Here is a 55,871-nt window from a genome sequence, read left to right on the forward strand (position 1 = left end):
TTTATAAAGAGAATATAACATAAAGTTTTCAAAATATATATAAAAAATTGGGAATAGGGGATCGTTCTATACTTCGGTGTAAGTACCATTATAAAAAACGTGTTTAACTTGTAAAATAGTAATGGTAAATTAGAGGGAAATCAGCAGCGTATGTAGAATTCATAGTTATGGAAAAGTATTTTTTTAGCTTTGAAGATTTATAGTGCACTTTCTAAATGAAAGCGCATACAATAATGATGATTGGAGGCGATCGCATGATTTATATTTATGGTGACGATTACATCAAATATTTAAACGATGACAGTGCCGGCCAGTTAACGTATGATCAATGGAAAAGTAAAAAAAACAAATCAGTGTCCACAAAGACCAGTTCAAGCGGAACCTTCCATGCTTCCAATTACACGCATGGGTACCATTCTCCGGGGGTTATAAATAAAAAGTATCGTCAATCATAAGGTCTATCAAGTGCCAGTCACCATCCAGTTAATGGGGGTGACTGGCTTTTTCTTATTTCATTATAATGGCACAGCTACTTTCGGTATAATAAGAGTAAATAATCCAACTAGGAAAGATGAGGTAAGTGAGATGATTGTCATTGAAAATGGTTTACTAAAGGTAGAGATTAGCCAGAATGGAGCAGAAGTACGAAAAGTACTACATAAGCCAAACGGACTGGACTATATGTGGACGGGGGATTCAGCCTATTGGGGCCGCGTCTCACCAGTGCTTTTTCCGATTGTTGGGCGATTGAAGGAAAATCGCTATCAACTCGACGGAAAGACTTACGAAATGTCCCAACATGGCTTTTTGCGAGATGTTGAATTTAAAGTAGGGGAGCAAACCGCTACTGAGGTTTCATTTGTATTTGAGTCGGGAGGCCGCTTTCCCCATCTATATCCTTACGAATTTATCGCGACTATTCGGTATCTCCTTAACGAGGATTCGCTCATTGTGCAGTGGGAAATCGGTAATGAAAACGAGGAAGAGATGTACTTTTCAATTGGCGGCCATCCGGCATTTAAGATTCCACTTTTGGAAAATGAAGCAATCGAGGACTACAGCCTGCACCTTACTCCTGCTGCAAACAAGGATGTAATCGAATATGAAATAAAGGAATCACTGATTCATGAGAAAGGACCTGCCAATGGTCTTTCAAATATTCGACTCACTGATTCGCTGTTTGTTAATGATGCTCTTGTTTACAGTAACATCGATCAAATTACGATGGAATCCGAAAAGACAGGACATGGAGTAGAGGTACTATTCGAAGGGTTTCCGTTTGTGGGAATCTGGTCGAAATACACAGACGGGAAAATCGCTCCGTTTGTTTGTATTGAGCCGTGGTACGGGATTGCTGATACATATGACACAACCGGGGACCTGAAGGAGAAATTAGGAATTAATAAACTTAACCCTGGTGAAACTTTCCAAACTAAATATAAAATAAAGTTTAAATGAAGCAGGATACAATCAAGAGTCTCAAAAAAGTGCCGGGCCAAACGTTTGCCGGCACTTTTTTGAACCATAACCCTATAATTTCCCTATCTCTTCCTGATAGAGTTCATGCAATTTGAGGTTATTTTGACGGTTAACAATCAAGCCGGTCTTCGGGGTTAGAAGAGTAGGGGGGAATTGAAACAAAGCTTCTAGGTTCGTCTCAATGGCTTGATGCGGCACGGAGATGACCGGCAGTTTTTTCGTGATCCGTTCACGGCTGGCCAAATGAAAGCCCCAAACCCCAAAGGAGGGTACCACCGAATAATAGGGCTTCGTATGGAAACCCGCTGCCTTCCAGGTTTTGGCGATACTCCAATAGACTTTTGCGGTGTCCTTCGGGGAAATGGCCTGGCAGGCAATGATCCCTCCAGAAGTTAAATGCTTGCCAATTTGGCCAAATAATTCTTTTGTGTACAATTGGCTTGTTTCCAAATCCACCGGGTCCGGAAAATCGATAATGATGACACCATACCCCTCGATCGAACGGTTTACGTACTCCTTCGCATCCATTGCATGGACTGTTACCCTTTTATCCTTAAATGAGCCCGCATTGACAGCAACAAGCGCCGGTTCATGTTTCGCGAGGCTAATAACCTTTTGATCAATATCCACCAGATCCACATGGCTAACATCCTGATATTTGATGACTTCCCGAAGCGCAAGCCCGTCTCCGCCGCCTAAAATCAACACCCGGTCCCTTGATTTTGCCAGTTCCATTGCCGGTAACACAAGCGGTTCGTGGTAATGCCGTTCATCCAGCGACGAAAACTGGAATTCTTCATTCAGATATAGTCTAACGTCTTTTGCTTCGACGAGAAAAATGTCATGGAACTGGCTCTGCCCCTGGTACAGAATTCGATGCCTGCCATTTTTGATTTCTTTTAAAATTTTCATATCCCAATCATTTCCCCACGGCCTTCTTGCCCAATTATCCATTTCTGTTTCAGGTTGGTTCCGCACGTCAGTGCCACGGTTGATTTCAGCAAGTCTGACCTGTTTTGCTTCCAGTTTGCCAAGGAATTTTTTTAAGGGAGGCAAGGCGTCCTGCGGGGCGCACGTATAAAAATCTAAAGCGGCATACCCGTGTTCCGGCCAGGTGTGAATGGAAAAATGGGAAGTGGCGATGGCGATGATTCCAGTTACCCCTTGAGGTGAAAAGGAGTGGAAGTAAGCCACCAGGATTTCCAACTGCAGCTCTCTTAGAGCCTCCAGCATTAAATTCTTCAGAACATCGGCGTTATTTAGTAAATCCGCGTTACAATCATACGCATCCACAATCAAATGCTGTCCTCTTATATCCATATCCTTCATCCCTTCAAAAAGGTTTGGAAGCCCCCATACCTGAATATCATAACTAAGTTATGATATGAATTTACGCCTAGTGCAAGAAGCCCCCAGAAAGTTTTTTATTGAAAAACTGGAAAAAAATACTTTACACACTAACGAACGTTAGTATATAGTATTTACAGAGGCTAACGAACGTTAGTGTTAACCGGTGAAAAGGGGATTAGGGATGACGCAGTCGAAGATTTGGTTTGTATTAATGATGAGAACGGTATTTTTTCTGGTGTTTGGTTTGGTCATGATTGCAGTATTTAATGGTTTCGGGGCGGGGGATGCGATGAAAGAAGCGGAGAAATGGTGGCCTGTTCAGGCAATTTTGGCCAATATTGCAAGTTTTCTAGTTTTAAAGACTTTGTTAAAAAAAGAAGGCCAATCCTATAATTCTATTTTGCAATTTAAAAAAGGAAAAACAGGCAAAGATATCGGCAAAGGCTTGCTCTATTTATTGATTAGCTTTCCTTTTGCGGCGTTAGGACTATACGGGGGTTCCTATTTACTGTTGGGAGATATCCAGCCTCCAACCAATATGATGCAGGCCATTCCTGTCTGGGCAGCCATCATTGCGCTTATTGTTTTCCCGCTAACCAATGCATTGGTCGAACTTCCGACATATTTTGGCTATGCTTTTCCTAGGGTTGAAAAGAAATGGAGATTGGCATTAGCTTTAGTCCTCCCGGCACTGTTCCTGTCGATTCAGCATGGACCGCTGCCGATTGTGTTAGGAGGGTCCTATATCGCTTGGCGTTTGCTGGCGTTCCTGCCGCTGGCCTTCGTGGTCGGGATTATCTTTCATCGGACCAGAAACATTACACCCCTGATCATCACACATTTTATTATGGATTTCCAAATGGTCATGTTTGTGCTGTTGGCTTCGTTGGGGATGCCGATCGCGTAAGCAGGAGCCATGGGGACGATTCTCGTGGCTCAAAGGTAAGTGCCAAGCATTCATCCAGCGCTTGGCACTTTTTTTAATACAAAACCTCTGAAGCGATAAGTCGATATGATTCTACCCGGTCTTCGGGAGAGTGGGTAATCGTCACAATCATCACTTCATCGGCTTGATAGTTTGATTGAATCTCCATTAGTTTATTTCGCACTTCCTGAGGATGACCTATAATCATATTCTGTTTCATTTTTTCCATTTTTTCAGTTTCTTTTTCGGTAAAGTTGTAACGCTTTGCTTCTTCAATCGAAGGAACAAACGACCCTTCACCTTTCTCTTTTTGCAGAGCCCAAATCAAGCTGCTTAATGCGATATCCTCCGCTTTTTCCGTTGTTTCCGCACAAATGGCGGAGACAGTCAGCAAAACATATGGTTCTTGCCCTTGTTTGCCGGGTTGAAAACCGTCCAGATATTGTTGGATAATGGCTGCACCGTCCTGGTCGCTCATGAACTGACCAAATGCATATGGCAACCCATTTTCTGCCGCAAGCAACGCACTTTTCTTGCTCGTGCCAAGCAGCCAAGGCATCGGCGCCGTATCAGGGATTGGTGCAGCCTTCACTTTCGCAAACTCGTGCCCCTCAGGAAAATCCTCGTTAAAAAAATGAAGCAATTCTTTTACCAAGTCCGACATTTTGAAAACCTGCTTTAAAAAGTGATCCGATAACGCATTGGTTGCCTCGGCGGACCCACCTGGGGCTCGTCCGATTCCAATATCGATACGCCCCGGAAACAAGGTAGCCAGCATATTGTAGACTTCGGCCACCTTATAAGGCTTGTAATGCGGCAATAAAACAGCCCCGGAGCCAATGCGGATCTGTTTTGTTTGTGCGCCGATAAAACCGAGCATCACTTCAGGAGCAGGGCAGGCCAAACCAGGTAAATCATGATGCTCGGCAATCCAATACCTCGTATACCCCAGTACTTCTCCCGCTTGCGCCAATTTCATTGATTCATATAACGCCTCTTTGGCGGATTGTCCGGAAGAGATGGGGGATTGGTCCAATATGCTTAATTTCACCGCTAGACGCCTTCTTTCTTACTCTCAACCAAGGATAATGTAAATTCTCCAACTTGCCCTTTTTCATAAAGATTGGCTATGGACGTGGAATACTGCTCAATACTTCCTCTAAACGACAGACCTGTTGCTGGTACTGCTACATCGAAGGTTCCTTCGTAAAGCAGCGTGGTAATCTCATGATAATCTTCACTCGTGACTTTAAAAGTAATCCAAACTTTATGCTTGCCGTTCACCGACTCTTCTTTGTAATCATTCACGTGGATTAACGTCCGATTTAAACTGATTTCTTTTACCAAATAATCGTCCCCTTTTATTTGTTATTGACAGAATAGCATTTGAGTAAATGTGGAGCAAATGAACGGTTTACAGCTGGAGTTCATAATTCATACTGGGCTGGAAAATCATCGGCGACGCGCTCTATGAAGCTTTCATAAAACACATAGATCCGAAAATCGACCTGCGATGTGTTCTATGACTTTTACATATGACGCTAGACTCTTAAAAAGTGAAAGACAGAAAGCTACTGGTTAACTGGCCATGGTTTACATATTCCATAATTGGTTTTACAATAAAAGTAAGAATATTAAAAAAACTAGACGTTAGGTGATTACACTTACTTTTTAGTAGGGAGTAGAATAATGATTGCTCTTTTTAAAATGAACGATTTATATGAAGACGAAATAAAAGATTTTTTAAAAAACATGGGGTACACATCAGCTAGTTTTTATTCCATCAATTCCATCCTCGACCAGATCATGAACCCCATGGTCATAATCACGCCTGCCATTTTTCAAAAAGAGCTGGCTGGTCTTTCGTTTCCGATTATCCCGATTCCCGTCACAATAGCCGATATTCAAAAGTCAATCAAGACCATGTTTGATACACCGAACGATACAGAGTATGCCTTTCTGGCCTCAGCAGAAGAAATCGAGTGGCTAAGAAAAGAGCGGGGCGAACAAAGCGATGAAGACGGGATTCAACTCACATTTGTCACGGAAAAACAATCAACGGCATTAAATTCGATTGGGGTCTGTCTGGCGCCAATCTGGATGAAGGGCTTATTCTCCAGCCCGCATATGAAAAATTTGCATTTTATTAAGCCCTCTTTCGCATCATTGCACCCTTATTTGCAAATCGCAGTTTCCTTGGTGAACTTTACTGAGGAAATGGTTAAGGAACGATATCAGGTGGACGCCATCGTCAATTCCACCCACGACGGCGTGATTGCCGTCGACAGAATCGGAACTATTCGCCTAGTCAATGAACATGCCAAGACCATCCTCGGTGTGGAAGGGGAAATGAAGGGACGCAATATCACAGAGTTTATCCCGCAATCGGACATGTTGAGGGTGTTGGAAACCGGGAAGGTGGAAAGAGGGGATCTCGCTGCTGTTGGCGGGCGGCAAATCGTCATCAACCGTACACCTGTTATCGTCAAAGGAAAAATTGTCGGCGCGGTATCCAATTTTAAGGAAATCACCGATATTCAAAAAGTGGAGCTGCAATTGCGAAAAAAGCTACATCAAACCGGTCTGGAAGCAAAATACCGCTTAAACGATATAGTCGGGGAAACTTCAGAAATTATGGAAGTAAAAGAATTAGCAGTCAAATTTGCCGAAACAGAGTCGACGGTGTTAATTACGGGCGAGTCCGGGACAGGAAAGGAATTATTTGCGCAAGGAATCCACGCCGCAAGTCATCGCTCACTTGGCCCGTTTGTTGCTGTAAACTGTGCGGTCCTGCCGGAAAATCTTCTTGAAAGCGAAATGTTTGGCTATGAGAAAGGTACCTTTACTGGCGCATTAAAAGAGGGAAAGCCGGGGCTTTTTGAACTGGCCCACGGGGGAACGCTGTTTTTGGATGAAATCGGCGAGATTCCGCTACGTATTCAAGCCCTATTATTGCGGGTCCTTCAGGAGCGAACGATCAGGCGAGTTGGCGGTGAGCGTATCATCCCTGTCGATGTTCGCATCATTACCGCCACGAACAGGAATTTGGAGGAAGAGGTGGAAAAGAAACAATTCCGCTCAGACCTCTTTTACCGTCTGAATATATTGGCCCTGGAATTGCCGGCCCTCCGCAAGCGTTCGGCGGACATTCCGATGCTAGTTGCCGCGTTTGTTAATGAATTTAATGAAAAAAGAAAAACGAAAATTATTCATGTTGAAAAGGAGTTAATCCAGTTATTCCAGAAATACGATTGGCCTGGGAATATTCGCGAATTAAGAAATACGATTGAACGGATGGCAGTGCTGGAGGAGACGGAGTGTTTAAGGCTGCAGGGCGCAAGATTTCTTTCTGAAAAAATTAGAAGGAAATCAGCAGATGGAGCGGCCGATAAACAAAGCATTAAAAGCAAAGAGAAGGAACTAATTATTTCGACGTTAGAAAAGTTCGGCCATAATAAAAAACTGGCGGCACAATCGCTTGGAATTGATCGGACGACGCTATGGAGGAAAATAAAAGAATACAATCTTTGATGTTGCAAAAACCAAAGCCGCGTTGCAAAATACAACATCCTATGTGCAGGCAGGGAAAACGAACCCTGCTTATCGTTTGAGAATCCAAACTTTTCCAAAATTTCATCCCTGGCACAGAACTTGCAACAATCATAAACAAGTTTAAAAGCCATGGGGTATTGGAGGAATAACATGAAATTAATGTATATCAATGGTGAATGGGCAGCATCAGTTTCCGGTGAAACTTTTTCCGTTTATAATCCGGCCAATCATGAGGTCATTGCCGAAGTTCCTCGCTGTGCAACAGAAGATGTCCACCTCGCAGTAACGGCAGCAAAAAATGCTTTTGAGTCTAGGGAATGGCAATCTTTAAAGCCAAGTATCAGGGGTAATGCTCTATATGAAGTAGCCCAAAAGATGCGTGAGCGATTTGAGGAATTGGCAATGGTCGAGACGCTCGACACGGGAAAGCCGCTGTCGCAGGCGAGAAGTGATGTCGAAAGCGGAGCCCGCTATTTCGAGTACTATGCTGGTATCGCCGATAAAATGTTTGGCGAAACCATCCCGGTGGCCCCGAATGTCATTGACTACACGGTCCGTGAACCAATGGGAGTATGTGCTCAAATCATCCCGTGGAATTATCCGCTACAGATTACGTCAAGGGGTGTGGCAGCGGCAATTGCGGTCGGCAATACCGTGGTCGTGAAGCCTGCTGAAGATACACCGCTGTCTGCCTTAAAGCTTGCCGGGATTTTTTCCGAGATTGATGTCTTAAAAAATGCGCTTCAGGTTGTTACCGGGTATGGAGCAGAGGCGGGAGCGGCACTCGTGAACCATCCGGATGTTAACCATATTACGTTTACCGGTTCAGTTGGGACGGGGTCAAGCGTGATGATGGCGGCGGCGAAAAATATTGTTCCGGTGACCCTCGAGCTTGGAGGGAAGTCGCCGCATATTGTGTTTCCCGACTGTGATATCGAAGAAACCGTTACTTGGGTCATGCGGTCGATTATTCAGAATGCCGGGCAAACCTGTTCTGCCGGATCGAGGCTGTTGGTCCATTCGGCCATAAAAGAGGAAATAGTGAGCAGGTTAGCCCAGAGATTGAAGAATCTAACAATCGGTCCGGGGGTGACGGACCCCGATCTAGGACCAATTATCTCAAATCGGCAATTTAACCGAATTTTGGCAATGGTGGAACGAGCCAAGGAGCAAGGTGCCAGGGTGATCACCGGCGGCAAAAGGGCTTTGGTGGAGGCAGCGGGTGAAGCGTATTATTTTGAACCGACCATTATTGACAACGTCTCACCATCGAGCGAAATTGCCCAGGAAGAAGTGTTTGGCCCTGTCCTGACGGTATTTGAATTCGGGACGGAAACGGAAGCGATTCAATTGGCGAATGGAACCGCTTATGGGCTAGTGACCGGTATTTGGACAAACGACATCTCCCGGGCGCATCGAATTGCAGCCAAGGTGAAAAGCGGCCAGGTGTTTATTAATGATTACGGCGCAGCGGGCGGCGTCGAGCTGCCGTTTGGCGGTTATAAAAAGAGCGGAATCGGTCGCGAAAAAGGCGTCGAAGCCCTGCAAAATTATACGCAATTAAAAAATATCGCCATCAAAATCAAGCCTGCTGAAGATTGATTTGGTGGATGTAAGCGGGTTTACTGTCGGAAACGGTGGGTTTACTGTCAGATACGGTGGGTTTACTGTCGGATAAGCAGAGCTCACTGGTAGATAAGCAGAGTTTACTGTCGGATGAGCTAGTTTTACCCTCACCTCAGCAAAATCAACCGCTTTTTTGAAAGCGAATTCAAAGCCGAATGAAAGGAGTGAAAAATGTGCAGCATTTTTCGATAGCGTTGATTCCCGGGGACGGCATTGGCCCGGAAGTCATGAATGAAGCGATGAAGGTGTTAAGAAAAGCGGAAGGAATTCACGGCGGGATCACGTTTTCCTGCGAGTCGTTTGACTGGGGTTGCGATTACTATCTGCAGCATGGCAAAATGATGCCCCACAATGGACTCGAGTTGTTGAAGGACTTTGATGTTATTCTGTTTGGTGCAGTCGGCGCAAAAACCGTTCCGGACCACATTTCGGTTTGGGAACTGATCCTGCCGATTCGCCGAAAATTTCAGCAGTATGTCAATTTGCGGCCAATTAAATTGCTGCGCGGCATCGAAAGCCCGTTACGATATAAAAACCATGATGACCTTGATTTCGTTGTCATCAGGGAAAATACCGAAGGCGAGTATTCCAATATGGGGGGACGCGTCCATGAGGGAACCCCTTATGAACTGGCCGTGCAGAATAATATTTTTACAAGATACGGTTCTGAAAGAATCTTAAACTATGCTTTTTCCTACGCCCAAAACAGGGCGAAGAAGAACCTGACCGTGGCAACGAAATCAAACGCCATCAACTTTACAATGCCGTTTTGGGATGAAATCGTGAAGGAGATCGGCGCGAGTTACCCGGAGGTCAACACGCAAATCTACCATATTGATGCCCTGGCCGCCTACTTTATTTCCCGCCCGGAAACGTTGGATGTGGTCGTCGGAAGCAACTTGTTTGGCGATATCCTCACCGATTTGGGCGCGGCCATTGTCGGCGGACTGGGACTCGCGCCATCCGGCAACATCAATCCGGAGCGAGTCTACCCGTCAATGTTCGAACCGATCCATGGCTCGGCACCCGACATTGCCGGAAAAGGGATTGCCAATCCGATTGCTTCCATCTGGAGTCTTAGCTTAATGATGGACCATCTTCAGCTTCCGGAAGTCGGGAAACTGATCCTTGATTCGATTGAAGGGGTATTGGTGGATGGGAAAATCAGAACCCCTGACCTTGGCGGCACGGCCAAAACAACAGATATGGGCGATGCCATCGTCACTAAAATGACGGAACTAAGCGTAAGCATGAATGTTTAATGGAGGTGTCCAAACTATGAGTCTATTAACCGGAAAAACCGCGATTGTAACCGGGGCTGGATCGGGAATGGGGAAAGCGATTGCCCAAACCTTTGCAAAAGAAGGTGCCAATGTCACATTTGCTGATTTAAATGGGGAGGCAGCGGCCGCGGCGGCAGGTGCCACCGGCTTGAATCACGTTCAGGCAGTACGGGCAGATGTTACAAATGATACCGATGTCGCCAACCTTGTGAAGCAAACCCTAGAGGCCTACGATGGCTTGGATATTGTGGTAAACTGCGCCGGTGTGCCGCAGGCATTCACCGCGATTGAGGAATTAACCCTGGAACAATGGGATTTTATTATGAATGTCAATACCAAATCGATTTTCCTGACATCGAGACATGCTGTTCCCTACATGAAACAGCAGGGGAGAGGCAGCATTATCAACATCGCTTCGATTGCCGGGATTCGTGCCCGCCCCGGATTAAACGCCTATTGTGCCTCAAAAGGAGCGGCGCTCATGCTGACAAAGGCGCTGGCACTGGAACTGGCGCCCTATAAAATCAGGGTCAATGCGATTAACCCCGGACCGGCCGACACGCCGATGATTGGAAAATTTCTCTCCGGCGATCAGGCGCAAAAGGACGAGGGCGTGAAAAAGGTTTTTCAAGACAGTGTCCCCCTTGGAACGTTGATTCAGCCCGAGGATATTGCCCAGGGCGCGCTGTATTTGGCATCTGACCTTGCCAAGATGGTAACGGGAGAGGTGTTGAATATTGATGGAGGCCGCGGGATTTAACCTGAAACGGCTAGAAAGGAGGACATAATGAAGCCGATTATCTCCGTGGAAAATGTCTCATTTTCCTACAAAATTAATGAAAAGACGAAAGTATCCGTACTTAAAAATATCTCCTTTTCCATACTTCCCGGTGAATATGTGGCCATTATTGGCCACAATGGGTCCGGAAAATCGACGTTATCGAAGCACCTAAACGGGATTTTAACCCCTGATGACGGCGATGTTTGGGTCCGCGGGTATAACACGAGGGAACAAACAAAGAAACGGGAAATTCGGCGCACAGTCGGCACGGTATTTCAACATCCGGATAACCAAATTGTTGCAACCATCGTCGAGGAGGACGTCGCCTTTGGACTTGAGAATATTGGCGTCCCTCGGGAGGAAATGAAAAAACGGGTCGATGAGGCGCTGGAAACCGTCAACATGCTGCCGTTTCGTCTCCGGCCGCCTCACCATTTGTCCGGGGGCCAGAAGCAGCGGGTCGCGATTGCCGGGGTGTTGGCGATGAAGCCGGATTGCATCGTGTTCGATGAAGCGACAAGCATGCTCGACAGCTTTGGCCGCAAGGAAGTGCTTCAGGTGATGCGCGAAATGAACAATGCCGGGATGACGATTGTGACTGTGACCCACCATATGTCGGAGGCGGCGGAAGCGGACCGGATTATCGTCATTGAGGACGGGCAGATTGTCATGGACGGCCCGCCGCGGGAAATTTTTCAACATAAACAGGAGTTGGAGGAGCTGCAATTGGAAGTGCCAGCCATAAGCCAGCTCGCCGGGCTGATCAACCGACAACTAAATGATTTTTCAAAAGACCTGATTAAGGAATCAGAGTTTATTGCGGAAGTAGAGAAATTTGCCAAAGGTGTTCGCAAGGAGGTGGGATAAATGCCGGCGCGGCCAATCATTGAAATTGAAAACCTGTCGCATACGTACATGAAAGGAACACCGATGGAGCATGTCGCTTTAAAGGGGACCAATCTGTATGTCGAGGAGGGTGAATGCATCGCCATCATCGGCCATACCGGTTCGGGAAAGTCGACGTTAATCCAGCACTTTAACGGCTTGATGCGACCGGAATCCGGAAAGGTCATTATCGATGGTGAGGATCTGTCGCAGAAAAAAGTCAATTTGAAGACACTGAGACAGAAAGTAGGACTTGTGTTTCAAAACCCGGAAGATCAAATTTTTGAAAAAATCATTGGCGATGACATTGCCTACGGGCCGTTTAAATTGGGACTGCCATTAAAGGAGGTGAGGGAGCGGGTAAAATGGGCGATGGAAGTGGTCGGCCTGGATTTTGAGGAAATGAAGGACAGACAAACCTTTGCTTTAAGCGGCGGCCAGAAACGCAAGGTTGCGCTGGCAGGGATCTTGGCGTTGAAGCCGAAGATACTCGTGCTTGATGAACCGACGGCAGGGCTCGACCCCAAGTCAAGAAAGGAATTGCTTGGAAAAATCAAAGTGTTAAACAAGGAAGAAAAATTAACCGTCGTGTTTGTCTCGCACAACATGGAAGAAGTGGCGATGCTTGCCGACCGCGTCTACGTAATGGCAGACGGAACGGACGTCTTGTCCGGCACCCCGAAAGAAATATTTACCGACAAAGAAAAACTCCAGCGCCATCAAATCGGGACGCCCGAGACAGTTCAAATTCTTTACCGTTTGAGTGATCTCGGTTACAAGGTCAAGACGGACGCGTTTTCCATTCACGAAGCGGCAGAGGAAATTATGAAGGTTCTTGCCGGAACGAAGGAGGTCTCGAACTATGTCAAGTGAATTTGAAATATCCCGCAATATTACCATTGGCCAATATGTCCCGACAGGTTCGTTTATCCACCGCCTTGACCCAAGAATCAAGCTGCTGTCGTTTGTGGTGCTCGTCCTGGCGATTGCCCTGAATACCAGTTATCTCGGCAATGCCGTTGGTCTGGTGCTGTCGCTCTTCCTATTCTGGGCCTCGAAAATCCCGATCAGCTACGGGTTATCAGGGGTAAAGCCGGCGATTCCGTTTATCATCATCCTTGCCTTGCTGCAGCTGCTGTTCCAAGGTCAGTTGTTCTCGGGCGGTACCGTCTATGTAGATTATGGTTTTATCCTGATTACCAGTGAAAGCATTCGCCTGGTGATTGTTTCGGCCGTACGGTTTATTGAAATTATCTTCTTAAGCAGTGTTCTTACCTTGTCTACTTCCACCACAGAAATGACACATTCCATTCAAAGCTTGCTGAGTCCGTTAAAGAAAATTAAGTTTCCGGTTCACGAAATTTCGCTGATCACGACGATTTCCATCCGCTTTGTGCCGACGTTCGCGATTGAGATGGAAAAAATGATGAAAGCGCAGGCATCAAGGGGGGCCGACTTCGGGACCGGCGGCTGGTGGCGAATCATTCAACGGACAAAAGAAATGTTCCCGATCATCATTCCATTATTCAATATCGCCTTGTCACGGGCAGAGGACCTGATTCTCGCGATGGAATCACGCTGCTATACACCAGGGGGCGACAGGACGTCCTACTCCGTTTATAAAGCGGCGGCGAAGGATTATCTTATTTTGGTGGTTGGATTGTTATTCGCAGTGCTATTACTTTTTTATCCGTTTCCTTTTTAAAAAAACTAAAAACAAAGGGGAGAGTTTTGAATGAAAAAGACATTGACGGTTCGTGATATTGTCATTGCCGGTGTGCTTGGTGCGGTCGCGATTTTGTTAGGGGTAACACGATTGGGCTATATTCCAGTGCCGACGGCGGCAGGGAATGCGACAATCATGCATATTCCGGCGATTATCGGCGGGATTATGCAAGGTCCGATTGTCGGCTTGATCGTTGGCGCGATTTTTGGGATTTCGTCGTTCTTGAACGCAACGGTTCCGCTGTTTAAAGATCCAATGGTCGCGATCTTGCCGCGACTGTTCATCGGTGTCGTAGCTTGGCTTGTATACGTTGGCATTCGCCGCAAGAGCGAATATTTGGCGGTCGGGGCTGCCGCTTTTATCGGGACATTGACGAATACAGTGCTTGTATTAACAATGGCAGTTGTCCGTAATTACATGACTGCAGGAGTGGCCTGGACCGTCGGGCTGACCAACGGAATTCCTGAAGCGATTGTCGGTACGATTGTAACATTGGCCGTAGTCCTTGCTTGGAAGCAACTTGGCAAATCGCAAAAGTCAAAAATCTCAAAGGATCTGTAAAAAATGCATAATCAAATCATTGATGTACCGGGCGTAAAAGTCGGCAATGCCGAGAACGCGCATGCATTGACCGGCTGTACCGCCATCCTGTTTGAAGGCGGCGCCGTGGCGGGAGTGGACGTAAGAGGGTCCGCTCCTGGCACCCGGGAAACCGACTTGCTAAACCCAGTCAATTTGGTCGATAAAGTGCATGCCATTTGTTTAAGCGGCGGCAGCGCTTTTGGCCTCGATGCGGCATCTGGCGTGATGCAATACTTGGAGGAGCAGGACATCGGCCTTGATGTCGGCGTCGCAAAGGTTCCGATTGTCCCGGCTGCGGTACTATTTGATTTGCCGTATGGTGACCCAAAGGTACGGCCTGATCGGCAGATGGGCTATGAAGCGGCCAAATCAGCAGAGTCGGAAAGATTTCTCACCGGAAATTTTGGGGCAGGGTGCGGCGCGACCGTCGGGAAACTGGCGGGTCCTGCCTATTGCATGAAAGGCGGCCTCGGAAGCGCCTCACTCCGGCTGGAAAACGGAGTCGTAATCGGGGCGATTGTCGCTGTAAATCCCGGTGGAGATGTCCGCGACCCGGGCACAGGAGAAATCCTCGCCGGGCCGTATAAAGATGGGGAACTGCTTGACAGCATTCAGCTTTTGCAACAAAATTACCGGCCGACGATACCTGCAGGTTCGAACACCACGATTGGCGTGGTGGCGGTCAATGCACAATTAACGAAAGCCGAGGCGACGAAAGTGGCGCAAATGGCTCAGGACGGCTACGCGAGAACAATTTTTCCAGCCCACACGATGTTTGATGGCGACACCATCTTTGTCGCCGCCACCGGCGGGGAACGAGTACCGGTCGATGTCATCGGTGGCCTGGCAGCCAAGGTGATGGCTGAGGCGATTGTCAATGCGGTGAAATCGGCGGAGAGCGCTACAGGCATTATCGCTCATAAAGATTTACCGAAAAATCAATAACACGGAGGGGTACAGTTGGCTGTATATAATTATGTAGATGAACAGGAAGTCATAAAGTTAACGCAGGACCTCGTTCGGATACCGAGTGTGTACCGCCCGCAGGACCCGCTTGGAAATGAAAGCAGAGCTGCCCAGTATGTGTACGAATACCTGAAAGGCTTAGGGCTTGAAGTATATATTGAAGAGGTCGTCAAGGGTAGGCCGAATGTGATCGGCATTCTCGACTCGGGTCGCCCAGGGAAAACAATTTTATTCGAGGGCCATACTGATGTGGTCACTGAGGGAGACCGGGATGCCTGGAGCTATGACCCGTTCGGGGCTGTGATTGAAGGCGGCCGCATGTTTGGCAGGGGAACTAATGATACGAAAGGAAACCTGTCAGCGGCCATTGCAGCCGTTCATGCGATTAAACGCAGCAACATCAAATGGAACGGAAAAATCATTTTATGCGTCCCTTGCGATGAAGAAGGAATGATGATTGGCATCAAGCACTTCATTAAACGTGGCTGGGCCAATGGTGTCGACGGTGCGATCATTTGCGAACCCGAGGAGAATCAAATCTGCATCACGCAAAAAGGGGCGATGCGGGCAGTCGTCCGTACATACGGAAAAATGGCCCATGGTGCGATGCCGCTTACCGGCATTAATCCGAATACAAGAATGGCGCAGATTATTTGCGAACTGATGGCCCTTGAGGAGCGTGAGAAGCAGCGGGTCGGAATGCATCAATACCTGGGCTTGCCAAGCATCACCCCGACGATCATTTTGGGGCCAGAAAAAGGTGAACCGCAAATCAATGTCATTCCTGATCATTGTTACAGCACCCTGGATATCCGCACCGTTCCCGGCCAGGACCATGATCAGCTACGTTTTGACATGGAAAATATTTTGTCGAACCTAGGTGGTAAGGACCCTGATTTTAAGGCTAGTATAGAAGTTATTGAAAGCCGGCCATGGACCGAAACCGGCCTGGAGGATCCAATTGTCAAGGCAAGTGTAGAGTCTTATCGATCTGTCAGCGGTAATGAGCCGATCTATAACGGTGTTCCCGGTGCTACAGACGGAACCTTCTTGCACCTAGCTGGTATTCCAATCGTCACCACAGGAGCAGGTGACCGACAGATTCCCCATCAAATCAATGAATATATCGATCTTGACGAGTTGGTGGAAGCCTCTAGAATCTACGCTCAAACCGCAATGCTTTTCTTGGGGTGAATACGAGGAGATACTAATTAGGCTCTTATATCAAAAAAAAAGCCAAGTACCATCCAAAATACGGGTGGGTGCTTGGCTTTTTAATGTATACGTCTAATTCCAGATAATCGGATTGTAAAAGACTCTTGCTTTTCATTTATGATAGAAAGTAATTGTTCATTGATACTAAGCCCTTTAACCCGCCCTTTAATCGTTTTTACAGACCCATTCGAATAATAGTCAATCGTGATCGGGTTATTTTCAGTTAGTTTTTTTAAGTACACTATAATCTCTCCTCTCCATTCTCTAACCAAATCCCATTATATAACCTGTTTTTTAAGTTATCGTAAATTGGCTGTTAAAAGATAATTTAATTTGGATGAAGAAAAACTGTGTTAAGAAGATTTAGATTTTTTGTAAAATTTATGTAGCATTGGATTTATTCACTATTATTTATGATATAAAAGTAGTGCCACAAGTTTTTTCTCAAGAAAGGTGTTGTTTTCCTTTGCTACATTCCGCTATTGTGCAGCATGACGTTCATTTGAATTCTCTTCCGCTAATACATTACAACAGAACGAAAAAAGTGAAAAATGTAATTCTGCTCATCGGTGATGGGATGGGATTTTCCTATACAACCGGCCTGCGTTATTTCCATCATGGTTCCCAAAAAGGATTAATGAAGCCAACTATATTTGATCAATGCTTTGTGGGCTCCCAATCAACCTATTCATTAGATCTTAGGAGCAATATAACGGATTCCGCCGCCGCGGGCACTGCTTTAGCCACGGGATACAAGACGTATAACGGAGTCCTTGGTTTGGATGTAAACAATCAAGCGGTTCCGACGATTTTGGAATATGCGAAATTTAGAGGCAAATCAACCGGGCTGGTTGGGACGAGTCAAATTAATCACGCCACGTTAGCGGCGTTTGCATCCCATATTGAATCCAGAGACCAATATGAACAAATCGCCGATGATTACTTGGATGAGAGAATAGAAGGGAAACAAAAAATTGATGTTATGCTTGGGGGAGGAACTTCCTTTTTTTTAAGAGAGGACCGGAATTTGGCGGAAGAGTTTACTTCTCATCAATATAGTTTTGTGACCAATTTACAGGAGCTTATGACGAATAAAACAGAAAGGCTTCTGGGATTATTCGCTCCAGTTGAACTGCCAAAACAGATTGACCGCGATTCAGCGATACCCTCACTATCCCAAATGACAAATGCGGCCCTGAAACGGCTGCAGCAAAATCCCAATGGTTTTTTTCTGCTGGTAGAGGGAAGCCAAATTGACTGGGCCGGTCATGACAACGATATCGTGGGGGCGATGAGTGAACTGAAGGACTTTGAGGCTGCTTTTGAAGAGGCGGTGAAGTTTGCTCTTCACAGAGAGGATACGATCGTAATCGCCACCGCTGATCACTCAACAGGAGGGATGAGCATTGACCGGAATGATAACTATAAATGGAATCCAAGTGTGATTAAATCCATTACCGCCACACCTACAGTGATTGCCGCACGTTTACATGAAACGAAGGATATAACAACATTGAAGCAATACATTAAATTTCCTCTTCAAGAACAGGACTTACAGAAAATCCAATCTACGTTAGAAATGGAAGTAAAAGATACGAAGCTGGCGCTGATCGACATGATTAATCATTACTCCAGTACGGGCTGGACAACAAAAGGGCATACGGGAGAGGATGTGCCCATTTATGCCTATGGTCTAAATAGACATTTGTTCAGCGGCCGGATGGAAAATAGTGATATTGCACGAATACTTTTTGAGATGCTGGATTAAAAATGAGGCGCATGAGCTCATTTCATGCGCCTTCACATTTTTTGCCCATGGATGTTTCAAAAAGTTATTTTTTCTCCATAACCGCAAAGTAATTTCCTTCAAAATCAGCAAAGTTAAATACCTTTCCTGAAGGCATGGTCACGATTTCTCCGACAGTAATGTTTTTGTTTGTTAAATGGGTATGTAGTTGTTCAAGATTTTTCGTAAAAAACATTAACGACGGAGTACCAAGGTTTAATTCCGGCTCCATTTTCGCGATAAATTCTTTGTTATGAAGGACGATACTTGTTTCAGCTTCCATGGATGGTGCGATTTCAATAAATCTAAACCCTTGGCCATTATCCTCCTCTGTAATGACACTAAATCCCACTACTTCTGTCCAAAACCTAACTGCTTCATCTTGGTTGTTTACGTATAACATGATTTGCCCGACTTGGTTAATCATTTCGATCACTCCTTCAAATTAGATTAAGGAACTGCATACAGAAAGCTTATTCAATACACGAATTATTCCAATTTTACCCAACTGCATTAGGTTTGTCTAGGGGGTAATTTACCCGTAAAGGTTCTGGAAGGGAGTCATTGGGCAAAAAGTAAGAGTTATTTTACCCTCAAGGGTATGAAAAGGGAGTCAACGGTAAAAAAGAAGGCGTTATTTTACCCGTTAAGGGTTTCTGAAAAGGTGTCAACGGTAAAAAGAAGGAGTTATTTTCCTTTTGGGAAGGGCTGGATCAGGCATTGGGAAAAAAGCTTTAAATAACCATTTCGAAAGGTTCACCGTTTTTGACAAGGCTATGGTAAATAGCCGGTCATGTTCGAAATGGCACATAGGGTCCCAAATAGGGAAATGCCGGTGGATAACCGTGGAGGATGGGAATCATGTAATAGGTTTGATGCCCAACGTGAACACTGTAAGGATGGTGGAGAATGGGCTGACTCCAAGGTCCAAATGTAGGTAACGGCGCACCGTAGTAACTGGCCCCGTATGGTCCCGTAATGATAGTGGTGGTCATGCAATCACCTGCTTCATTTATTTTTATATTATATGTATAGCCCGTTCAGGCGCACCAAAAAATGTGAACAGTACGATGGTTTTTTGGAAAAATGATGCGGATATTCTTACAAAAATTAGTCGATACTGTAACTGTTTGAACAAATTGATTAGAAAGGGGAATTGTATATGGCTCAAGGTGCTTCTGAAACAAGCACACTGAAATTGGGTGATCAGGCACCTGATTTTACATTGGAAGCCCATGGTGGTCGCAAAGTGTCCTTAAGCGAATATCGTGGCTCCAAAAATGTCTTTTTATGCTTTTATCCTTTAGATTGGACTCCAGTTTGAGGCGCACAAATGCCTTCTTACGAGGATGATCTTTCTCGTTTTGAAGAGTTCGATACCCAGGTCTTGGGTATCAGCGTTGATAGTGTCCACAGTCACGATGCATGGCAAAGATCAATTGGCGGAATTTCTTATCCGCTTTGCTCTGATTTTTATCCGCATGGTGAAGTTTCGGAAAAATACGGTGTCCTTCGGAAAAATCCGGATGAGCCGGCATATGGTGCATCGGAACGTGCCCTTTTTCTTATAGATAAAGAAGGCATTATCCGCTACATTGATGTTCATCCACTTGATCAGCAGCCGGACAATGAAGAATTATTTGATGTGTTGCGCAAATTGTAGGTTATAAAACTGCAAGAAAAAAGGAGGCTGTGTATGGAACTGTCAAGAAAAGCCATCCCATATACACCCGTAACGAAGCCGCTGCATGAAATGACGATTATGATAGTGTCGACGTCTGGTGTCCACTTGAAGGATCAGGAACCATTCAACACCAATCCTGCAGAAGGGGATGCCACCTTCCGGATAATTCCGGGGGATGTCGATTCCAAGGATTTGACGGTCACACATGCAGCGCCAAAAGAACATTATAATACCGATGCCCCTAAGGAGGACATCAATTGTGTGTTTCCGATTGATCGGTTAAGGGAAATGGTCGATGATGGGGACCTTGGTGGGGTTGCCGAAAAGCACATGACGATGATGGGCTACTCGATGCGGTTAAATAAAATCAATAACGAGACCATTCCGGCGCTCGTCAAAGAGGTAGTCCGCTCGAAAGCGGATGCTGTCCTGTTAACGGCCGGCTGACCGCTCTGCCATCGCACTGTAGTTACAGTGCAGCGTGGAATTGAATCGCAGGGGATTCCAACAACCCTGATTACCCTGGATGTGGCACAATCGAGTCTGATGAGACCGCCTCGCGCGATTCATCCAGTCGGATTCGAATTTGGGCACTCTTTGGGTAAGCCGCACGACAAAGAGACCCAAAGAAAAGTATTGCTCGCGGCATTAGAGGAATTATTGACCAAACAAGAGCCAGGACAAATACACGAATCGCATTTTCCTAGCTATTGAATGGAAAAAGGGACGAGCCATTTTGCAGTCGTCCCTTTTTGTATGGAGTTTAACGGCTCTCAATAAAACGAACGACATCCCCAACAGTTTGCAGGGTTGCAGCTACCTTGTCGCCAATCTCGATTGCGAATTCATCTTCAATTTCCATTGTCAAGTCCACCATATCAAGCGAATCCGCTTCAAAGTCGTCCTTGAATGATGCATCCATTGTAACATTCTCCATTTTGACACCCAGCTGGTCTGAGATAATCGGTTTTAACTTTTCAAATGTGGTCATTTGTTATCCTCCAACGTTTTGATGTCCATCATTATACCAAGCAAATTCGAATCTTAAAACATAAAAGTTTTGCCAAATAGTACAATGGGAAACAAGTCCGGCCCGAACCTTAATCACATTTTCCCACGCAAATAACGGTCAATAAAAAAACAAGGGCAGCATTACATATTTTTTCAGATACTTTTCATTTTAAGAAGGTACCCTAAAGAAAAATAAATGACATAGGAGAATGTAACATGAAGCATGTAGCAATGATATTCTTGGCCTTTATGTTTGTAATGGCATTTCATTTTGCGGTTAGTGGGAGCAACCTGGCCTTTGCTGATGATGAGCATGGTGAGAACTATAAACACGAACAAAGAGGTGAACACGAGAAAGAAGAAGGTCCCTATAAGGAGATCGGAAAAACGGTTGGTTGGGGAACGGTAATTGCCATGGGGACTGCGGGGATCATCTTCCCGCTTAGAAGGTCAGTAAAGGCAGTGATAACAAATTTTCCTACAACGAAAAAACCTTTTATTTCACTCTCAAAATTTTTTGGAAAATATCATATCGTTTTTGGAATCATAGCCTTGGCTTTAGGTTCTATTCATGGATTGACTATGTACCTAAGCGAAGGGGAATTGGAAGGTGGAGGGTTGGTTGGATTAGGGGCAGTTGCGTTAATGGCCTTCGCCGGCATCTTTGGTGCAGTCTTATTTAAAAATAAAAAACGGAAAACTTTTCGTACCGCACATACGATTTTGATTACTATTGCCATTATTTTGGGACTCGTTCATATCATTGCTGCCTAAATTGAGGAGCCGCTTGGCTCCCCATGAGTCATTCCACGATACCTGTTTTAACAATTATAAATTTGACACTAACATTTACTTTAGCCTTTGGATACATTTTGTGCCATCTTTCCCTGGTCAGATTTGCATGGCGGACGGAGCTTCGATAAGTCTCGCCTAATCCAATCGGATCTGACCCGACCGATTGAGAATAAGCGATTAATTTTTTTATGTCTTTTTCCATTTGTTTGGCAATGTCTTTTTCGAGCAGATGGATGGTTTTGGGTGACTTTAAATCAATATCAGCATTTATTTCTTGAATCCTGGCATTGATTTTCAGGTTAAGATTAAACTCGAGATTTTCTTTGTTGATTAGTTCCATTTTCGGTTTGCTGAGAACGTTATCCATGGCGACTGCCAGTTGTTTGTGTGGAAGGTGATCTCCTTTCAAACCCAGTGATTCACCGGAAATCGGAATCTCTAATGCACCTGATTTTAGCGGTGATTCAAGTGTTCTGACATAAAAACTTTGATAAAAACTAAGTTTGCCCACCAATTTATTATCTTTTAATAATGCTACTCCAGATACCCTTACCCTATTTTTCGTTTTCTTGAGGAGGGGCAATACGGGATCCTTGCCTACAGCGTAATTTCCTTGCATTGTTTCATGAAGAGTGGAAGAAGGGATAAGGGACCATCTTACGTTATGGTCAATCTCTTTATAAATATGCTGACCGATATCAGGTATTTGGTTATTGACAATCCCTAGCATCTCCTCCGTTTGTCCATCGACCACCCCTAAGTAAATCAAGTCACTGATGGAGGGATCCCTAATAAAGGTATCGGTAAACGGTTTGATTCCACGCTTGGCGATAGCTTCACTAAATAAAACGACCCTCAATTGGCCTGAGAGCAGCTTTTTGGAGGACATTACATCACTATGAATCCGAATCCCTCTGGCAGTTAACGCTTTCGTCGTAATAATCGTCGTTTTTTGCTTGGCATCCGGATCAACGGTAAGAATGACCAATGATCCTTTAATTTTCCCGTCATTCTCAAGATCATAGCCTTTCGTGGTCACCAGTCCAATTTTTTCGAGAGTTTTTGGTTTCGCACAGCCTGAAAGAAGGAGAATAATAAAAATCAAAAGAAATTTCTTATATTTCCTCATAGTGCTTGCTCCTTGATTGATTCCATTTCCTTTTGATGAAGGCTAAAAAAAATAAAAGGATCGGATAGCAAAAGGCCAGATAAAACCCAATAGGCACTAATAGCTGATTTAACTGGCTTATTTCCAATCGGGTTTTAAAAAATAGGCTCACCACGAACAGGAGGATGGAAAAAAACAATAAACTTTTTTTCTCCCCAACCTTAAAACTTCTTTCCATCCCCCTCATGGCAGACCACATATAAAACATTAGGTTAGGAAGGATAATGATCATCCAATAGGCGATTGTCACGTACTCAAATCGTTCAATAAACGGGATTTTAGATATCCTAAACATCGTAAGCGTTGCCCAAATATCATCTTCCAGCTGTCCCGGACTAAAATAGGCAATGGAGATGACCATGATAGCGACATAAACAATGATTGAAATAAGTATGCCTAAATGACTATAAAGTTGAACCTTGCTTTTTTCTTTAAAGTAGGGATAAAGGACATAGAATAACTCAAAACCAAGAACAGTAGACGTCATGCGATAAGTCCCCTTGATAATCCCCAATGGATTCGTATCGAGTACCGGCAGCAATTGAGAGAATTCGGCATACTTCAACGGAAATAGGAGCAATAACACAATCCACAAAGAAATGATAACATTAAAAAAGCAGATGCCAACAATCACCCGAATTCCCCCAGTAATCCCATAAATCATTAACAAAAATAAGGATAGGGATAATAACCATATAGGTGCCTCAGGGAAGATCCAGCCTTGGACGACTTCAATATAGTTTATAAGCGTAATTAGGGTGGCATACAAGCAATATACAATAAAGATGGCATTAAAGAACTTACCAATGATTTTGCCCAAAACATCATCATGGACACCGAAGATGTCGGCAGAACCATATAATTGCAAGGTTTTCAGGATGAGATACACAATCAGATGCACCAGGAGCCCTACAAGGATTATAGAAATCCAGGAGTCATGCTTTGCGTACCTATATATATAACGTTGGAAGCCCATTATACCAACCCCAACCTGAAGATCGTGCATAATATAGAAGGCCATAAAAGCATTTACCAAAAGCGGCGGCTTTGGTTGGTAGTTTGCTTTCATTCGGGACACCGCCATTCGCCATTATTTTTGTTTTTTTGCTTTGTCAGGATTATATTTATCTGGATTCTTTGGCCTTAGTTCGATTGGACGATTAAAGGTATAAGTAAATGGCAATCTGATAACATTTGTTTTCCAATCGGAAAATCGCGGCGGATAGAACGGTGCCATAAACGGGGCGCCGAGCGTTGTTTGCCGCAAAAGATGCAATAGAATCAAACAGAAACCGAACATAATTCCGTATAACCCCCAGAATCCCGCTAATAGGATTAACGGGAATCTTAAAATTCGAATGACATTGCCCATTGTATAGCTGGGCGTAATAAATGACCCGAGTGCCCCCAAAGCTACGATAATAATGAGGATATTACTCGTAAATCCGGCGTCGACTGCAGCCGTGCCAATGACAATACCGCCAACGATACCAATAGTTTGTCCCACTTTTGTAGGCATCCTTGAACCCGCTTCTCTTAAAAATTCAATCATAAATTCCAAAAGAAACGCTTCAAATAAAGGAGGAAACGGCACCCTCGCTCTTGATTCGCTAAGTGGAATTAATAAGGCTTGCGGGATAATTTCATAATGATATGTTAATACCGCCACATAAACAGCGGTGAAAAAAATCGACATAAACACCCCTGTCATTCGCAGTAAACGAAGAAAAGTGGCGATTTGCCATCTAACATTGATATCCTCCATCGTATGGAAAAATTCGATAAAAGAGTGCGGACAGCAGATCGCCAATGTGCTGCCATCAACCAGGACGGCGATTTTGCCGTTTAGCAGCCAATGACTGACCAAATCTGGCCTTTCGGTAAGCGTCATTTGTGGAAAGAGCGATAACGAGCTATCTTCAATTAATTGCGATAAAACGGCGCTGTCAATAATCCCGTCTATTTTGATGCTCGTCAATCTTTCGCGAAGATTGTTCACATACTCTTCCAATGCGATGTCTTTTATATACAACATGGAAACGGCTGTATGCGTTCTTGTTCCAATATGAAACATTTCCTGGCAAAGATTAGGATCAGCCAAATATCTTCTGATTAATTGAATATTGGTGGACAAGCTTTCATTAAAGGCGATTTGTGAGCCGACCACTTGGGATTCATTTTCAGACTTGGATAGGGCGCGTTTCTCATCTGATGGAATGTTCACTAAAAGGACGGATGAATCCCCATTTAAATGAACGATGACATTTCCGGCAAGGACAGCCGTAATCACTTCATCCAAATTTTGGGATTTTTGGATATCAGCTACCCTAATTTGACCCATGATGGCATCAATCGAAGAAAAGCTTTCGTCTTTAATCCGACTAAGGATATCTTGGTGAAGCATTAGTTTTTCAATAAGGGTATGCATATATAGCAATGTCATTCCGGAGCCTGCAGATTTCACCATCAAATCTGCGCTATTCTGAAGTCCTTGTTTCATTGCAAGTACCATATTTTCTGTTACGGGTGGAATAGGTCTGTTTGTTTTTTCCATATTGGGCCCGTCCTTGCCTGTGGTAATGATTTCTAGAGGTAGTATTCCAAAAACATGTAGGACTATTCCATATATAGGCAGAGGCCAGAGGGAAAAATCAGTTCGGTAGGGAAGCTTATTCTTTTTCAAAGAGGAATTTTGAAAATTTTGTAGAATTATAAAATGTAGAATGATTCCATTTCGAATCAAATGGAAAAATTGATTCTTTATGAAATCAACCTTTTTGTTGAAAAAAACTTTTTCATGCATGGGTTGGGAGTGCATGCTCATGAATGTTTTGGTTAAGAAGTTTCAGGCTCATATGGGTGGGGGAAAATGAAATGACAAATCAATCGATAAATTTGGATTATTTATCAGAGTGCATGAAACTTGACCAAATCAACAAGTCTGATATTGAAAATATTTTGGTTTCTATTTTTCAATCAAGCTATGACGGCATTTACGTGGCAGATCAGAATGGTGTCGGCATCATGGTCAATGCCGCGTATTCAAGGATTACGGGGGTCAAAAGTGAAGAATTGCTTGGAAAGAGTATGAGGACGGTCGTCAAAGAGGGGATAGTGTCGGAATCGGTTACGGTCAAGGTTTTAGAAAAAAAGACCCCCGTAACCATTATCCAATCCGTTCGCGGCAAGGAATTGCTGGTAACCGGAAATCCGGTATTCGACAAGGATGGGGAAATCGTCTTTGTCGTCACCAATGTCAGAGATATTTCGGACTTAAATCATATAAAAACTGAACTGCTTCACTCCAGAAAAATGACCGACCAATACATAAGCGAAATAGAAGAATTAAGAAAAAGAGAATTAATCCAGATGCACGTGGATGGATTTGTCGCGCAAAGCCAGGAAATCATGAAGGTGTTCCATCTAGCAAGAAAGGTGGCTAAGGTTGATTCCGGTGTGCTCATTTTAGGGGAATCCGGTGTAGGAAAGGAAGTCATTGTCAACTTCATCCATCAAGAAAGTGACCGGGCCGCCAAACCATTGGTTAAGGTAAACTGTGGAGCCATACCGCACCACCTGCTGGAATCTGAATTATTTGGTTATGAACGAGGAGCGTTTACTGGGGCAAACAGCCATGGGAAACCTGGTTTATTTGAACTCGCCAACGGGGGAACGATTTTTTTGGATGAGATTGGAGACATGCCGGTCGACCTACAGGTCAAGCTATTGAGGGTGCTGCAGGAATTTGAAATCATGCGTGTCGGCGGCACAAAAAGTATCAAAATTGATGTTAGGGTGATTTCCGCCACCCATATGGATTTAGAGGCCATGGTCGACAAAAACGACTTTAGACGGGATCTTTACTACCGGCTGAATATTGTTCCCATCAAGGTTCCGACTCTCAGGGAAAGGAAGGTGGATATCGTTCCACTTGCCTTCTATTTTTTGAACAGGACCAATGAAAAGAACCGTTTAAATAAGCGATTCCATCCCGAAATACTGCAATTTTTTGAAGGATACAGCTGGCCTGGCAATATTAGAGAGCTTGAAAATTTAATTGAACGGCTGGCGGTCATGACAGATCAGGATGAAATATCGTTGAAGGATTTGCCGCCATCTATGCTTAAAGGCATGGGCTTCGTCAAATCTGAAACTACTGGCAAGTTGAAAGAAACGATTGCAAACGTGGAACGGAAGATGATAAAAGAGCAAATGGAAATATCGAAAACAACACGGCGCGCTGCAGAGGCATTAGGGATTAGCCAATCAGCACTTGTAAAGAAAATGAAAAAGCTTGGTTTAACCCTTTGATGAAAAAAGGAATCAAAATTTCGAGAAGTCAGCATTTATTTGCTGGCTTTTTATGTTTGGGGGGTGTTTTCCAATATTTTTACAGTATTAAATATAAAAAAATTATCTTATTTTGAATGATGTTGTCGAAATATTGGAAAAATTCTTTATTTACGTAAAGTTGGCACGTAATTTGCAATGAGTATAAGTGGATTCATCGACAGTTTTGTCAGTTTCTAAAAATCGAACGGTGACGGAAAGGGGTAGAAGGGTATGAACCTGCCAAGTTTTCAGCTCAATGGGAAGGTTGCACTTGTGACTGGTGGAAGTAAAGGCATTGGGTATGGAATGGCCCATGCGTTAGGGCATTATGGGGCAAAGCTGATTATTTCCAGCCGCGGGATAGAGGAAGGGGAATCGGCGGTTTCCCAGCTAAAGAAGGAGGACATTGATGCTACCTACATTCCTTGCGATGTAACGAAGAAGGATCAAGTAGAAGCATTGGTCGATCAAATTGTCGAGCAATATGGTTCGCTGGATATTTTAGTGAACAATGCCGGGATGAATATCCGAAAGTCACTCCCTGAGGTGGAAGAAAGTGATTGGGACACGGTTTTGGGCGTCAATCTCAAAGGGATTTTTCTGGTGGGACAGGCTGCCGCCAAACAGATGATGAAACAAAATTATGGAAAAATCATTAATATTTCTTCGATTCTGGGATCGATTGGCATGCCGTTTCAATCCTCCTATGCTGCCAGTAAAGGAGGCATTAACCAATTAACAAAAGTTTGGGCCGAGGAATTAGCGCCTTATAACATTACGGTTAACGCCATTGGTCCAGGGTATATCAGCACGCCAATGACAAAAGAGTGGCTTTCAGATCCTGAACGATCGGAAAAAATCATTCATTCTACCATGATTAAGCGAATCGGTGAAACATCGGATCTTGTAGGACCAGTCGTATTCTTCGCTTCTGATACGTCAAAATACGTGACCGGCCAGGTGCTGAATGTCGATGGAGGATGGACCGCCCGATAATCCCAACGTTGCAGGAGGTTTTACCATGAAGATAATCAAGGAAATCCACTTTAACCGGGAAGTGAAGGTGTTCGAAACCCGTCCGAAGAATCTCTTTTCGATGCTTGAGGAGTCTGCGGAAAAATACGCCGACAATGAGGCCCTAGTGATGAATGGGAGCCGGTTAACGTATAAAGAAATGAAAGATAAAGTAGAGCAGATTGCCGGCAATTTGCAAAAATCCATGTGTGTAAAAAAGGGAGACCGGGTCGCACTTCTATTAGGCAACAGTATTGAATTTTCCTTGCTTGTGTTTGCTGTCGCCAAATTAGGGGCGATTGCTGTCCCGTTAAATACAAGATTAAAGGAAATAGAGCTTTCCTATATGCTGCGACAATCCGGCAGCAGGCTATTGTTTGTCGATGATGAATTCCTGCCTAAGGTGGAAAGCATGCGAGATGAGGATTCCATATCGACGGTCCAATATTTCTTCTTAGTTGGAAATGGGACGCCTAAACGGAAAGATTATCTTCCTTATGAAATATTGGAACAAACCTCTACTTTCGAGGACGTGTTTGTGGCCGAAGACGATCCATTATTTATTATGTATACTTCGGGAACGACCGGGCTTCCAAAGGGGGCAGTCGGCAGTCATATAAGTGCCATCCACAGTTCAATGAATTATCAAATGGTGCTTAACACGAATCATGAAGCCAAGACATTGATCGCAGTTCCGCTGTTCCATGTAACAGGGTTAATCGGTCAGCTTTTTCACATGGTACGGGTCGGCGGGACGTCCGTCATTATGAAGAGATTTCAAACGGAGGAATTCATCACGTTAACGGCGGGGGAACAGGTCAGCTTCTTGTTTAACGTCCCAACGATTTACATTATGATGATGTCTCATCACAACTTTGCTTTATACAATTTTTCAAACGTGAACCTTATTGCTTATGGCGGGGCGCCGATGTCCTCGGAAACCATCTATAAGCTGAAAAAATATTTTCCGAACGCCCGCCTACATAATGCCTACGGGGCGACGGAAACCTCGTCACCTGCAACGATTATGCCAAGAATCTACGACGAGGCGAAAATGGATTCCGTCGGCCTGCCGGTTCCCGTCGGAGACTTGATCGTCGTAAACGACGAAGACGAACCGTGTTTGCCTGGGGAAGCAGGGGAATTGCTAATCAAAGGCCCGATGGTTGTCGAGGGCTATTGGGACAATAAATCAGCAAACCAGGCATCATTTTGGAACGGCTATTGGCGCTCAGGGGATTTGGCCAAGATGGATGTGGATGGGTTTGTATATATCGTCGACCGCAAAAAAGATTTAATCAACCGCGGCGGTGAAAAGATTTTCTGTATCGAAGTAGAGAATGTCCTTTATAATCATCCGAAAGTTTTAGAAGCCGCTGTTGTAGGAATTCCAGACGATCTGTTTGGAGAAGTGGTCAAAGCCGTCATTGTCCCAAAGGATGGCGAAATCCTCGATGAGGAAGAAATTCGCGAATTCGTAGCAGCAAGACTAGCAAATTATAAAGTTCCTAAATTGATCGAATTTGCATCAGAACTGCCAAGGAACCCAGGTGGAAAGATATTAAAAAATGTATTAAGAAACCTGCAAACAAAAGTAAATGAATCCTAGGGAGGAAGATTGAAAATGTCTACTTTGATGAAAAAAGCATGGGGATATCGGTATTGGGTTCTTGTCATTCTTTGGTTAGTGTACATCATTAACTATTTTGACCGGATGGCGGTTCTAACCTTTCTGCCTTATATCCAAAAAGATCTGAACTTAACACCTGTCGAAGTTGGACAGCTGGCATCGGTATTTTTCTTTGCCTATGCGGCTGCACAAATCAGCGCAGGCTTTCTCGCCGATAAAATTGGCTCCAAAAAAGTCATGTATATTGCCGTAGCAGTCTTTACATTCGTAACGGCATTAACCGGAGTCGTGAAAAATTTCGCGCAGTTTATCGCGCTTCGAATCGGCTTGGGTCTTGGGGAAGGACACCATTTTGCTCCTGCGATTCGTGCCATCAATAACTGGTTCCCTTTTAAAGAAAGAGGACGAGCTGTTTCATTCTTTGCCACATCTTGGGCTGTAGCTCCTGCAATCGTGCCAGTAATCGTTACTAGTATTTCTATCTACTTCTTTGGAGGGGCTTGGAGACCGGTATTCTACGTTCTTGCGATTCCAGGTGCGCTCGCCATCTTCCTATTATGGCGTTTTGTGGCGGATTCACCGAAAGAAATGATTGATAAAGGAAAATTGAGCAAGGACCAGGATATAGAGGAAGACAATGCCGTTCCTGTTAAGATGTCTAAGGAAGAAAAAAGAAAACAATATGGTGTTTTCCTGAAAGATCTTAATTTTTATGTATTTACTTTGTGTTTATTCTGCCAGTTGGCTGTTTACTGGGGAACATCAACATGGTTAACTTCGTTCCTTGTGACACAGCACGGACTGAATCTGAAGGAAATGGGTTTTTTCGCCTCCGCACCGTATATTGTCGCCTTCTTCGCGATGATGCTCGGCGGATGGCTGATGGATAACGTCGTTCACCGCATGAAGCCGGTAGCGCTGATCGGCTATCTTGGAAGTATTCCGGTGCTGTGGATGCTTGGTTCCGTCGAAAAAGGAAATACCGGTATGTTACTGACATTGCTATTGCTCGTGGGCTTCTTTGTTAACTTAAACTTTGGCTCCATCTATGCGTACCTACCTAAACGCTATCCAAAGGAGATTGTCGGAAGCGCAACAGGGCTGGCAAATGGAATTGGCCAATTGGGTTCGTTCGTCTCGCCGTTGATTGCCGGATACTTAGTGACCGTCGGGGCCAATGGCACACAGGATTTTAGCAAGGTATTTATCTTTTTTGCCATCGTTTCAGCGATAGCCGCTGTATGTGCCTTGATTTTAAAAGAAAAACAATCCAAACAGGCCGATCTCAAAATAGCCGATAAGAAATCTGTAAGTTAAGAACTCATCAAAATAAGCGGGAGGATCTGAAAATGACTGGCAGCAAAACGTACGATCCATATGAGGCATGGAAAAATTTAATGAACAACTGGGAAAAACAGGCCAATGATGTGATTCATTTTTGGACAAACAATCGTGACTATATTAAGTGGTCACAGGGAGCGACGGACCTGCAGCTCCGGTATCTAGAGATGTTCCAAAAAAATCAGCAATTACTGCTGGGTCAGTTACAGCTACCAACTAAAAAGGACCTCGCCAATGTAGCGAAACTTTCGATTCAAACAGAGGAAAAACTGGATGCCTTGGAGGAGCAGCTCTGGAATGTCGAGGATGCCATTGAATCCACAAATAAAAAGTTTGGCAGTTTGACAGAGGTTTCCCGTGAAGCGGTCAAGGTAATCAAGCTGCTAAAAACAGAGCAGCAAAGAGACAAAAAAGAGTTGGAAAAGATGGACGAGATCCATTTCGAACTCCTGGAGCTCAAAAAGGAATTGGCCGAGATGAATAACTTAAAAGAAGAGATTGCCAGTCTTAAAGCGGAATTGGCAGAATCGAACAGGGAAAAGGAAAAGGAACTGGCCGCTTTATCCAAATAATCGGAAGGAGGAAGGATTTTGGCAACAAAAACTAGCAATCAAACCATCCTGCCAACCTTCAATTATGAAAAAGAACTAGAGCGTTGGACAGAGTTTGCCAATGCCATCATGGGGCCGGAGCTTAGCACGAATCACACTCCGAGAAAACGGGTTTGGGTTAAAAATAAAGCAACACTATGGCATTATGCCCCTGCTGAAAAGAAATATGACATTCCAGTATTTATGATTTATTCCTTATTTAATCAACCTTCAATTCTCGATTTTGCCCCGGGTTCCAGTGTGATTGAAGGGCTGGTAAACAATGGCTATGATGTTTATTTATTAGATTGGGGAATAGCAGGATACGAAGATAAAGATATGAACATTGAAGATTATATTGCCGACTATATTCCAAAAGCGGTGAAGCGGGCGCTACGCCATTCGCGGGCCGAGGAAGTGTCCGTAATCGGCTATTGTCTAGGCGGTACCTTTGCGATGATGTATGCCGCGATTGCGGAGGAACCAATCAGGAACCTAATCGTCGCGACCGTTCCCATCGATTTTAGCGTTTCGATGCTGCCGGATAAATGGGAGGAAGAACTGAAGGAAAGCGGGTATAATGCGGATCGACTGATTGAGGTCTTCGGAGTGATCCCGCCTGCTTACGTTGAGGCGATGTTCAGGTCTGTGACGGCCCCGATTTATAACAGCCCATATGTAACCCTGTTAACGCGTGCGAATGATGAGCGCTTTGTCGAAAAGTGGAAACGGATGAATAAATGGAATAGCGGTCATGTTCCGTTGACGGGCGGAGCATTCCGCCAAATGAACACTGATTTCTTTAAAGAAAATAAACTGGTCAAGGGCGAGTTTACCATCCATGGCCAAAAGGTCGATTTAGGAAAAATAACCGCCAATCTGTTGGTTGTCAGTTCAAAAAACGATACCCTGATCCCCGAATGCCAAAGCCTGCCGTTAATGGATTTGGTTTCTAGTCAAGATAAAACCTACCTCAGTGTGGAAGCCGGACACGTTTCCCTGGCGATGACAGGGAAATTAAATGGCATCCTGGAAGATTGGCTTGGAGAGCATTCGAAGTAATAGCAAAGTCCTGCCCGTTTGAGGATTGGTTCCGATAACGGGCGGTTTTATCAAAAAGGCTCTGTTATAATTCATTGTTGATTTTTTTCGTATAGGTAATTTAGCGGAGAATTTCCTGCTATTGTAAAAAGAGAAGCTTAGAAAGCCGATATAAGCGGAGATATTCCGCTTAACGGCTCTAAATAGACCAAATTCCAATGATTTGAATCAAATAAGCGGAAAAACTCCCCTTATTTTTAAGGAAATATGGGTATTTCCCAATTTAGCCGGAATTCCTCCGCTTATTTTTCGAACCACAGTGAAATTAACATTCAGGTATAACACAGCCTTCAAAAAAGGAGGAATAAAGTATGGCTGTTTTGCAATCGAAGGTTTTTGACAGGATCGACGAAAAGGAAGCTGTTCAATTTTTGCAATCATTGATCCAAGTGAATAGTGTGAACCCGCCAGGAAATGAAAAAGAGGTAGCTGAGGTGATTCAGTCCTTTTTAAAAACATGCAATCTTCAGGTTGACCTTGATGACTTGGGGGACAACCGGGCAAACGTATTTGTTACATACCCCAATGGGGGAAAGGATGACAAATTTTTGGTGTACAGCGGTCATCTTGATACCGTTCCAACGGGAAAGGTGAAGTGGGAGCATGACCCGTTTTCTGGGGAAGTGGTGGAAAACAAGGTATTTGGCCGCGGCACAACCGACATGAAGAGCGGCGTTGCCGCCATGGTCCTTGCGTTGAAGTATTTGGACCAGGCCGGAGTGAAGCTGAACGGAAAGCTACAGTTTGTCGGTACCGCAGGTGAAGAGGTGGACGGATTCGGTGCAAAAACAGTGGTCGAAAAGGGACAAATTGATAAGGCCACAGCATTAGTTGTGTCGGAACCGAGTGAAAACCAAATTTTCCATGCCCATAAAGGCTGCTTATGGCTCGAAATCACCACTTACGGAAAAACAGCCCATGGGTCCATGCCGGACAAGGGGATTAATGCGATTTTACCAATGAATGAAATCATCAATCGTCTGCAGTCCTATCAATTTGACTACACGCCACACCCGGTATTGGGCAAGCCAACGTTGAATATTGGCACAATTGAGGGCGGCGTCAAAACAAATGTGGTCCCGGATCAATGCAAATTGACCATTGATATCCGAACCGTGCCCGGACAGAGCAATGAGCAAATTTTACAAGATATTGAGGATTTGGTTAAGGCAGTTGCTTCGAATTATGAGATAAAAGTCTTAAACAGCATGGCATCTGTGGGTACTGACGAATCCGATGATTTTATAAAACTTGCAATTGAGACAGGAAAAAACCATCTGAACCTAGAATTAAAGCCAACAGGTGTGAATTATTATACCGACGCATCCGTTTACTGCCCGCATTTGCAGGTACCCGCCTTCATCTTTGGCCCGGGAATCCCGACGCTCGCCCATCAGCCGAATGAATATGTGGAGATTGATAAATTCATAGAGTCGATTCAGTATTTTATCGCGCTGGCGATTGATTATTTGGGTGAAAGCTAGGATTTAAAATGGTTGAGAGCAAATGAGCGGTTCGGGGGAACTGGTTTACCCTCGGATGGGAGAAATTACTCTCGGATAGACGGATTTTACTCTCGTATAGGCCTGCTTTACTCTCGGATAAAGCGAAATTACTCTCGTGAAGCGTAATTACTCTCGGATATAGCATGAATAATTTTACCCATAAGGTAATAGATTGATTTTGATAGCCTGTAATTCTATTAGTGGGAAGGTGGAGAAATTTTGAGTAAAATTATTCACGAAAAAAATGTCCCGGCGGTAATGAGAGACGGAACCACGCTGTATGCGGATGTGTACCGACCCGAAGGAGAGGGGAAATATCCCGTTTTGCTGCAACGGACCCCGTACAATAAGACATTTCTCCCCCTGACGACCATGGTATTGGACCCAATCGCTGCCGCGCACCAGGGATATGTCGTGATTATTCAGGATGTCCGCGGCCGGTTTGAATCCGAAGGGGAGCCATTTTACGCTTATAAAAATGAGTATCAGGATGGGTATGATTCAGTAGAATGGGCTGCTTCCTTGCCATACTCTGATGGAAATGTCGGCATGTATGGCCTGTCGTATAAGGGGATGACGCAATTTCAGGCTACGGTCATGCAACCGCCGCATCTTAAAGCGATTTTTCCAATTACATGGGGAACCGATGTGTTTATGTACCGAGGAGGCGCGCTCGAATTGGGCCTGTTGATTTCCTGGTCGCTAGCCACCATCGGGCCGAATGCCGTGATTAGGGCGAAAAAGGGGAAGGCAGACTTCCTGCAGGAATTTATGCAGATGGTGCATGCGATTGACCATATTGAAGAGGCCGGCTTTAATCAATTGCCGATTCAGGACAGCCAGTGGCTCAAACTAGGGGATGGGTTCGCCTCGTTTGTTTACGATATATTGGAGCACGAAATAAGGGATGAATACCATCAGGAAATCAGTGTAAAAGAAAAGTCGGAACAGCTTAATGTGCCGGTGTTTGGAATCGCGGGCTGGTATGATCTTCTACTGGGCCAGGATCTCGAGCATTATGAAACATGGAAACACAAAAACAATACAAAGCTGATGATTGGCCCGTGGGCCCATGCAGGATTTGCCCCGCAGGTAGGAGACTTGAATTTCGGTTTAAGTGCATCAAGCTTGTTGCTCGAATTGAAAACCGATTTAACAAGCTTGCAATTACAGTGGTTTGATTATTGGTTAAAAGGAATCAAGAATGGGATTATGGACGAGGCGCCCGTAAAAATCTTTGTCATGGGTGAAAACAAATGGCGCAGCGAACAGGAATGGCCATTACAAAGGACGGTTTATACGCCGTATTATTTCCACAGTAAAGGCAGAGCCAATACAAAGGACGGGGATGGTTCCCTATCGCTAAACCTACCGCAGGACGAGAATTTTGACAGTTATGTCTATGATCCCGCCAATCCAGTTCCGTCTCTTGGGGGCAACCATCTAATGCCAGCGAATTACCAGCGGGGGCCAATTGACCAGCAACACCTTGAAGCACGGGAGGATGTGTTGGTCTACACTAGTGAGGCATTGGCGGAGGATTTAGAAGTCACCGGGCCGGTGAAGGTCATCCTGTATGCAGCAAGCTCTGCAGTGGATACCGACTTTACGGCAAAGCTTGTCGATGTCCATCCGACTGGAAAAGCGATTAACATTGTCGATGGAATCATCCGCGCCAAATACAGGGAGAAAAATCAGCCCGCTTCGCTCATCACACCTAATGAAGTCTACCGCTATGAAATTGACTTGCTGGCAACCAGTAATGTTTTTAAAAAAGGGCATAAGCTTCGGGTAGAAATCTCAAGCAGCAATTTCCCTCGTTACGACCGCAATCTCAATACAGGGGAATCAGGGAAAAACAGTAAAGAATGCATCTCCGCTATCCAAAAAATCTATCATAGCGAAAAATATCCATCGCACATCCTATTGCCGGTTATACCATAAGAGGAAAGCCAAAGGGACGGTTCCAGCCACGAACCGTCCCTTGTTCATTCATCATTTTGGGTTAATAGCACAAAAAACTGGGTAACTTAGCTAAAACAGAAAAACTTAGGAGTTGACCCAGCTTGATTATGCACTTTTATTTGTCACCATATATTGAAGATATTGATTACGATTACGATTCGTGGCACGGTTTTTCCAGAAATGTTTTTCTTAACACCTATGAACAGCAGCTTCAACCATCAACAAGGTTGAAAAATGGTTCCAAAGTGCAGTATTACCAGGTTTCCTTTGTCACCCAGTCCAAATGACTTGACCTAGTGAGCAGGCCGACCACCGATTTTTTAATCGCGCATGGCGCCTGCCTCTCGGGAAGTCATGTCACCTTGTCCTGCGTTAACATCTTTTTGAATTTGTTGTTGTACCTGTTGGGCATTGGTGCCGGCAAATTCGGGTTTCATAATTGAACTTACATTAGGCTTAGATTGTGGATTTTGTTTCATACAAGTCCTCCTCAATTATTTGTTGATTAACGGGTGCAATTTTGAAAAAGGCAAACACTGGGATGTGTTTACCCTTTTGATACAATGTGGATATAAGATAGTTATGAGGTACTCATTTGCTTAGTTAATGGATTTATTCTTAACAAGTAGTTGAGTCTTTGTTCCAACATCTCTAATAGGAACACAGCCTTAATAATTATGGTCATAACAGTTTTAACTAAGATGGTAAGTGCGCTCAATTTTATCCCCCCACATTGAATTTAGTGTACGGAGAAACCGACACTACGTTTAATTTCTGCTAGAAGACAATCTTTTTATTCATTCCCATTGATGATCTGGGAACGGTTCTCCATTTGTGGGGGTTCCTCGAACCAGCCGTTTTCAATCTTAATTTTTATCCCTTCTTGAGCGTAAAAATAAATATCCTTTGCGATTAACATTGATTTCATTACTAAATCATTTCTTAAACTAAAAAATGCACCTGTTCCAGTGCCAACAATGGAAAATCCATTGAGGATATAGATGCAATGCATCATCAGTTTGTCAGAAAAAGGTGGTACGGTTGACGAGGTTACCGTCGCTCCTGAGGTGGAGGAAAGTTGAACATCTGCCTCCAAAAGTAACTCCTCCATTATTTTAATTTGTTTCTTTGCAAGATCCATCCCTTTGATAAAATATTGTTTAACTTCTTTGTTCTGGGCACATTGGGCAAACCCTGTAATAAGCTGCATACCAATATTATTAGCTTCAAGATTGTGATGAAGGATCCCGACTTCAAGGTCCGTTAAAACCCTCTTATCGCCGGAGAGTTTAAAGCTCGCCCTAAACTTTTCACTAGTTATAAACTCATTTTTTTTAGGCATGGTCACTTTTGGAGGCAGACTAAGAATTCCCTTTTCGAGTAAATAAAAGGTTGAGAGTTTATAGATTTTTTGAGTAACGGTTGTAAGCCCCTCATAAATCGTCATCACCCTTTTATTGTAGGTCATATTCATACTAAGGGTGTATAGCCCCATACTTACTTCTTTTAAAATTCGGACAAACATCACATCAAACCCGTTGTCGTATAACTTTGGAGCTTCTAAATTTACATCGGCTGTTGTAAATCCAACAGGTTTAACCATTCCTTGTTCTGAAAAAATATCTTCTATTTCTTTCACATAAAAGTTGAGCTCCTGCCACAATCCTCCCAAAATATTACTTGCCTCTGGATCATCGGCCTTTTCAATAAAATACTCTAAAAATCTCATGATTAAGGTCTTTTGCTGGTATGTTTGCCAAAGCGAGCCGACTTCGGAAACATTTATAGGATTTGTAAGGATCAATTGAAAGTACCTCCTACTTCATATCTGAAAATCCCAATATTTGCATATATTTAGAATTTCCATTAAAGGAAAAACAATACTGTTGTTTGCAGAATGGCGCTAACAGTGATTTAGCGATAAAATAGACAGGAATGAACGAAACGGGGAGAATGAACATGGGTAACGAGATTGAAGAATTGAAACTGGAATTAAACCGTTTAAAGGAAAATAATCGGGAGTTATTACAAACCAATGTTAAGCCTGGATTGCAAAGAAAAGTACAGGAATTTCTCGATGACTTCGAGGATTATTTCCGCGAACGGGGCTTTGTGATTCGGAAAAAGGAAAATAAGGTCAGGGTCTCTTTCGATGATCTTCATTTAAAAGCTTTTTCCGACGGCGGCCATGATATTTTTATCATGAGAGGAAAAGAGCAAATTGCCTCAGTAACCGTGAAATTTATTGGTGAAGGAAAGTCTGGTGGACAGGGTCAAAGTGTTGATTTGTTGGACCAACTGGAAAAAGAAAAATCTCTGGCCAAAGATCTTAGTAATCCTGTGTTTTATTACACTGGAAGGGAATTTGGATTTAAATATGAATCGCCATTATCAGTTCTAGAAAGTATATTTGGGGTATAATCGAGTGCAGGTTTAAAGGAAGTCAAGGCCCCGCGTAAGAGTCTTAATTGGTCCACCTGGTCCTTAAAATTTGGTCATTTTACCCCTATGAGAGGGCGAGAGAGTCTAATGGTAAAATAGACGCCGGTATTTTACTTGAAGAGGATCAGGAGAGTGGATAGCGGTAAAAAAGAAGCGTCATTTTACACGAAGAGGGTTCGAGAGAGGGACTAGCGGTAAAAAAGACTCCCTTATTTTGCCCGATAAAGGGTCGAGAGAGTGTCCAGCGGTAAAAAAGAAGCCGTTATTTTACCCGAAGAGGGGTCGAGCGAAGGACTAGCGGTAAAAAAGACTCCCTTATTTTGACCGATAAAGGGTCGAGAGAGTGTCCAGCGGTAAAAAAAGAAGCCGTTATTTTACCCGAAGAGGGGTCAGCGGTCCTTATACATAATCAGTTAAAAGATAATCTATTATTCCAAACATAGTGAGGCTGGGGAAATGAATAAAAAAGAGATTGAATATAAAATAATGGAGTTAAAGGACGAGTATGTTCAGTTGCAACATAATCTTGAAAAATTGGAATATGTAAAAGGAATTTTGGACCCGTTGGAAAAACGGATTTCTGCCATTGAAGAGGAATTACGCACACTTAACCAATTATTACGAAAGTGAAATGGCACTGCATTTACCAAGCTTAATCCCCTGATTCAAGGGGATTTTTTTGTGAAAAAAGGGTTTCTTCAAATACTGTCGAATTCATAACGAGTTTGGCAGTTTCATAAATTTATCGGTCAACATTTCGGAGGTATAGAATGGTGTCAATTAATAAATCCAGTGCAGTTTCGAGCATTGCAAAGCTGCGTGAGATAAAAATTCCAGAAGACTATGAGCAACTTGCAATTTTACTAAATTTAATAGAGCCGGGTACCGCCACTGCTCAATCCCTCGAAGAAGAAGACCGGCAGATTCCAACATCATCTACTCTAAAACTAAATGAAAACGGGCTCTTAGTTGGCTTCGGCAGAACCAGAGTGATCGCAGAGACAGAAGAAGGCCAAATCATCGGTTATGGTGCTGCTTTTCGTGCTCCATGGGTGGACCCTGGTCAGGTAGGAAGTGAATTCTGTGTTCATCCCGATTATCGGGGACAAGGCGTAGGAGAGATGATTCTTTCACATATTAATAATTGGGCTAATGGACATCAGGCCTCTGTTTTATCCTCAATCGTTATGGATTGGATTGATGGGTCGCTTCCATTCGTTCAAAAGCGTGGCTTTGTATTGGATGCACATGTTTTTGAACTAGAATTGGATGTCAATCAATTTGATGCCCCAAAATATGCAGGTTTTGTAGATCAAGTTATATCGTCGGGCATTCAGTTTGTTACGTTAGCGGAACAGCCAGGCGAAGAGTCTGAACATAAACTTTACGAATTAAGTGTCGAGACATCCAAGGATAATCCAGGCCAGTTCGGAAGTCTTCCTCCTTTTGAACAATGGAGAAAAGAGTTTCTGCCGGAAGTCACATCACGTAATGACTGGGTATTCATTGCAGTTGAAGGTGACCGCTTTGTTGGAGTAAGTCAATTATACAGTACTGAAAATGCTGGTGTAATTTATACGAATTATACAGGCGTTCGAAAAGAATACCGTGGGCGCGGTATTGCAAAAGCGTTAAAGTTGCTATCTATTCAAGCAGCAATCAATGAAGGGGCACATACGATGACGACTGATTCGGAAAAAAATAACGCTCCAATGCAACATATTAATAGAAGTCTTGGCTATCGCCCGGGAAAAGGGCATTACCGGATTCTAAAACAATTTAAATAACAGGGGACATGGTATGGTTATCATTTTTGTTAAGTTTCTATTACCTGCTCTTCTATTGATTTATCACCTTCGACAGACTTTGAAACTTTCTTATTTTCCCAACGTAATTACTTTATGGAAGGATGGTGGTCTTGATGAGCCGGTTTTCAATGGCGGAATTTATTAACCAAACGGAGCAAAAGGATAAAGGCGAGGGCTTTTTTGAACTAGAGACACCTCGTTTACTCGAAGTGAACTTGGATGGTCTTGTATGGGCCAAAGCGGGGTCCATGGTCGCATATCATGGAAAAATTAAATTTGAGCGCGAAGGAATTTTGGAGCATGGACTTGGCACTGCATTTAAAAAGGCCTTAACTGGTGAAGGGGCCTCGTTAATGAAAGCAAATGGTACGGGAAAATTGTATCTTGCCGATGAGGGGAAAAAGATTATCATTTTAAATCTGCAAAACGATTCTATTTTTGTGAACGGCAATGACTTACTTGCATTCGAACCAGGAATTAACTGGCAGATAAAATTAATGAAACGTATTACCGGAATGATGGCAGGGGGGCTATTCAATGTCCGCTGTGAAGGCTCGGGCATGATTGCGATTACCTCTCACTATGAACCACTGACATTGCGGGTGACGCCAGGCCAGCCGGTAATTACCGACCCAAATGCAACGGTTGCCTGGTCCGGAAACCTCCAGCCTGAGTTTCAAACAGATATTAGTTTAAAAACATTCTTTGGGAGGGGCAGTGGTGAATCGATCCAGATGAGGTTCGAGGGTGAAGGCTTTGTCGTTGTGCAGCCTTTTGAAGAGGTAAAGAGGGTGGAGAAGAGTTAACCGGGTCTCGTAAAGCCGCATGAAAGGAACTCGTGAATCTTAGGGAGCTTACCAAGTTTGTAGCTCTAGGCAAAGAATGTGCTAGGCACCATCCAGAATTTTGGAAAGTGCCTGGCACTTTTATTGTTCTATGATATGAAATTTCCTCGACGTTATCTGAACTACTACGTCTAAAGATATACACCTTTGAGTATTTAATTAGGTATTCTGTTTAAGGAAATCCTCTGTAGAAACTACATGGGTATATATTCCGTTAAGGGCACTAATAAAGGCATAGTGAACCTGTTGTGCCGGCACGATGTTACCTCGAAAAGATAAATCCCTTGTCGTACATGCATCTTCAATAAGAGTAGATTCAAAGCCCAGCTCCATTGCCGCTCTGACTGTGGCATCAATACACATATGTGTCATCATCCCGACAATCACTAGCTTCGTAACGCCGTTTTCTCTTAGTTTGCTTGCTAATTCAGTCCTAAAAAAGCTGTTAGGGGTATGTTTGATGATAATACTTTCCTGTTCTAGTGGCAGTACGGCTTCATTTATTTTAACGCCCTCTGTATCTGGCAGGAAGAAGCCTGCCCCTTCGCCAGTCGAAATATGCTGGACATGAAAGATATTTTTGGCGTTATGCTGTCTAAACCATTCCAGAACTTTACCGGCATTTTCGGCCGCTTTGACAGGATTGCATAACTCCATTTTTCCATTTGGAAAATAGTCATTCTGAATATCAATAATGATTAATGCTGTGCTCATTTTTTCCACCTCATTATATAAAATTTATTATAATTAGATGATATAGAACATCTTGAATCTTATCGATAAGTTGATGAAAGACTTTTCAGTCAAATCATTTCACGGTGAAAGGATTTTAATATGGAACTTGATCACATTGATTTTCAGCTCCTCCGGTTATTGGCCGAAAATTCGCGGATTCAATGGAAAGACTTAGGGGAACAAATTCATATGACGGGGCAGGCTGTAGGAAATCGGATAAAAAAACTGGAGGAAAGTGGCGTTATTAAAGCCTACTCACTTATCATCGATGAATTGAAAATAGGGCTAGCCTATACAGCGTTCGCCATTATTCATATGAAATCAACCAATCATGATGCATTTATTCGCTTTATCCAAAATCAAAACGAGGTAGTCGAAGCACACCGAATTTCAGGGGGCGGATGTTTTCATTTAAAAATAAAAGTGGCAACGCAGGATCAATTAAATCAGTTTCTAGATAAACTTCTCGAACATGGGAACTACAGTTTAAACCTATCCATCCAAGAGATTAAGCAACGTAATCCAATGACAGCCAAGGATACTTAGAAAAAGCCGAGATTCGGCTTTTTTTACTTTAAACCAACTAGGCATAAATAACCGTAAATAATGAACGAAAAAGGGCACCCCCAACCAAACAGGAGGGTGCCCAGCTTTTTTAAAAATTGGAAACTTTGTATTTTTTCAAAGATAGGAACAGGAATGTACCCATCGCAATAGCGGACCACATGAGTGAAATAGCGGGGTCAATATTATTAACAACGAATAAGGACGGTATATGGCCAAAAGAGGAATCATCCATCGTAAGAAACCAGCCTAGAAGCATATTGTTAGCAGCATGCGCCCCAATTGCCAATTCAGTACTGTTTGTTTTCGTCGAAACATAACACCAAATGAATCCTGCTAACAAATAATCCATCCCAACCAAGATGGGTGAATAGCCCATTTCGGGATTGATAAAATGGAGCGAGCCGAAAATTCCTCCAGCAATAAGCGATAAAACCAAAGGGTTCCGAATCCACTTTCCAATCAGCTGCATGAGATAGCCCCTGAAAAAAACCTCTTCACATGTCGTTTGGATTGGAGTGAGAACTAGTACTAACACAAATAAAAGCAAAAAATCAGAAAGACTGATTTCATTAATTGAATAATCCCCAGGATTTAGGATCGCGTCAATAATTGTTGTGGCACTAAGGATGACAAAAAAGGTGATAAACCCATAGCCGACTTTCTTCCAGTCTATGTTTCTATTAGGCGTGATTAACGTCTTAAATTTCCGTTTATGGATGAAACGAACAGCAACAAAAATACCGAAAATCCAAATGATAAAGGTCGAATTCATTAAAGCAAAATTGAGTAATGGGTCTAGACCAATGTATTCCATTTTCTCCGCGTCATAATAGGTATTAGGATCCCCATCCGTTCCAACCAACACCTCACCAATGATGCCATAGGGAATGCCCGCAACGAAGATAAACAAAATGATCACGATAAATGACGATAAATACCTCTTCCAGCTATTCTTGCCTTCTTTAACATGAATAAAATCCATTAAGTTACCACCATCATTCTAGTAGTATATAAAAGCAAGAAAATTATTTCATAATTGGGGAAATTAGTCAATGAATGGTGCTGCCATAAAAGGCGGCTTCTTTGGTAGCCCATTGACATATTTAATTATAGTATTCAAAAAAAAATTATAGAACATATAAGTTTAAAAAGGTATAAACCCCCTTGGGCTTGTACACGGACCAGGATAGTTAGCTGCCTTTGAGGCAGCTTTTTTGTATTATATCTTCTTGACTGTTATATCATTAAACGATATATTATATTTAATGATATATCATTAAATGATACATAAAGGAGGGATAGTATGGCTAGGAATGACACGCTAGAGATGGGGGAATTGACGGACACGGCCTACTATATCTTATTGTCATTAGTTGAAGCCAAACATGGGTACCTCATTATGCAAACCATTGAGGAAATGACAGATCAGCGATTTTCAATCGGGCCAGCCTCGATGTATACCACCATAAAGAAACTGTTAGCTTCTGAATTAATTAAACTATTTGAAGATCATGACCCGAAGCGAAAAACCTATATTGCAACCGAAAAGGGCATTGACCTTTTAAAAAAGGAAGTAAACCGAAGACGGGAAATGGTCTTACACGCAGAACAAGTATTTAAAAGAAAGGGGGAGCAGTTGTGATGAAAAAAGTGAAATATGTACCTAGTGGCGGTTTAGCTTTTTATGAGGAAAAAGAAATGCAGAAGCTTGGCAAATATGCTAAAGAGGGTTGGATTTTAGAAAAATTTGCAGGCCTGGGGTATAGTCTAACAAAAGGTGAACCTCAGGACATTCAATATTCGCTAGATTATCAAAAGGATGCAGATGAAGAGTATTTTGCCATTTTTGAAGCTGCGGGTTGGTCCCATGTATGTTCTGCAGGAAATGAAATTCATATTTTTAGTGCCCCAACAGGAACAAAGCCAATCTATACTGACAAACCAACGATGGTTGAAAAATACGAACGTGAAAAGAAACAAATGGGGAAAACAGCTCTTCCATTCTTACTTTCTACGATTGTATTCTGGGTGCTAAGTTTCTTTGCTAACTGGGGATTGGTCCCAAAAATACTTTTTCAAGTACTAGGGTTGATATCCCTTGTCATTCTAGTCTTTCCGGGCTTGCCATACCTTTCTTATCAATTTAAACTATTGAAATTACGAAAGGAATAAAAGTGCCAGGTACCCTCCATAAAATAGGAAGGAACTTGGCACTTTCTTGTACTCTTTTTCAAGGAAATTATGCTCCTGAACTTGTTATATAGATGACTAATAGTTTATGGGTTCGATTGTTGCTAATTTATTTGATTCGATTGTTTCCACAAATTTATCGATTGTTGGTGTTAAGTAATTGTCGGCCCTTCTAATAAAAACAGTTTTAATCTTACTGTATTGTTCAGGAAGTGTATGACATTGGATGAGTCCGCTTTTTTCTAATTGGGTAACTGCTGATTTTGGAACGAATGTAACGCCAAGTCCCGCGACGACACTACGCAAGATCGTTTCTAAGGTACCGAATTCCATTACTTTTTGTGGGGTGATGTTTTGGTCTTTATACCAAGTTTCTAAACGTGCTCGGTATCCGCAGCCTTTGCTAAAGCATAGGAATGGTTTCTCTTTCAACTCTTCAAGTGTCGGGGAGTGCCTATCTGAAATTAAAACAAGCTCCTCTTGAAATACTTCATGTGAAACAAGATCGGGATGGAAGGCTGATTCTGTAACGAATGCTCCGTCCAACTTATGATTTAAGACTTCTTCTTCTAATGTTTCTGTGACACCAGTAAATACAGACAAATCAACATTTTTATATTTCTTAATATAGTGAGATAATATTTCTGGTAAATGAATGACGGTTTCAACTGTGCCGATTTCTAATTTACCAGACGGTTCATCGTTACTTTGAACTGCTTTTTTCATTTCGTCTGTTAATAATAATATTTTTTTACTATAAGTTAATAGTCTTTTTCCTTCAGGTGTTAAACTCATACCTCGACGATGTCTATTAAACAAAGGGGTATTCAGTTCTGTTTCGAGCTTTTGAATTCTCGATGTAATATTCGATTGTACATAACTAAACTCTTTTGCCGCTCCTGTAATCGTTCCTTTTTCCGCCACCATCTGAAAAATCTCTAAGTCTTTAAATTCCACTTATTATTCCTCCACGCCCCATTTTTCCTATTCCTTTTATGATATCACTAATAATGATATTAATCATCATTTTTATTCGTTTTACAAGATGTCAAAAATGTTCGATTATGTATATGCAACGGGGAGAAGGAGGCAGAGAAATTTGAGAAATAAAGTATTATTAGGGGCTATATTATGTTTTATTGCAGCTGTATCATGGGGAGCAATGTTTCCTGTAGCACATTCGGCTTTCAAATATATTGATCCCTTTTATTTTACGATCATTCGTTATGGTTCTGTAACGATTATTTTAGTCGTGATTTTATTATGGAAAGAAGGTAAGAAGGCTTTTCGATTTGAAGGCAAAGGGCTTCACTTATGGTTTTTCGGGACGATGGCATTTACCGTCTATAATCTGCTAATCTTCTGGGGAGAAAATTTATTAGGTGAATCAGGAGTAATGGAGGCATCAATTATGGAGTCACTAATGCCGATGATTTCCATTGTGATTGTATGGATGACTTTTAAAAACCGTCCCCCTGTATTTACATTGATATGCGTTTTCGTGTCATTTATCGGTGCAGTTCTAGTGATAACAAAAGGTGATATTAAAGCATTTCTGGGTGCCACGGATCATTTTATTCCTACATTGCTTCTATTAATTGCCGTGATAGGGTGGGTCATTTACACAATGGGTGGCAGTAAGTTTGCCGGTTGGTCTGCGTTAAGGTATTCCACGTTGAGCTGTTTATTTGGAACGGTTACAGCCATTGTCGTTGTGGCAGGGGCAACGCTGCTTGGATATATATCCGTCCCATCGGAAAAAAACATCATCGTTATAATCCCGCATTTATTATTTATGATCATATTTCCTGGTGTTATCGCGTTGCTCGGTTGGAATATCGGTGTCAATTTATTATCGCCATTAAATGCACTGTTATTTATTAACTTTGTTCCTGTTACAACTCTTGTTATTTCGACTGTTCAAGGCGGGCGGGTAACCACGTTCGATCTTGTTGGTACATTCTTAATTATTGTTTCCCTTTTGTCTAATAATATTTTCTTAAGGATGTTACAAAAGAAAGAATCAAAGAATCATGTTCAGGAAGATTTGCTTGAATATATATAAAAATGTATTTTTCAATATAAAAATGAAAAGTGCCAAGTACCTTCCTGAAAAAACAGGAAGACACTTGACACTTTTCTGTTATATACATAGCAATAAGTAGGATAAACCGCCAGTGGATATTCCAAGTATCGCCCCGGCGACCACATCGGAAGGATAGTGCAAGCCTAGATAAATTCTTGATACCCCGACACAAATTCCCATGAGAATCAAAACAAGGGAAATCGAAGGGATGGCCAAAATATAGGGAGTCATCACGGCAAAGATAGCCGTCGTATGTCCCGAAGGAAAGGAGTGGTCCTGTAATGGATTTTCTAGTATATTGGTTTGTTCTATCGTCAAATAAGGTCTTTTTCTAGGAAAAAGTATTTTTGTTATCTGGACGGGAATATGGCTCGATGCCAAAGCAAGAGCGCTGGCAATGGCAAGAAGCCGCGTTTCCTTGGACCAGGCTAGGAGATAAAGCAGAATGGTGGAGAGAATGGTAAAAGTCGCCCCTCCCAAATGCGTGACCGTTCGGAAAAATAGATTTAAAAGATAGCGATGAAAATGCCGGTTAATATTCTGAAAGACGCGACAATCGAACCCATAAAGGACATGTATTAATTTGCTCATAATCGGCTCCCCGTATAAGGTAATATAGTTTCTTCAAGATGAAAATCTCCGACCTTCAGGATGAACTGCAGGATCTCTTCAGCTGCATTGGCACGTAAAAATTGCCGTTGAGATCTTATTATCTTATTTAGTTTTTCTCCATCATTTTCCAATAACTTGGCTACAGTAAGGGGAACTTCCTTGGGGTTTTTGCACACAACCCCTAAATTTAGAATTTCAGCGAAGGCTGGATTATCCTTCTCTTGTCCCGGCAATGCCCCGGTAATGATAAGGGGCGTATTGGCCGCGATCGCTTCAAACATGACATTAGGGCTCCCTCTGGTAAACGCGATATCGGCTGTATGCATCAAATCCTGCACATTTTTGGTGAACCCATAAATCTCGACCCTGTCGCCATATTGGGATTTCAATGATTTTTCCAGCTTGGTTTTAAGTTTTTTATTTCTGCCTGCGACTATTTTCACGGTGCAATCAAAATGGTTAAGCAGGTTTCTGGCGATTTTTTCCATATTTCCTACACCCTCACCGCCGCTCATAATTAAACAGGTTAACGGTTTCTCCTTTTTAAAACGGGGGGGTGGCTGATCGTTCTTTCGAAAAAATCGCGAGCGGACTGGAAATCCGGACAACTTTATCTTCTTGACCGGAATCCCAAATTGGGCACACTTATTTCGGGCTTCTAACGTAGGACTAATAATGTAATTTGCCCGTCTGTCCGCCCAAAGAGGAGAAATATTCACAAGATCAGCAATTAGGGTAATGAAAGGGATGTTTATTTGTTCTTTTTCTAAAATATTCAAGATAGAGCCATTAAAATTAGGGTGAACAGATAAAATGACATCTGGCTTCACTTCGTCCAGTAAAGTTAGAAATTCATCTTTAATTTGTGTTTCAATAAGTGCGTCGACTAAATGAGGGGTTGAAGCAGATAGCTTCCAAATCAGATTCCATAGTGTCTCCGAATTTCTGGTAAGGGGACCATAGGCTTTCCCGATGGTTGACAGTAATGGTGTGCCAAGCGAAAATCCATCGACAACATGAATTTTTACCTGATAATTGGTTTTAACTTTTTCGCACAGGGATTCTGTAATGCTTCTATGGCCATGCCCAGTAATGTCAGATGAAATAATCAATAGCTTCTTTTCCATCGTACCACCCCTCGTATTAACTTATTGTCAAAAACCAATTGTGTCGATAAAGCCATTTCTTATTTTTATTATATTGGGAATTGATTGATTTTTTATTAATCCAGTGTAAAAAGTATATATAGATATTGTAATAGGAAAATAGGGACTGGCGTAGCTTAGGGGTAGGTAGGACGGGGAGTATGTTTATTTAAACAAATAAACAAGACGGCCGCTGCCGTCTTGTTCCGGTTTTAGGTTATACGGTTTATTGTTCAGAATTGCTGTCTTCACTTTCAGCGCCATCATCTTGAGGGTTAACATCAGTTTCTTCAACGTTTGGATCATCAGAGTCTGTACCAGAATCTGAGCATGCTGTGGCAGCTCCAAGTAACATCAATGCGGACATCAAAGCAAATAACCATTTTTTAAAACTTTTCATCATTATTCCTCCTCGTATGTTGCAAAGTGTTTTACAGTTTTATAATACAAGCTTTTGTGTGAAATAGAAGTCCATTTTCCAATTCTTAACATAACTTAACCGAATAGATAAAACCCTTTAATAATCGCCATTTAATATTTAAAAATAATTTACGAAAATTGCGTCTTCTTTCACTGGACATGGGGATTTTATTTTTCCAACAGGAAAAGTGATTTTTATTCTCATTTCATAGACATTACCATAATTGAACTGATAAAATTATTAGAAATATTCTTGAGGTGAAATGTAATTGAGAAAAAGAGTTGGATGCCTACACGCTCATTATTCTAATATTGACTATATCGAAAGCGCACTTGCCCCCTATGACATTGAATTCATCCATTTTGTTGACCCCGGCTTAATGTACAGGGTTACATCGGATAAGAGCTTCAATGCGGCGGATTCCCAAAATAAAGTGAAAGAACAAATAGAGTGGATGGCACAATGTAATGTGGACGGAATTTTGATAACTTGCACGAACTACATTGCACTTTTACGGGAAGACGAACTCTCCATACCAGTGCCAATTATTAAAATCGATGAACCCTACTTTGAAACTGTTTGTAATAGAAGCGAACCGCAGGTTATCCTATTTTCAAATCCCGCGACGGTTGCCGGGACAATGGAGCGTCTCCATCAATATGCGGAGCAACAGCAAAAATCTTTAAATGCAGAGGTAATGGTTGTACATAATACGTTTGAGTTGTTCATGAAAGGTCAAAAACAAGAATATAATCAACAAATTTCCAAGTTTCTGCAAAAAATGATCAAAGAAGATAAAATAATCTCTGTTGCTCAATTATCGATGGTTGCTGCAGCTCAGGAAGTGGAGCAGATAACAGCTAAGCCAATCATTAATCCTTTGGATACATTAATTTCTTCTTTAGTAAATCAGTTAAAAATAAACAGGAAATCATGACTTGAATAATATGGAGGAAACAAACATGACAAATGGAAATAAAAAAGAGTTATCACTAGAACAACGCGAAGAATTGCTCGGAACATTGAAAGCCCGTTTTGAGAAAAATATGAACCGCCATGAGGGACTTGAATGGGCGAAAGTTCAGGCTAAGCTGGAGGCGAATCCTGAAAAATTGTGGTCGCTTCATGAAATGGAACGGACTGGCGGGGAACCGGATGTTGTCGGTTATGATGAAACTACCGATGAATACCTTGTTTATGATTGTTCAACGGAAAGTCCGAAAGGCCGCAGGAGTATTTGTTATGACCATGCAGCACTGGAATCAAGGAAGCAGCATAAACCAGAAAATAGCGCTATGAATATGGCTACTGACATGGGCATTGAGCTGTTAACGGAAGAACAATACCGAGAGCTGCAGAACCTTGGAAAGTTCGATTTGAAATCGTCAAGCTGGGTGCAAACACCTGCAGCGATTAGGAAACTAGGTGGGGCCATTTTTTGTGACCGTCGCTATGACACGGTCTTTGTATACCATAATGGGGCAGACTCCTACTATGCCGCCAGAGGATTTCGTGGCTCGTTAAGGGTCTAAATTTTCTTACAGACAGTTGACCGCCTGTGGCCCATCTTGAAAAGCCGAGCCATCGGACCTGGGAGCGTTAATAAAAATGGAGCTTTATGTTCAAATTAATGGTACAGTTAGAAGGAATATTATCAAAGTGAGTAGGAGAACAAAACAACATGATTGAGGTAAAAACATCTTCACTAAGTAATGGAGAATTTAATAGAGGTGTATTTGCTACACGTGATATCAAAAAAGGGGAGCTTTTACATGAAGCACCTGTCATTGCTTACCCAAACGAACAGCATGAACACATAGAGAAAACCTTACTGGCTGATTATGCTTTTGAGTATGGGATTAATCATTCTGCTATCCTTCTTGGTTATGGAATGTTATTTAACCATTCTTATGAACCGAATGCCTTTTATGAAATTAATTTTGATAACCACACATTTGAATTTTATGCATACAAGGATATAAAAGCAGGAGAAGAGATTCTCATCAATTATAATGGCGATATTGATAACATGGATCCATTGTGGTTTGATGAAGAATAAGTTTATTAGGAAAAAACTTGGCATAACTGACCAAGTTTTTTTCTTGTGTAGACTAATAAGAGTTGAATCAAGAGGAACGGATTACGTTCATTTTTACGAATTAAAGGGTCAGTCCCTCAGTGCACCAAGATTTCACGCACCGGGGATCTGACCCTATTTTTGAAATGTTATTTGTTGATAAAAGAATTTATCGTTTGTGCTACCTTAGTTGCGGTGGCCATATTATCCCAATGGAGGTTATGGGAGCCTCCTTCAAAATCCACATAGGTAACCTTTGCAGATGATTCTTCCAGCAGGGACTTTAATTGATCTTGCACTGGTTTTGGGAATAGGACATCCTCCGTACCCCACAAGACAAGAACCCGTCCAGTCATTTCCTTTATTCCATCGGCGTTATCAAAATGGCCGGCTCCGTTGAATGTACTCTTCCAGCAATGAGTGGGCATCTGGAAAGCATGGGTTAACGTGGCTTCTCTAAAACTGGAGTCATCATTCGTGGTGCCTGCCCATTCCTGAATGAAGGATTCCGGCATGGCAGTGTCATCTGGAATGTTATTCAGACCCGGATATCCGTCCTCGGTACCCTCGCCATATAAAATCCAAGCTAAAACTTCATTATCAACGTTTACAGCAGGGCTGGTGGCGATGAGAGTCGATGAAAGCACTCTTTCAGGAATATGTACATTTAGTTTTTGCGTGATCAACGACCCGAGTGAGTGTCCGACGACATGGGCATTCTGCAATCCTACACCATCCATAAAGGCAATGACATCTTGAGTATGGAGTTCCACCGTATAGCCGTTCTCGTCGGTCTCCGGTTTATCGGACAAACCATGTCCACGATATTCCGGTACGAAGCAATGATATCCCTTCTCAGCCATCAGCGGCGCGACCTGTGACCAGGATACACGGCTATCTGTTGCACCGTGAAGAAAAAGAATCGGGGTGCCATCAACCGGACCGCACTCGGTATAAGCATAGGTTACGCCGGTGGATAGTTTTACACTTCTACTAGTCCAATTGATGTTTTGGTACTCGGTAAATGATTTCAATATGTGATTCCTCCTTTGTTGGATTCTGAATATTTTTTATTTTCACTAAAACTATTATATTATATCGGGTTATGAGTAATTCATATCTTTAAAAGAAAAATAGGTATTTTTGAGGATCACTTAGGGCTAAATTTTTTTGGACGTATAGGGGGAATTGCCAATTGCATTCGGAAGGAGGATTTTATATGTAAAGGCCCCTATACACTGTAAATAGGAGCCTTTAGTATTTTTAACTCTTTTTTAAGAACTTTTTAAAAAACGGAGTCACATCTTTGAAAAGGGGTTGATATAGTTTATAGGTTTTTATCGCCTCGTCGACGGTTTCCATCACTAATCCTATATCGATTTGATTAAGATAGTTTTCGATTGGATTGTTGTTGTGGGTGTGTATTTGGTCCTGTGAATGATTGGGTCTGTTGCCAAAAAGCCATGAATCCCATTGGGGAGCATCGGAGCGTTCTGGTTGATCGTGGTTTGATTCTATAGGACTTTCCTCCTTTCGATTACCTCTTTGATTTTCCCCAAACATTAGTTGTGTAAATGGGTCCACATTGCCCTTTGTTTGCTTTTGGTCGTTGTGAAGCTCCATAGTCCATTCTCTTCCTTTCATGCCGTCTTTATCTATAAATAAATTATGATATTTTTTATATTAGGTGTGGACATATTCCTATAAAGATTACACCAAGGATGCAAAATGGAGCACTGTTTTAATAAAACTTAGAAGTTTTTGGGTATTATTTCGTGGTAAAATAAGGTAACGTAAGGAGGGGATATCGATTTTTACATTCATTTTGTTTGTTGCGTTGATTGTAACGGTTGTCTCGATTGTATTTTCTGTAAAAGGAAATCATAAGCTCTATTGGATTGCTTCCTTGTCCGCCTATATTTTCAGCTTCATCGCCGCGTTCAGTATCGGACAGATTACGGTTGGACTGGTATTTATACCTTTAACGTTAGCGATCGGTTATTCGTTACATCTTATAAGGAACAAAATGCAGGCTGCGGTTTTTATGATTCTAGGAATCTTTATTGGAGCGATCATGGTACTTTACGTCGATGATGCGTGGCTGTTTTTTCCCTTTCGGTTTTTGAGTTGAATAGATACTAGTAACAGAGAATTGCTGCAGGTAAAATAGCTATTATCTTAACCAGGTTATGAAGGAACTTAAGCGACTTCACAACCCGGATCATCCATTGGCTAAAATGAACTTCGGATCTTCTTGGGACTGGTATCAAAAAAATGATTTCACCATCTGTGATGTATCATTGCAATTTGTACAGCGATATTCCAGTTCAAGCGCATCCTCATACACGTGATGGACCGTTTCCTTTTTACAGTTTTCACAATACCTCATCTGTTGAACCTCAATCCCCAAGATGTGTCCTCTCATCTAAAACCTTTTAACAGTAATATAACCCATTTTTTAATAAATTAATTTGCCCTTCGAATTTAAGGCCCGCCCTCCTGCGAAGGATCAGCCCCATCCGGTATAGCATGTTTTTTCAATTCCTCATCCACCATTTGGTCCAGCCGTTCAATCATTTTTTTCGATTTCTCTTTATCCATTTTCTTATAATGGTGCATGCCGCCTTTTTCTTCATCCATCTCATCGGCCAATTTAACAATGTCCTGGAGCGGAGTTCGTTTGATAAAGGCTTCGGGCATATAAGAATCTGTGTGAAATAAAATAGCCAGTGCGATTTCTTTTGCAATAATGGGATTCTCACCCAATCGAATCAATAATTTATGTGCCCGTTCCGCGCCTTTTATGGCATGAATATCGTTTTTTCTGTATAGTTCATAATCCCATTTTCCATTTCGGTACCATGTATAATGGCCCATATCGTGCAACAAGGCGGCTTTCGTGGCCATATCGACAGAAACATCATATATTTTAGCTAATTTAAACGCATGATAGGCACAAGCAATGGCATGGACAATTCCTGAGCGACTTAAATATTTTTGAGCGATATGATGATTGAAAATTTGACTTAACGTTACCTCGCGCATTTAACATCACCCTTATAAAAATTATTAAATTGTATTATAAAACAATTAGAGTCGATTTTCTAAAAATCTTGACTGTAAAAGAGAAATTGTTTGTTTTAAAAACAATATGGCTTTCATTTTTAAATATAAGCTAAAGTTACCCTAGCTGAACGGATGATGCCAAATCGTAAATACATTGGGGAATTTTGGATAAACTTTAATTAGCATAACATGAAAGTAGGCTTAAAATGGGTAAAATCAAAAACCAAAAGAGAAAAGCACTAATCATGGTCCTTCGCGCTTTGGTGATTATCATCGGAGGATTTATCGCAGCGTATGGACTTGAAAGTGTATTAATCCCGAACAACGTTTCTGATGGAGGGGTAACCGGACTAAGCATTGTTGGTTCCAAATTATTTGGCTTGCCATTGGGACTGCTAATTGTGGTTATTAACATTCCATTCATTTGGTTGGGGTACCAACAAATTGGAGCGAGTTTTGCAATTTATTCCACTATCGGAATCGCTTCACTTGCTATTGGGACAAGCCTCATGCACCACATTCCGACGATTATTGAAGGAGACACCTTGTTGATTACTGTTGTTGGCGGAATGATTCTCGGCTTGGGGATGGGGGTCGCGTTGCGTAATGGCGGTGCACTAGATGGAATTGATATGCTTGCCGTCCTGCTTTCGCGAAAATTGCCGTTTGGGACAAGTGATCTTATTCTGTTCTTAAACTTGTTTGTGTTTATTTTCGTTTCATTTGTTTTTGGCCTTCAAGGGGCTTTTCTTTCCGGGATTGCCTACTATATTGCTTCCAAGGTCATCCACATCGTAGAGGAAGGGTTAAGCGGATCCAAGACCTTCAAAATTATTACCACAGAACCTGTTTTAATGGTAGATGCGATACGGGAAAGTCTAGGGCGAAGTGCAACCTACAATGAGGTTTTTGGCGGGTATACCAAGGAAAAATTCAAGGAAATCACCTGTGTCATTAATCGTTTAGAAGATAGCAAAATAAAGGAAATCATCCAAGAAATTGACGAAGAGGCCTTTGTTACGGTTTATGATGTAGCAGAAGTGAAGGGCGGCAATTTTAGAAAGCGGAATATTCATTAGATAGAGTAAGTAATCCTCGTACTTATCATAAGAATGGTGAAAATAATGTCTAAAATCGTTGACAACTAATGGTTATGGATGTTAGAATGTATAATTTTGATTAAATTTGAAATTTATGGTACCATTAACAAGACATCAAATTCGGAGGTGTTTTGTGCATATGTACGAGGTTAAAGGTTTTCAAAGTATAGAATTCGAAGAATTAATTCGTAAAGTGAATAAGTTTCTAAGTTCCTTAGCGGACGGTAATCTTATCGATATAAAATACAATACTACTCCTCTTGATATTAGAAGTCATACTGAATATGGAGTTCATCCAGATTCGAAATACACAGCCTTGGTTATTTTCAAAAAATAAACCTTTTTAAAAGCATGGAAAGAGTTTTCTTGAAGCCTTTTTTTATAAAATTGAAAGCACCGTCATTTGTAGTGACCCCCTTGAGTTGGACTGAAAGTCCAACTCAAGGGGGTTTTTTATATGGTTAAGTTTTCAAGTGAATTTAGGG

63 protein-coding genes are annotated in these 55,871 nt (G+C 42.6%); 41 read left to right on the top strand and 22 right to left on the bottom strand.

Annotated elements, in window-relative coordinates:
• Positions 1-254: 254 nt before the first annotated feature.
• Positions 255-455: a hypothetical protein gene (locus tag AR334_RS23345; protein WP_066319073.1), complete on the top strand. Its 201-nt coding sequence runs from the start codon at positions 255-257 to the stop codon at positions 453-455.
• Between the two features lie 10 nt (positions 456-465).
• A complete protein-coding gene (locus AR334_RS23350) occupies positions 466-1,458 on the top strand; it encodes an aldose 1-epimerase family protein (RefSeq protein WP_253701351.1) in 993 nt (330 codons plus the stop codon).
• A 72-nt stretch (positions 1,459-1,530) separates the two neighbouring features.
• Here the strand turns inward: AR334_RS23350 and speD are convergent, their stop codons facing one another.
• The gene (gene speD / locus AR334_RS23355; protein ID WP_172799287.1) at positions 1,531-2,799 is read right to left on the bottom strand and encodes an adenosylmethionine decarboxylase; all 1,269 of its coding nucleotides are present in this window, start codon (positions 2,797-2,799) and stop codon (positions 1,531-1,533) included.
• A 211-nt stretch (positions 2,800-3,010) separates the two neighbouring features.
• Between speD and AR334_RS23360 the strand changes: the two genes are divergently transcribed.
• On the top strand, positions 3,011-3,736 hold the full coding sequence (locus AR334_RS23360; RefSeq protein ID WP_066319090.1) for a CPBP family glutamic-type intramembrane protease: 726 nt from the start codon (positions 3,011-3,013) through the stop codon (positions 3,734-3,736).
• 73 nt (positions 3,737-3,809) lie between these two features.
• Here AR334_RS23360 and AR334_RS23365 read toward each other — a convergent pair whose 3' ends face one another.
• A complete protein-coding gene (locus tag AR334_RS23365; protein WP_066319093.1) occupies positions 3,810-4,805 on the bottom strand; it encodes an LLM class flavin-dependent oxidoreductase in 996 nt (331 codons plus the stop codon).
• A gap of 2 nt (positions 4,806-4,807) precedes the next feature.
• Entirely contained in the window at positions 4,808-5,101 is a 294-nt protein-coding gene (locus AR334_RS23370) for a DUF3219 family protein (protein ID WP_066319096.1), read from the bottom strand.
• Between the two features lie 342 nt (positions 5,102-5,443).
• On the opposite strand from AR334_RS23370, the gene AR334_RS23375 reads away from it, so the two are divergent.
• The 10 genes from AR334_RS23375 (at position 5,444) to AR334_RS23420 (ending at position 16,349) form a co-directional block, all read left to right on the top strand.
• Positions 5,444-7,285 carry a sigma-54-dependent Fis family transcriptional regulator gene (locus tag AR334_RS23375; protein WP_253701352.1) on the top strand — a complete coding sequence of 614 codons (1,842 nt, stop codon included), beginning with the start codon at positions 5,444-5,446 and terminating at the stop codon, positions 7,283-7,285.
• A 171-nt stretch (positions 7,286-7,456) separates the two neighbouring features.
• Positions 7,457-8,908, top strand: coding sequence for an aldehyde dehydrogenase family protein (locus tag AR334_RS23380; RefSeq protein WP_066319098.1), 1,452 nt, complete (start codon positions 7,457-7,459; stop codon positions 8,906-8,908).
• A gap of 197 nt (positions 8,909-9,105) precedes the next feature.
• Positions 9,106-10,194: a tartrate dehydrogenase gene (locus AR334_RS23385; protein WP_066319100.1), complete on the top strand. Its 1,089-nt coding sequence runs from the start codon at positions 9,106-9,108 to the stop codon at positions 10,192-10,194.
• Between the two features lie 16 nt (positions 10,195-10,210).
• Positions 10,211-10,975 carry an SDR family NAD(P)-dependent oxidoreductase gene (locus tag AR334_RS23390; RefSeq protein WP_066319102.1) on the top strand — a complete coding sequence of 255 codons (765 nt, stop codon included), beginning with the start codon at positions 10,211-10,213 and terminating at the stop codon, positions 10,973-10,975.
• Positions 10,976-11,002: 27 nt separating this feature from the next.
• Positions 11,003-11,863, top strand: coding sequence for an energy-coupling factor transporter ATPase (locus AR334_RS23395; RefSeq protein WP_066319107.1), 861 nt, complete (start codon positions 11,003-11,005; stop codon positions 11,861-11,863).
• Positions 11,864-12,754, top strand: coding sequence for an energy-coupling factor transporter ATPase (locus AR334_RS23400; protein ID WP_066319109.1), 891 nt, complete (start codon positions 11,864-11,866; stop codon positions 12,752-12,754). It abuts the gene before it with no gap.
• On the top strand, positions 12,744-13,586 hold the full coding sequence (locus AR334_RS23405; RefSeq protein WP_066319111.1) for an energy-coupling factor transporter transmembrane protein EcfT: 843 nt from the start codon (positions 12,744-12,746) through the stop codon (positions 13,584-13,586). The genes AR334_RS23400 and AR334_RS23405 overlap by 11 nt, the downstream gene beginning before the upstream one ends.
• A 30-nt stretch (positions 13,587-13,616) precedes the next feature.
• Positions 13,617-14,168 (top strand): ECF transporter S component, encoded by a 552-nt coding sequence (locus AR334_RS23410; protein WP_066319113.1) that lies wholly within the window; start codon positions 13,617-13,619, stop codon positions 14,166-14,168.
• Between the two features lie 3 nt (positions 14,169-14,171).
• Positions 14,172-15,134, top strand: coding sequence for a P1 family peptidase (locus tag AR334_RS23415; protein ID WP_066319116.1), 963 nt, complete (start codon positions 14,172-14,174; stop codon positions 15,132-15,134).
• A gap of 15 nt (positions 15,135-15,149) precedes the next feature.
• Entirely contained in the window at positions 15,150-16,349 is a 1,200-nt protein-coding gene (locus AR334_RS23420; protein WP_066319119.1) for a M20 family metallopeptidase, read from the top strand.
• A gap of 80 nt (positions 16,350-16,429) precedes the next feature.
• Here the strand turns inward: AR334_RS23420 and AR334_RS23425 are convergent, their stop codons facing one another.
• A complete protein-coding gene (locus AR334_RS23425) occupies positions 16,430-16,612 on the bottom strand; it encodes a YolD-like family protein (RefSeq protein WP_066319121.1) in 183 nt (60 codons plus the stop codon).
• Positions 16,613-16,914: 302 nt separating this feature from the next.
• On the opposite strand from AR334_RS23425, the gene AR334_RS23430 reads away from it, so the two are divergent.
• Entirely contained in the window at positions 16,915-18,138 is a 1,224-nt protein-coding gene (locus AR334_RS23430; RefSeq protein WP_156431376.1) for an alkaline phosphatase, read from the top strand.
• 64 nt (positions 18,139-18,202) lie between these two features.
• Here AR334_RS23430 and AR334_RS23435 read toward each other — a convergent pair whose 3' ends face one another.
• Complete coding sequence (locus AR334_RS23435; protein WP_066319130.1) at positions 18,203-18,583, bottom strand: VOC family protein; 381 nt, start codon at positions 18,581-18,583, stop codon at positions 18,203-18,205.
• A 364-nt stretch (positions 18,584-18,947) separates the two neighbouring features.
• On the bottom strand, positions 18,948-19,151 hold the full coding sequence (locus AR334_RS29685) for a hypothetical protein (RefSeq protein WP_156431377.1): 204 nt from the start codon (positions 19,149-19,151) through the stop codon (positions 18,948-18,950).
• Positions 19,152-19,318: 167 nt separating this feature from the next.
• Between AR334_RS29685 and AR334_RS23450 the strand changes: the two genes are divergently transcribed.
• Genes AR334_RS23450 through AR334_RS29135 form a run of 3 tightly spaced genes read left to right on the top strand, consistent with a single transcriptional unit; the run spans position 19,319 to position 20,554 of the window.
• Entirely contained in the window at positions 19,319-19,819 is a 501-nt protein-coding gene (locus tag AR334_RS23450) for a redoxin domain-containing protein (RefSeq protein ID WP_253701353.1), read from the top strand.
• A 33-nt stretch (positions 19,820-19,852) separates the two neighbouring features.
• The gene (locus AR334_RS23455; RefSeq protein WP_066319138.1) at positions 19,853-20,287 is read left to right on the top strand and encodes a glycine/sarcosine/betaine reductase selenoprotein B family protein; all 435 of its coding nucleotides are present in this window, start codon (positions 19,853-19,855) and stop codon (positions 20,285-20,287) included.
• Positions 20,288-20,314: 27 nt separating this feature from the next.
• A complete protein-coding gene (locus tag AR334_RS29135; protein ID WP_082693083.1) occupies positions 20,315-20,554 on the top strand; it encodes a hypothetical protein in 240 nt (79 codons plus the stop codon).
• Between the two features lie 49 nt (positions 20,555-20,603).
• Here the strand turns inward: AR334_RS29135 and acpP are convergent, their stop codons facing one another.
• The gene (gene acpP / locus AR334_RS23460) at positions 20,604-20,831 is read right to left on the bottom strand and encodes an acyl carrier protein (protein ID WP_066319140.1); all 228 of its coding nucleotides are present in this window, start codon (positions 20,829-20,831) and stop codon (positions 20,604-20,606) included.
• Positions 20,832-21,067: 236 nt separating this feature from the next.
• Here acpP and AR334_RS23465 point away from each other — a divergent pair, with 236 nt between their 5' ends.
• Positions 21,068-21,625: a hypothetical protein gene (locus AR334_RS23465; protein WP_066319144.1), complete on the top strand. Its 558-nt coding sequence runs from the start codon at positions 21,068-21,070 to the stop codon at positions 21,623-21,625.
• A gap of 28 nt (positions 21,626-21,653) precedes the next feature.
• Here the strand turns inward: AR334_RS23465 and AR334_RS23470 are convergent, their stop codons facing one another.
• The 3 genes from AR334_RS23470 to AR334_RS23480 are packed head-to-tail and all read right to left on the bottom strand — an operon-like array spanning position 21,654 to position 25,368.
• Complete coding sequence (locus AR334_RS23470) at positions 21,654-22,775, bottom strand: Ger(x)C family spore germination protein (RefSeq protein ID WP_066319147.1); 1,122 nt, start codon at positions 22,773-22,775, stop codon at positions 21,654-21,656.
• Positions 22,762-23,883, bottom strand: coding sequence for a GerAB/ArcD/ProY family transporter (locus AR334_RS23475; protein ID WP_066319149.1), 1,122 nt, complete (start codon positions 23,881-23,883; stop codon positions 22,762-22,764). The genes AR334_RS23470 and AR334_RS23475 overlap by 14 nt, the downstream gene beginning before the upstream one ends.
• 21 nt (positions 23,884-23,904) lie before the next feature.
• On the bottom strand, positions 23,905-25,368 hold the full coding sequence (locus tag AR334_RS23480) for a spore germination protein (protein WP_253701354.1): 1,464 nt from the start codon (positions 25,366-25,368) through the stop codon (positions 23,905-23,907).
• A gap of 320 nt (positions 25,369-25,688) precedes the next feature.
• On the opposite strand from AR334_RS23480, the gene AR334_RS23485 reads away from it, so the two are divergent.
• The 9 genes from AR334_RS23485 (at position 25,689) to AR334_RS23525 (ending at position 36,579) form a co-directional block, all read left to right on the top strand.
• Entirely contained in the window at positions 25,689-27,125 is a 1,437-nt protein-coding gene (locus AR334_RS23485) for a sigma-54-dependent Fis family transcriptional regulator (protein ID WP_172799289.1), read from the top strand.
• 252 nt (positions 27,126-27,377) lie between these two features.
• Complete coding sequence (locus AR334_RS23490) at positions 27,378-28,142, top strand: SDR family NAD(P)-dependent oxidoreductase (RefSeq protein ID WP_066319153.1); 765 nt, start codon at positions 27,378-27,380, stop codon at positions 28,140-28,142.
• A 25-nt stretch (positions 28,143-28,167) separates the two neighbouring features.
• Positions 28,168-29,769 (top strand): class I adenylate-forming enzyme family protein, encoded by a 1,602-nt coding sequence (locus tag AR334_RS23495; protein WP_066319156.1) that lies wholly within the window; start codon positions 28,168-28,170, stop codon positions 29,767-29,769.
• Between the two features lie 15 nt (positions 29,770-29,784).
• Positions 29,785-31,107 carry an MFS transporter gene (locus AR334_RS23500; RefSeq protein ID WP_066319159.1) on the top strand — a complete coding sequence of 441 codons (1,323 nt, stop codon included), beginning with the start codon at positions 29,785-29,787 and terminating at the stop codon, positions 31,105-31,107.
• A 32-nt stretch (positions 31,108-31,139) separates the two neighbouring features.
• A complete protein-coding gene (locus tag AR334_RS23505) occupies positions 31,140-31,703 on the top strand; it encodes a polyhydroxyalkanoate biosynthesis repressor PhaR (protein ID WP_066319166.1) in 564 nt (187 codons plus the stop codon).
• Between the two features lie 18 nt (positions 31,704-31,721).
• A complete protein-coding gene (locus tag AR334_RS23510; RefSeq protein WP_253701355.1) occupies positions 31,722-32,783 on the top strand; it encodes an alpha/beta fold hydrolase in 1,062 nt (353 codons plus the stop codon).
• A gap of 350 nt (positions 32,784-33,133) precedes the next feature.
• Positions 33,134-34,306 carry a M20 family metallopeptidase gene (locus AR334_RS23515; protein WP_066319183.1) on the top strand — a complete coding sequence of 391 codons (1,173 nt, stop codon included), beginning with the start codon at positions 33,134-33,136 and terminating at the stop codon, positions 34,304-34,306.
• Between the two features lie 240 nt (positions 34,307-34,546).
• Positions 34,547-36,271 carry a CocE/NonD family hydrolase gene (locus AR334_RS23520; RefSeq protein ID WP_066319186.1) on the top strand — a complete coding sequence of 575 codons (1,725 nt, stop codon included), beginning with the start codon at positions 34,547-34,549 and terminating at the stop codon, positions 36,269-36,271.
• Between the two features lie 122 nt (positions 36,272-36,393).
• Entirely contained in the window at positions 36,394-36,579 is a 186-nt protein-coding gene (locus AR334_RS23525; protein WP_066319194.1) for a hypothetical protein, read from the top strand.
• A 33-nt stretch (positions 36,580-36,612) separates the two neighbouring features.
• Here AR334_RS23525 and AR334_RS30060 read toward each other — a convergent pair whose 3' ends face one another.
• The gene (locus AR334_RS30060; protein ID WP_172799290.1) at positions 36,613-36,771 is read right to left on the bottom strand and encodes a hypothetical protein; all 159 of its coding nucleotides are present in this window, start codon (positions 36,769-36,771) and stop codon (positions 36,613-36,615) included.
• Between the two features lie 314 nt (positions 36,772-37,085).
• Complete coding sequence (locus tag AR334_RS23530; protein WP_066319196.1) at positions 37,086-38,096, bottom strand: DUF3231 family protein; 1,011 nt, start codon at positions 38,094-38,096, stop codon at positions 37,086-37,088.
• Between the two features lie 155 nt (positions 38,097-38,251).
• Here AR334_RS23530 and AR334_RS23535 point away from each other — a divergent pair, with 155 nt between their 5' ends.
• The 4 genes from AR334_RS23535 (at position 38,252) to AR334_RS23545 (ending at position 41,348) form a co-directional block, all read left to right on the top strand.
• Positions 38,252-38,713, top strand: coding sequence for a hypothetical protein (locus AR334_RS23535; protein ID WP_066319198.1), 462 nt, complete (start codon positions 38,252-38,254; stop codon positions 38,711-38,713).
• 477 nt (positions 38,714-39,190) lie between these two features.
• The gene (locus AR334_RS30065; protein ID WP_172799291.1) at positions 39,191-39,364 is read left to right on the top strand and encodes an SE1832 family protein; all 174 of its coding nucleotides are present in this window, start codon (positions 39,191-39,193) and stop codon (positions 39,362-39,364) included.
• A 140-nt stretch (positions 39,365-39,504) separates the two neighbouring features.
• Positions 39,505-40,521: a GNAT family N-acetyltransferase gene (locus AR334_RS23540; protein WP_066319204.1), complete on the top strand. Its 1,017-nt coding sequence runs from the start codon at positions 39,505-39,507 to the stop codon at positions 40,519-40,521.
• A 134-nt stretch (positions 40,522-40,655) separates the two neighbouring features.
• Positions 40,656-41,348 carry an AIM24 family protein gene (locus tag AR334_RS23545; RefSeq protein ID WP_066319206.1) on the top strand — a complete coding sequence of 231 codons (693 nt, stop codon included), beginning with the start codon at positions 40,656-40,658 and terminating at the stop codon, positions 41,346-41,348.
• Positions 41,349-41,546: 198 nt separating this feature from the next.
• On the opposite strand, the gene AR334_RS23550 is transcribed toward AR334_RS23545, so the two are convergent.
• On the bottom strand, positions 41,547-42,101 hold the full coding sequence (locus AR334_RS23550) for a cysteine hydrolase family protein (RefSeq protein WP_066319208.1): 555 nt from the start codon (positions 42,099-42,101) through the stop codon (positions 41,547-41,549).
• A 120-nt stretch (positions 42,102-42,221) separates the two neighbouring features.
• Between AR334_RS23550 and AR334_RS23555 the strand changes: the two genes are divergently transcribed.
• Positions 42,222-42,668: an Lrp/AsnC family transcriptional regulator gene (locus AR334_RS23555; RefSeq protein WP_066319215.1), complete on the top strand. Its 447-nt coding sequence runs from the start codon at positions 42,222-42,224 to the stop codon at positions 42,666-42,668.
• A gap of 109 nt (positions 42,669-42,777) precedes the next feature.
• Here AR334_RS23555 and AR334_RS23560 read toward each other — a convergent pair whose 3' ends face one another.
• Entirely contained in the window at positions 42,778-43,671 is an 894-nt protein-coding gene (locus AR334_RS23560; protein ID WP_066319217.1) for a CPBP family intramembrane glutamic endopeptidase, read from the bottom strand.
• A gap of 321 nt (positions 43,672-43,992) precedes the next feature.
• Between AR334_RS23560 and AR334_RS23565 the strand changes: the two genes are divergently transcribed.
• A complete protein-coding gene (locus AR334_RS23565) occupies positions 43,993-44,331 on the top strand; it encodes a PadR family transcriptional regulator (RefSeq protein WP_066319224.1) in 339 nt (112 codons plus the stop codon).
• Entirely contained in the window at positions 44,331-44,861 is a 531-nt protein-coding gene (locus tag AR334_RS23570) for a DUF2812 domain-containing protein (RefSeq protein WP_066319227.1), read from the top strand. The genes AR334_RS23565 and AR334_RS23570 overlap by 1 nt, the downstream gene beginning before the upstream one ends.
• A gap of 96 nt (positions 44,862-44,957) precedes the next feature.
• On the opposite strand, the gene AR334_RS23575 is transcribed toward AR334_RS23570, so the two are convergent.
• On the bottom strand, positions 44,958-45,836 hold the full coding sequence (locus tag AR334_RS23575; RefSeq protein WP_066319230.1) for a LysR family transcriptional regulator: 879 nt from the start codon (positions 45,834-45,836) through the stop codon (positions 44,958-44,960).
• A 142-nt stretch (positions 45,837-45,978) separates the two neighbouring features.
• Here AR334_RS23575 and AR334_RS23580 point away from each other — a divergent pair, with 142 nt between their 5' ends.
• The gene (locus AR334_RS23580; RefSeq protein WP_066319232.1) at positions 45,979-46,944 is read left to right on the top strand and encodes a DMT family transporter; all 966 of its coding nucleotides are present in this window, start codon (positions 45,979-45,981) and stop codon (positions 46,942-46,944) included.
• Positions 46,945-47,022: 78 nt separating this feature from the next.
• Here AR334_RS23580 and AR334_RS23585 read toward each other — a convergent pair whose 3' ends face one another.
• The 3 genes from AR334_RS23585 to AR334_RS29690 form a co-directional block, all read right to left on the bottom strand.
• Complete coding sequence (locus AR334_RS23585; protein ID WP_066319234.1) at positions 47,023-47,556, bottom strand: phosphatase PAP2 family protein; 534 nt, start codon at positions 47,554-47,556, stop codon at positions 47,023-47,025.
• Positions 47,553-48,704, bottom strand: a complete 1,152-nt coding sequence (locus AR334_RS23590; protein WP_066319239.1) for a glycosyltransferase — start codon at positions 48,702-48,704, stop codon at positions 47,553-47,555. Before AR334_RS23590 ends, AR334_RS23585 begins: the two co-directional genes overlap by 4 nt.
• A gap of 244 nt (positions 48,705-48,948) precedes the next feature.
• A complete protein-coding gene (locus tag AR334_RS29690) occupies positions 48,949-49,125 on the bottom strand; it encodes a hypothetical protein (protein ID WP_172799292.1) in 177 nt (58 codons plus the stop codon).
• A gap of 286 nt (positions 49,126-49,411) precedes the next feature.
• On the opposite strand from AR334_RS29690, the gene AR334_RS23595 reads away from it, so the two are divergent.
• From AR334_RS23595 to AR334_RS23605, 3 genes are all read left to right on the top strand, one after another.
• A complete protein-coding gene (locus tag AR334_RS23595; RefSeq protein WP_066319242.1) occupies positions 49,412-50,080 on the top strand; it encodes a hypothetical protein in 669 nt (222 codons plus the stop codon).
• A 25-nt stretch (positions 50,081-50,105) separates the two neighbouring features.
• Positions 50,106-50,675, top strand: coding sequence for a DUF4256 domain-containing protein (locus AR334_RS23600; protein ID WP_066319243.1), 570 nt, complete (start codon positions 50,106-50,108; stop codon positions 50,673-50,675).
• A 149-nt stretch (positions 50,676-50,824) separates the two neighbouring features.
• Positions 50,825-51,202, top strand: a complete 378-nt coding sequence (locus AR334_RS23605) for an SET domain-containing protein (protein WP_066319247.1) — start codon at positions 50,825-50,827, stop codon at positions 51,200-51,202.
• 167 nt (positions 51,203-51,369) lie between these two features.
• Here AR334_RS23605 and AR334_RS23610 read toward each other — a convergent pair whose 3' ends face one another.
• Together AR334_RS23610 and AR334_RS23615 are read right to left on the bottom strand one after the other, a co-directional pair.
• Complete coding sequence (locus AR334_RS23610) at positions 51,370-52,254, bottom strand: alpha/beta fold hydrolase (RefSeq protein WP_066319250.1); 885 nt, start codon at positions 52,252-52,254, stop codon at positions 51,370-51,372.
• A 229-nt stretch (positions 52,255-52,483) separates the two neighbouring features.
• Positions 52,484-52,843 carry a hypothetical protein gene (locus AR334_RS23615; RefSeq protein WP_066319252.1) on the bottom strand — a complete coding sequence of 120 codons (360 nt, stop codon included), beginning with the start codon at positions 52,841-52,843 and terminating at the stop codon, positions 52,484-52,486.
• A 202-nt stretch (positions 52,844-53,045) separates the two neighbouring features.
• On the opposite strand from AR334_RS23615, the gene AR334_RS23620 reads away from it, so the two are divergent.
• On the top strand, positions 53,046-53,351 hold the full coding sequence (locus tag AR334_RS23620; protein ID WP_066319255.1) for a hypothetical protein: 306 nt from the start codon (positions 53,046-53,048) through the stop codon (positions 53,349-53,351).
• 135 nt (positions 53,352-53,486) lie between these two features.
• On the opposite strand, the gene AR334_RS29695 is transcribed toward AR334_RS23620, so the two are convergent.
• Together AR334_RS29695 and AR334_RS23625 are read right to left on the bottom strand one after the other, a co-directional pair.
• A complete protein-coding gene (locus AR334_RS29695; RefSeq protein WP_172799282.1) occupies positions 53,487-53,630 on the bottom strand; it encodes a hypothetical protein in 144 nt (47 codons plus the stop codon).
• Between the two features lie 74 nt (positions 53,631-53,704).
• Entirely contained in the window at positions 53,705-54,265 is a 561-nt protein-coding gene (locus tag AR334_RS23625) for an HD domain-containing protein (protein WP_066319258.1), read from the bottom strand.
• 227 nt (positions 54,266-54,492) lie between these two features.
• Here AR334_RS23625 and AR334_RS23630 point away from each other — a divergent pair, with 227 nt between their 5' ends.
• Both AR334_RS23630 and AR334_RS23635 read left to right on the top strand, forming a co-directional pair.
• Entirely contained in the window at positions 54,493-55,365 is an 873-nt protein-coding gene (locus AR334_RS23630) for a YitT family protein (protein ID WP_066319263.1), read from the top strand.
• A gap of 160 nt (positions 55,366-55,525) precedes the next feature.
• On the top strand, positions 55,526-55,723 hold the full coding sequence (locus AR334_RS23635; RefSeq protein ID WP_066319265.1) for a sporulation protein Cse60: 198 nt from the start codon (positions 55,526-55,528) through the stop codon (positions 55,721-55,723).
• The last annotated feature ends 148 nt before the right edge of the window (positions 55,724-55,871 follow it).

It is taken from the genome of Bacillus sp. FJAT-29814 (genome assembly GCF_001510715.1).
Classification (GTDB): Bacteria; Bacillota; Bacilli; order Bacillales; family Cytobacillaceae; genus Neobacillus.

Bases quoted from the DNA above. Each gene is read 5' to 3' on its own strand.
- speD (WP_172799287.1), bottom strand. From the start codon at position 2,799: ATGGATATAAGAGGACAGCATTTGATTGTGGATGCGTATGATTGTAAC.
- AR334_RS23455 (WP_066319138.1), top strand. From the start codon at position 19,853: ATGGAACTGTCAAGAAAAGCCATCCCATATACACCCGTAACGAAGCCG.
- AR334_RS30060 (WP_172799290.1), bottom strand. From the start codon at position 36,771: ATGAAACAAAATCCACAATCTAAGCCTAATGTAAGTTCAATTATGAAA.
- AR334_RS23490 (WP_066319153.1), top strand. From the start codon at position 27,378: ATGAACCTGCCAAGTTTTCAGCTCAATGGGAAGGTTGCACTTGTGACT.
- AR334_RS29685 (WP_156431377.1), bottom strand. From the start codon at position 19,151: ATGACCACCACTATCATTACGGGACCATACGGGGCCAGTTACTACGGT.
- AR334_RS23625 (WP_066319258.1), bottom strand. From the start codon at position 54,265: ATGCGCGAGGTAACGTTAAGTCAAATTTTCAATCATCATATCGCTCAA.
- AR334_RS23465 (WP_066319144.1), top strand. From the start codon at position 21,068: ATGAAGCATGTAGCAATGATATTCTTGGCCTTTATGTTTGTAATGGCA.
- AR334_RS23505 (WP_066319166.1), top strand. From the start codon at position 31,140: ATGACTGGCAGCAAAACGTACGATCCATATGAGGCATGGAAAAATTTA.
- AR334_RS23470 (WP_066319147.1), bottom strand. From the start codon at position 22,775: ATGAGGAAATATAAGAAATTTCTTTTGATTTTTATTATTCTCCTTCTT.
- AR334_RS23390 (WP_066319102.1), top strand. From the start codon at position 10,211: ATGAGTCTATTAACCGGAAAAACCGCGATTGTAACCGGGGCTGGATCG.
- AR334_RS23415 (WP_066319116.1), top strand. From the start codon at position 14,172: ATGCATAATCAAATCATTGATGTACCGGGCGTAAAAGTCGGCAATGCC.
- AR334_RS23565 (WP_066319224.1), top strand. From the start codon at position 43,993: ATGGCTAGGAATGACACGCTAGAGATGGGGGAATTGACGGACACGGCC.
- AR334_RS23555 (WP_066319215.1), top strand. From the start codon at position 42,222: ATGGAACTTGATCACATTGATTTTCAGCTCCTCCGGTTATTGGCCGAA.
- AR334_RS23495 (WP_066319156.1), top strand. From the start codon at position 28,168: ATGAAGATAATCAAGGAAATCCACTTTAACCGGGAAGTGAAGGTGTTC.
- AR334_RS23630 (WP_066319263.1), top strand. From the start codon at position 54,493: ATGGGTAAAATCAAAAACCAAAAGAGAAAAGCACTAATCATGGTCCTT.
- AR334_RS23400 (WP_066319109.1), top strand. From the start codon at position 11,864: ATGCCGGCGCGGCCAATCATTGAAATTGAAAACCTGTCGCATACGTAC.
- AR334_RS23405 (WP_066319111.1), top strand. From the start codon at position 12,744: ATGTCAAGTGAATTTGAAATATCCCGCAATATTACCATTGGCCAATAT.
- AR334_RS23410 (WP_066319113.1), top strand. From the start codon at position 13,617: ATGAAAAAGACATTGACGGTTCGTGATATTGTCATTGCCGGTGTGCTT.
- AR334_RS23485 (WP_172799289.1), top strand. From the start codon at position 25,689: ATGACAAATCAATCGATAAATTTGGATTATTTATCAGAGTGCATGAAA.
- AR334_RS23515 (WP_066319183.1), top strand. From the start codon at position 33,134: ATGGCTGTTTTGCAATCGAAGGTTTTTGACAGGATCGACGAAAAGGAA.
- AR334_RS29690 (WP_172799292.1), bottom strand. From the start codon at position 49,125: ATGATGAAAAGTTTTAAAAAATGGTTATTTGCTTTGATGTCCGCATTG.
- AR334_RS23375 (WP_253701352.1), top strand. From the start codon at position 5,444: ATGATTGCTCTTTTTAAAATGAACGATTTATATGAAGACGAAATAAAA.
- AR334_RS23345 (WP_066319073.1), top strand. From the start codon at position 255: ATGATTTATATTTATGGTGACGATTACATCAAATATTTAAACGATGAC.
- AR334_RS23550 (WP_066319208.1), bottom strand. From the start codon at position 42,101: ATGAGCACAGCATTAATCATTATTGATATTCAGAATGACTATTTTCCA.
- AR334_RS23635 (WP_066319265.1), top strand. From the start codon at position 55,526: ATGTACGAGGTTAAAGGTTTTCAAAGTATAGAATTCGAAGAATTAATT.
- AR334_RS23435 (WP_066319130.1), bottom strand. From the start codon at position 18,583: ATGATTAACCAAGTCGGGCAAATCATGTTATACGTAAACAACCAAGAT.
- AR334_RS23585 (WP_066319234.1), bottom strand. From the start codon at position 47,556: ATGAGCAAATTAATACATGTCCTTTATGGGTTCGATTGTCGCGTCTTT.
- AR334_RS23360 (WP_066319090.1), top strand. From the start codon at position 3,011: ATGACGCAGTCGAAGATTTGGTTTGTATTAATGATGAGAACGGTATTT.
- acpP (WP_066319140.1), bottom strand. From the start codon at position 20,831: ATGACCACATTTGAAAAGTTAAAACCGATTATCTCAGACCAGCTGGGT.
- AR334_RS23560 (WP_066319217.1), bottom strand. From the start codon at position 43,671: ATGGATTTTATTCATGTTAAAGAAGGCAAGAATAGCTGGAAGAGGTAT.
- AR334_RS23500 (WP_066319159.1), top strand. From the start codon at position 29,785: ATGTCTACTTTGATGAAAAAAGCATGGGGATATCGGTATTGGGTTCTT.
- AR334_RS30065 (WP_172799291.1), top strand. From the start codon at position 39,191: ATGAATAAAAAAGAGATTGAATATAAAATAATGGAGTTAAAGGACGAG.
- AR334_RS23615 (WP_066319252.1), bottom strand. From the start codon at position 52,843: ATGGAGCTTCACAACGACCAAAAGCAAACAAAGGGCAATGTGGACCCA.
- AR334_RS23590 (WP_066319239.1), bottom strand. From the start codon at position 48,704: ATGGAAAAGAAGCTATTGATTATTTCATCTGACATTACTGGGCATGGC.
- AR334_RS23475 (WP_066319149.1), bottom strand. From the start codon at position 23,883: ATGAAAGCAAACTACCAACCAAAGCCGCCGCTTTTGGTAAATGCTTTT.
- AR334_RS23570 (WP_066319227.1), top strand. From the start codon at position 44,331: ATGAAAAAAGTGAAATATGTACCTAGTGGCGGTTTAGCTTTTTATGAG.
- AR334_RS23540 (WP_066319204.1), top strand. From the start codon at position 39,505: ATGGTGTCAATTAATAAATCCAGTGCAGTTTCGAGCATTGCAAAGCTG.
- AR334_RS23600 (WP_066319243.1), top strand. From the start codon at position 50,106: ATGACAAATGGAAATAAAAAAGAGTTATCACTAGAACAACGCGAAGAA.
- AR334_RS23480 (WP_253701354.1), bottom strand. From the start codon at position 25,368: ATGGAAAAAACAAACAGACCTATTCCACCCGTAACAGAAAATATGGTA.
- AR334_RS23535 (WP_066319198.1), top strand. From the start codon at position 38,252: ATGGGTAACGAGATTGAAGAATTGAAACTGGAATTAAACCGTTTAAAG.
- AR334_RS23545 (WP_066319206.1), top strand. From the start codon at position 40,656: ATGAGCCGGTTTTCAATGGCGGAATTTATTAACCAAACGGAGCAAAAG.
- AR334_RS23605 (WP_066319247.1), top strand. From the start codon at position 50,825: ATGATTGAGGTAAAAACATCTTCACTAAGTAATGGAGAATTTAATAGA.
- AR334_RS23380 (WP_066319098.1), top strand. From the start codon at position 7,457: ATGAAATTAATGTATATCAATGGTGAATGGGCAGCATCAGTTTCCGGT.
- AR334_RS23395 (WP_066319107.1), top strand. From the start codon at position 11,003: ATGAAGCCGATTATCTCCGTGGAAAATGTCTCATTTTCCTACAAAATT.